The organism is Rhizobium sp. LARHSG275 (genome assembly GCF_052871115.1).
The window spans coordinates 55,942-112,945 of record NZ_JBIXJN010000009.1 but is presented as its reverse complement, the minus strand read 5'-3'; the positions used below and the strand labels follow the sequence as shown (position 1 = coordinate 112,945).

Annotated in this window: 52 protein-coding genes, 1 tRNA gene and 2 pseudogenes (1 of these 55 cut by a window edge); 38 read left to right on the top strand and 17 right to left on the bottom strand. The window is 59.2% G+C overall.

Annotated features, from left to right (window positions below; genetic code table 11):
- The 14 genes from ACIPSK_RS14050 to ACIPSK_RS13985 form a co-directional block, all read left to right on the top strand.
- On the top strand, window positions 1–653 hold the 3' portion of the coding sequence (locus ACIPSK_RS14050; RefSeq protein ID WP_162119494.1) for a sugar phosphate nucleotidyltransferase. The gene continues 61 nt to the left of window position 1, outside the view; 653 of the gene's 714 nt are visible here — the last part of the coding sequence; its start codon lies off the left edge, out of view; the stop codon is at window positions 651–653.
- Window positions 646–1,491, top strand: coding sequence for an NAD-dependent epimerase/dehydratase family protein (locus ACIPSK_RS14045; RefSeq protein WP_162119495.1), 846 nt, complete (start codon window positions 646–648; stop codon window positions 1,489–1,491). The genes ACIPSK_RS14050 and ACIPSK_RS14045 overlap by 8 nt, the downstream gene beginning before the upstream one ends.
- Before the next feature lies 1 nt (window position 1,492).
- Entirely contained in the window at window positions 1,493–2,563 is a 1,071-nt protein-coding gene (locus tag ACIPSK_RS14040) for a radical SAM/SPASM domain-containing protein (RefSeq protein ID WP_025393231.1), read from the top strand.
- A 116-nt stretch (window positions 2,564–2,679) separates the two neighbouring features.
- Window positions 2,680–3,696 carry an N-acetylneuraminate synthase family protein gene (locus ACIPSK_RS14035; RefSeq protein ID WP_162119496.1) on the top strand — a complete coding sequence of 339 codons (1,017 nt, stop codon included), beginning with the start codon at window positions 2,680–2,682 and terminating at the stop codon, window positions 3,694–3,696.
- Window positions 3,693–4,370, top strand: coding sequence for a glycosyltransferase family protein (locus ACIPSK_RS14030; protein WP_222294928.1), 678 nt, complete (start codon window positions 3,693–3,695; stop codon window positions 4,368–4,370). The genes ACIPSK_RS14035 and ACIPSK_RS14030 overlap by 4 nt, the downstream gene beginning before the upstream one ends.
- Window positions 4,352–5,317, top strand: a complete 966-nt coding sequence (locus ACIPSK_RS14025; RefSeq protein ID WP_162119357.1) for a PseG/SpsG family protein — start codon at window positions 4,352–4,354, stop codon at window positions 5,315–5,317. The genes ACIPSK_RS14030 and ACIPSK_RS14025 overlap by 19 nt, the downstream gene beginning before the upstream one ends.
- Entirely contained in the window at window positions 5,314–6,015 is a 702-nt protein-coding gene (locus ACIPSK_RS14020; RefSeq protein WP_162119356.1) for a WbqC family protein, read from the top strand. Before ACIPSK_RS14025 ends, ACIPSK_RS14020 begins: the two co-directional genes overlap by 4 nt.
- On the top strand, window positions 6,012–6,644 hold the full coding sequence (locus tag ACIPSK_RS14015; RefSeq protein ID WP_003545689.1) for a PIG-L deacetylase family protein: 633 nt from the start codon (window positions 6,012–6,014) through the stop codon (window positions 6,642–6,644). Before ACIPSK_RS14020 ends, ACIPSK_RS14015 begins: the two co-directional genes overlap by 4 nt.
- Complete coding sequence (locus ACIPSK_RS14010; RefSeq protein ID WP_348642952.1) at window positions 6,629–7,495, top strand: hypothetical protein; 867 nt, start codon at window positions 6,629–6,631, stop codon at window positions 7,493–7,495. Before ACIPSK_RS14015 ends, ACIPSK_RS14010 begins: the two co-directional genes overlap by 16 nt.
- Window positions 7,492–8,406 (top strand): TIGR04325 family methyltransferase, encoded by a 915-nt coding sequence (locus tag ACIPSK_RS14005; RefSeq protein ID WP_162119355.1) that lies wholly within the window; start codon window positions 7,492–7,494, stop codon window positions 8,404–8,406. The genes ACIPSK_RS14010 and ACIPSK_RS14005 overlap by 4 nt, the downstream gene beginning before the upstream one ends.
- Window positions 8,407–8,408: 2 nt before the next feature.
- On the top strand, window positions 8,409–9,902 hold the full coding sequence (locus ACIPSK_RS14000) for a glycosyltransferase (protein WP_162119354.1): 1,494 nt from the start codon (window positions 8,409–8,411) through the stop codon (window positions 9,900–9,902).
- Window positions 9,802–11,016: a CgeB family protein gene (locus tag ACIPSK_RS13995; RefSeq protein WP_246709941.1), complete on the top strand. Its 1,215-nt coding sequence runs from the start codon at window positions 9,802–9,804 to the stop codon at window positions 11,014–11,016. The genes ACIPSK_RS14000 and ACIPSK_RS13995 overlap by 101 nt, the downstream gene beginning before the upstream one ends.
- Complete coding sequence (locus tag ACIPSK_RS13990) at window positions 11,016–11,828, top strand: class I SAM-dependent methyltransferase (RefSeq protein WP_162119353.1); 813 nt, start codon at window positions 11,016–11,018, stop codon at window positions 11,826–11,828. The genes ACIPSK_RS13995 and ACIPSK_RS13990 overlap by 1 nt, the downstream gene beginning before the upstream one ends.
- Before the next feature lie 221 nt (window positions 11,829–12,049).
- A complete protein-coding gene (locus ACIPSK_RS13985; protein ID WP_446532940.1) occupies window positions 12,050–12,796 on the top strand; it encodes a hypothetical protein in 747 nt (248 codons plus the stop codon).
- A gap of 38 nt (window positions 12,797–12,834) precedes the next feature.
- On the opposite strand, the gene rfbB is transcribed toward ACIPSK_RS13985, so the two are convergent.
- Complete coding sequence (gene rfbB / locus ACIPSK_RS13980) at window positions 12,835–13,890, bottom strand: dTDP-glucose 4,6-dehydratase (RefSeq protein WP_446532939.1); 1,056 nt, start codon at window positions 13,888–13,890, stop codon at window positions 12,835–12,837.
- Between the two features lie 177 nt (window positions 13,891–14,067).
- Here rfbB and gmd point away from each other — a divergent pair, with 177 nt between their 5' ends.
- The 4 genes from gmd to ACIPSK_RS13960 all read left to right on the top strand — a co-directional run bounded on the left by gmd (window position 14,068) and on the right by ACIPSK_RS13960 (window position 17,811).
- Entirely contained in the window at window positions 14,068–15,129 is a 1,062-nt protein-coding gene (gene gmd, locus ACIPSK_RS13975) for a GDP-mannose 4,6-dehydratase (RefSeq protein ID WP_017967134.1), read from the top strand.
- Window positions 15,130–16,080: a GDP-L-fucose synthase gene (gene fcl / locus ACIPSK_RS13970; RefSeq protein WP_017967135.1), complete on the top strand. Its 951-nt coding sequence runs from the start codon at window positions 15,130–15,132 to the stop codon at window positions 16,078–16,080.
- A 435-nt stretch (window positions 16,081–16,515) separates the two neighbouring features.
- Window positions 16,516–17,538 carry a methyltransferase gene (locus ACIPSK_RS13965; protein ID WP_162119350.1) on the top strand — a complete coding sequence of 341 codons (1,023 nt, stop codon included), beginning with the start codon at window positions 16,516–16,518 and terminating at the stop codon, window positions 17,536–17,538.
- 144 nt (window positions 17,539–17,682) lie between these two features.
- Window positions 17,683–17,811 (top strand): hypothetical protein, encoded by a 129-nt coding sequence (locus ACIPSK_RS13960; protein WP_281410338.1) that lies wholly within the window; start codon window positions 17,683–17,685, stop codon window positions 17,809–17,811.
- A gap of 27 nt (window positions 17,812–17,838) precedes the next feature.
- On the opposite strand, the gene ACIPSK_RS13955 is transcribed toward ACIPSK_RS13960, so the two are convergent.
- Both ACIPSK_RS13955 and ACIPSK_RS13950 read right to left on the bottom strand, forming a co-directional pair.
- On the bottom strand, window positions 17,839–19,821 hold the full coding sequence (locus ACIPSK_RS13955) for an acyltransferase family protein (protein WP_162119349.1): 1,983 nt from the start codon (window positions 19,819–19,821) through the stop codon (window positions 17,839–17,841).
- An 884-nt stretch (window positions 19,822–20,705) separates the two neighbouring features.
- A complete protein-coding gene (locus ACIPSK_RS13950) occupies window positions 20,706–21,326 on the bottom strand; it encodes a hypothetical protein (protein WP_162119348.1) in 621 nt (206 codons plus the stop codon).
- Between the two features lie 1,597 nt (window positions 21,327–22,923).
- On the opposite strand from ACIPSK_RS13950, the pseudogene ACIPSK_RS13945 reads away from it, so the two are divergent.
- Window positions 22,924–23,227, top strand: a pseudogene (locus ACIPSK_RS13945) (transposase); the annotation flags it as partial.
- Between the two features lie 786 nt (window positions 23,228–24,013).
- Here ACIPSK_RS13945 and ACIPSK_RS13940 read toward each other — a convergent pair.
- Window positions 24,014–24,087 (bottom strand) — tRNA-Gln (locus ACIPSK_RS13940).
- 242 nt (window positions 24,088–24,329) lie between these two features.
- On the opposite strand from ACIPSK_RS13940, the gene ACIPSK_RS13935 reads away from it, so the two are divergent.
- The 3 genes from ACIPSK_RS13935 to ACIPSK_RS13925 all read left to right on the top strand — a co-directional run bounded on the left by ACIPSK_RS13935 (window position 24,330) and on the right by ACIPSK_RS13925 (window position 27,174).
- On the top strand, window positions 24,330–25,898 hold the full coding sequence (locus ACIPSK_RS13935; RefSeq protein ID WP_162119346.1) for a Ppx/GppA phosphatase family protein: 1,569 nt from the start codon (window positions 24,330–24,332) through the stop codon (window positions 25,896–25,898).
- Window positions 25,899–25,912: 14 nt separating this feature from the next.
- On the top strand, window positions 25,913–26,632 hold the full coding sequence (locus tag ACIPSK_RS13930) for an RlmE family RNA methyltransferase (protein ID WP_162119345.1): 720 nt from the start codon (window positions 25,913–25,915) through the stop codon (window positions 26,630–26,632).
- 158 nt (window positions 26,633–26,790) lie between these two features.
- Window positions 26,791–27,174 carry a VOC family protein gene (locus ACIPSK_RS13925; protein ID WP_162119344.1) on the top strand — a complete coding sequence of 128 codons (384 nt, stop codon included), beginning with the start codon at window positions 26,791–26,793 and terminating at the stop codon, window positions 27,172–27,174.
- Between the two features lie 7 nt (window positions 27,175–27,181).
- On the opposite strand, the gene ACIPSK_RS13920 is transcribed toward ACIPSK_RS13925, so the two are convergent.
- Complete coding sequence (locus ACIPSK_RS13920; RefSeq protein WP_162119343.1) at window positions 27,182–28,606, bottom strand: DHA2 family efflux MFS transporter permease subunit; 1,425 nt, start codon at window positions 28,604–28,606, stop codon at window positions 27,182–27,184.
- Between the two features lie 341 nt (window positions 28,607–28,947).
- Here ACIPSK_RS13920 and ACIPSK_RS13915 point away from each other — a divergent pair.
- The 5 genes and pseudogenes from ACIPSK_RS13915 to ACIPSK_RS13895 form a co-directional block, all read left to right on the top strand.
- A pseudogene (locus ACIPSK_RS13915) lies at window positions 28,948–29,073 on the top strand (MBL fold metallo-hydrolase); the annotation flags it as partial.
- Between the two features lie 279 nt (window positions 29,074–29,352).
- On the top strand, window positions 29,353–30,837 hold the full coding sequence (gene guaB, locus ACIPSK_RS13910; protein ID WP_162119342.1) for an IMP dehydrogenase: 1,485 nt from the start codon (window positions 29,353–29,355) through the stop codon (window positions 30,835–30,837).
- A 2-nt stretch (window positions 30,838–30,839) separates the two neighbouring features.
- Window positions 30,840–31,394 carry a hypothetical protein gene (locus ACIPSK_RS13905; protein ID WP_162119341.1) on the top strand — a complete coding sequence of 185 codons (555 nt, stop codon included), beginning with the start codon at window positions 30,840–30,842 and terminating at the stop codon, window positions 31,392–31,394.
- Between the two features lie 191 nt (window positions 31,395–31,585).
- The gene (locus tag ACIPSK_RS13900; RefSeq protein WP_162119340.1) at window positions 31,586–32,002 is read left to right on the top strand and encodes an MAPEG family protein; all 417 of its coding nucleotides are present in this window, start codon (window positions 31,586–31,588) and stop codon (window positions 32,000–32,002) included.
- Window positions 32,003–32,444: 442 nt separating this feature from the next.
- A complete protein-coding gene (locus ACIPSK_RS13895) occupies window positions 32,445–33,086 on the top strand; it encodes a TetR family transcriptional regulator (RefSeq protein WP_162119339.1) in 642 nt (213 codons plus the stop codon).
- Between the two features lie 6 nt (window positions 33,087–33,092).
- Here ACIPSK_RS13895 and ACIPSK_RS13890 read toward each other — a convergent pair whose 3' ends face one another.
- The gene (locus ACIPSK_RS13890) at window positions 33,093–34,049 is read right to left on the bottom strand and encodes a LysR substrate-binding domain-containing protein (RefSeq protein ID WP_032985245.1); all 957 of its coding nucleotides are present in this window, start codon (window positions 34,047–34,049) and stop codon (window positions 33,093–33,095) included.
- Between the two features lie 212 nt (window positions 34,050–34,261).
- Here ACIPSK_RS13890 and ACIPSK_RS13885 point away from each other — a divergent pair, with 212 nt between their 5' ends.
- The gene (locus ACIPSK_RS13885) at window positions 34,262–34,573 is read left to right on the top strand and encodes a DUF1127 domain-containing protein (RefSeq protein ID WP_162119338.1); all 312 of its coding nucleotides are present in this window, start codon (window positions 34,262–34,264) and stop codon (window positions 34,571–34,573) included.
- A gap of 105 nt (window positions 34,574–34,678) precedes the next feature.
- Here the strand turns inward: ACIPSK_RS13885 and ACIPSK_RS13880 are convergent, their stop codons facing one another.
- From ACIPSK_RS13880 to ACIPSK_RS13860, 5 genes are all read right to left on the bottom strand, one after another.
- The gene (locus ACIPSK_RS13880; protein ID WP_162119337.1) at window positions 34,679–35,539 is read right to left on the bottom strand and encodes a DUF937 domain-containing protein; all 861 of its coding nucleotides are present in this window, start codon (window positions 35,537–35,539) and stop codon (window positions 34,679–34,681) included.
- 241 nt (window positions 35,540–35,780) lie between these two features.
- Window positions 35,781–37,154, bottom strand: coding sequence for a glutamate--cysteine ligase (locus tag ACIPSK_RS13875; RefSeq protein WP_162119336.1), 1,374 nt, complete (start codon window positions 37,152–37,154; stop codon window positions 35,781–35,783).
- Window positions 37,155–37,300: 146 nt separating this feature from the next.
- Complete coding sequence (locus ACIPSK_RS13870; protein WP_162119335.1) at window positions 37,301–38,038, bottom strand: 16S rRNA (uracil(1498)-N(3))-methyltransferase; 738 nt, start codon at window positions 38,036–38,038, stop codon at window positions 37,301–37,303.
- A gap of 17 nt (window positions 38,039–38,055) precedes the next feature.
- Complete coding sequence (locus tag ACIPSK_RS13865; protein ID WP_162119334.1) at window positions 38,056–39,555, bottom strand: inorganic phosphate transporter; 1,500 nt, start codon at window positions 39,553–39,555, stop codon at window positions 38,056–38,058.
- 62 nt (window positions 39,556–39,617) lie between these two features.
- A complete protein-coding gene (locus ACIPSK_RS13860; protein WP_162119333.1) occupies window positions 39,618–40,130 on the bottom strand; it encodes an NUDIX hydrolase in 513 nt (170 codons plus the stop codon).
- A gap of 232 nt (window positions 40,131–40,362) precedes the next feature.
- On the opposite strand from ACIPSK_RS13860, the gene ACIPSK_RS13855 reads away from it, so the two are divergent.
- Together ACIPSK_RS13855 and ACIPSK_RS13850 are read left to right on the top strand one after the other, a co-directional pair.
- The gene (locus ACIPSK_RS13855) at window positions 40,363–41,271 is read left to right on the top strand and encodes a LysR substrate-binding domain-containing protein (protein ID WP_162119332.1); all 909 of its coding nucleotides are present in this window, start codon (window positions 40,363–40,365) and stop codon (window positions 41,269–41,271) included.
- 411 nt (window positions 41,272–41,682) lie between these two features.
- On the top strand, window positions 41,683–42,840 hold the full coding sequence (locus ACIPSK_RS13850) for an adenosylhomocysteinase (protein WP_162118859.1): 1,158 nt from the start codon (window positions 41,683–41,685) through the stop codon (window positions 42,838–42,840).
- 19 nt (window positions 42,841–42,859) lie between these two features.
- Here the strand turns inward: ACIPSK_RS13850 and ACIPSK_RS13845 are convergent, their stop codons facing one another.
- Window positions 42,860–43,855, bottom strand: coding sequence for a zinc-dependent alcohol dehydrogenase family protein (locus tag ACIPSK_RS13845; RefSeq protein WP_162118860.1), 996 nt, complete (start codon window positions 43,853–43,855; stop codon window positions 42,860–42,862).
- A gap of 494 nt (window positions 43,856–44,349) precedes the next feature.
- Between ACIPSK_RS13845 and ACIPSK_RS13840 the strand changes: the two genes are divergently transcribed.
- Window positions 44,350–45,201 carry a LysR family transcriptional regulator gene (locus ACIPSK_RS13840; RefSeq protein WP_162118861.1) on the top strand — a complete coding sequence of 284 codons (852 nt, stop codon included), beginning with the start codon at window positions 44,350–44,352 and terminating at the stop codon, window positions 45,199–45,201.
- Window positions 45,202–45,214: 13 nt separating this feature from the next.
- Here the strand turns inward: ACIPSK_RS13840 and ACIPSK_RS13835 are convergent, their stop codons facing one another.
- Complete coding sequence (locus ACIPSK_RS13835; RefSeq protein WP_162118862.1) at window positions 45,215–46,111, bottom strand: LysR family transcriptional regulator; 897 nt, start codon at window positions 46,109–46,111, stop codon at window positions 45,215–45,217.
- Window positions 46,112–46,273: 162 nt separating this feature from the next.
- Here ACIPSK_RS13835 and ACIPSK_RS13830 point away from each other — a divergent pair, with 162 nt between their 5' ends.
- The 4 genes from ACIPSK_RS13830 to ACIPSK_RS13815 all read left to right on the top strand — a co-directional run bounded on the left by ACIPSK_RS13830 (window position 46,274) and on the right by ACIPSK_RS13815 (window position 50,979).
- Entirely contained in the window at window positions 46,274–47,713 is a 1,440-nt protein-coding gene (locus tag ACIPSK_RS13830) for an FAD-linked oxidase C-terminal domain-containing protein (protein WP_162118863.1), read from the top strand.
- Complete coding sequence (locus ACIPSK_RS13825) at window positions 47,710–48,912, top strand: FAD-binding protein (protein ID WP_162118864.1); 1,203 nt, start codon at window positions 47,710–47,712, stop codon at window positions 48,910–48,912. The genes ACIPSK_RS13830 and ACIPSK_RS13825 overlap by 4 nt, the downstream gene beginning before the upstream one ends.
- Window positions 48,913–49,194: 282 nt before the next feature.
- Window positions 49,195–50,505 (top strand): glycolate oxidase subunit GlcF, encoded by a 1,311-nt coding sequence (gene glcF, locus ACIPSK_RS13820; protein ID WP_162118865.1) that lies wholly within the window; start codon window positions 49,195–49,197, stop codon window positions 50,503–50,505.
- 42 nt (window positions 50,506–50,547) lie between these two features.
- A complete protein-coding gene (locus tag ACIPSK_RS13815; RefSeq protein WP_162118866.1) occupies window positions 50,548–50,979 on the top strand; it encodes a hypothetical protein in 432 nt (143 codons plus the stop codon).
- Window positions 50,980–51,099: 120 nt separating this feature from the next.
- On the opposite strand, the gene ACIPSK_RS13810 is transcribed toward ACIPSK_RS13815, so the two are convergent.
- The 3 genes from ACIPSK_RS13810 to ACIPSK_RS13800 all read right to left on the bottom strand — a co-directional run bounded on the left by ACIPSK_RS13810 (window position 51,100) and on the right by ACIPSK_RS13800 (window position 53,578).
- A complete protein-coding gene (locus ACIPSK_RS13810; protein ID WP_017967163.1) occupies window positions 51,100–51,774 on the bottom strand; it encodes an outer membrane protein in 675 nt (224 codons plus the stop codon).
- A gap of 123 nt (window positions 51,775–51,897) precedes the next feature.
- Window positions 51,898–52,590, bottom strand: coding sequence for a L,D-transpeptidase (locus ACIPSK_RS13805; protein ID WP_017967164.1), 693 nt, complete (start codon window positions 52,588–52,590; stop codon window positions 51,898–51,900).
- A gap of 238 nt (window positions 52,591–52,828) precedes the next feature.
- Complete coding sequence (locus ACIPSK_RS13800) at window positions 52,829–53,578, bottom strand: L,D-transpeptidase (RefSeq protein ID WP_162118867.1); 750 nt, start codon at window positions 53,576–53,578, stop codon at window positions 52,829–52,831.
- A gap of 248 nt (window positions 53,579–53,826) precedes the next feature.
- Between ACIPSK_RS13800 and ACIPSK_RS13795 the strand changes: the two genes are divergently transcribed.
- Together ACIPSK_RS13795 and ACIPSK_RS13790 are read left to right on the top strand one after the other, a co-directional pair.
- Window positions 53,827–54,456 (top strand): DNA-3-methyladenine glycosylase I, encoded by a 630-nt coding sequence (locus tag ACIPSK_RS13795; RefSeq protein ID WP_162118868.1) that lies wholly within the window; start codon window positions 53,827–53,829, stop codon window positions 54,454–54,456.
- Entirely contained in the window at window positions 54,453–54,956 is a 504-nt protein-coding gene (locus tag ACIPSK_RS13790) for a hypothetical protein (protein ID WP_162118869.1), read from the top strand. Before ACIPSK_RS13795 ends, ACIPSK_RS13790 begins: the two co-directional genes overlap by 4 nt.
- A 21-nt stretch (window positions 54,957–54,977) precedes the next feature.
- On the opposite strand, the gene ACIPSK_RS13785 is transcribed toward ACIPSK_RS13790, so the two are convergent.
- Window positions 54,978–55,682, bottom strand: a complete 705-nt coding sequence (locus tag ACIPSK_RS13785; protein WP_017967168.1) for an HAD family hydrolase — start codon at window positions 55,680–55,682, stop codon at window positions 54,978–54,980.
- A 238-nt stretch (window positions 55,683–55,920) separates the two neighbouring features.
- On the opposite strand from ACIPSK_RS13785, the gene ACIPSK_RS13780 reads away from it, so the two are divergent.
- Complete coding sequence (locus ACIPSK_RS13780) at window positions 55,921–56,970, top strand: aldo/keto reductase (protein WP_162118870.1); 1,050 nt, start codon at window positions 55,921–55,923, stop codon at window positions 56,968–56,970.
- Window positions 56,971–57,004 lie beyond the last annotated feature (34 nt).

Below are 57,004 nucleotides of genomic sequence, written 5' to 3'. Positions count from 1 at the left end.
TCGTGCTTCCCAAGCCGCTAATGCCGATCGGCGACTATCCTATTCTTGAGGTGATCATTCGTCAGCTGATATCAGGCGGATTTCAGCATATAACACTTGCCGTCAACCACCAGGCCGAGCTGATCAAGGCTTTCTTCCAGGATGGCGACAAGTGGGGTGTACGCATCGACTATTCGCTCGAGGACGAGCCTCTTGGCACCATGGGGCCGCTGCGGCTGATAAAGGATCTGCCGGAGAATTTCCTGGTGATGAACGGCGACATCCTGACGGATCTCAACTATGCCGATTTTCATGATGCTCACGTCCGCGACGGGAATATATTCACGATCTCGTCCAAGACGCGTCAGCATCGCATAGACTATGGCGTTCTCGACACCGGCGAGGCTGGGCTGCTGACCGGTTTTCGAGAGAAGCCGACGGCCGAATACAAAGTCAGCATGGGCGTCTACATGGTGTCTTCGAGGGCCGTCGAGCACATACCACAAGGTGGTGCCTACGGCTTTGATCAGCTGATGCTTGATCTTCTTTCGGCCGGCAAGCCGGCCACGGTTCGAGATTTTGCAGGCTATTGGCTCGATATCGGACGGCCTGACGATTATGCCTTGGCGATCGAGCAGTTCGAATCCATGCGCTCTAGGTTCCTGAATGGTTGATGCCATCGTCACCGGTGCTGGCGGTTTTCTCGGGAGCCGTCTCGTCAGACGGCTCAAGGAGGCCGGTTTTGACGTGCTTGCGCTTGACCGAACACATGGAGATATTAGCGAAGAAAAGGTTTGGCAGGAGCTTCCCGCGGCGCGCACGCTGTTTCACCTTGCCGGCAGGACATTTGTTCCAGATAGCTGGAGCCAAGGACCGAGTTTCACGGCCGCCAACGTCCTCGGAACGCACCATGCTTTGAACTGGTGCAAGCGGCACAAGGCCAAACTCGTGTTCGCAAGCGCCTATGTTTACGGAGTGCCTGACCGGCTGCCGATCCGTGAAAGCGATCTGGTCAGGCCGAACAACCCTTACGCTCTTTCCAAACATCTTGCCGAACAGCTTTGTGAGTTCGCCGCCACGCACGAGCAGATACCGGTGGTGGTATTGCGTCTTTTCAATATATATGGCGCAGGGCAGCGCCCCGAATTTCTGATACCGACGCTTCTGAACCAGATACGGACCAAGCAGGAAATACAGGTCCTGGATCTCAATCCCCGGCGTGACTATATCTTCGTTGAAGACGTCCTGAGCGCCTTTACCAAGGCCATGGACGCCGTGGAAGGCTACCATTGCATCAATATCGGCTCCGGAATGTCGTATTCGGTGCAGGAAATAATCGACATCTTGCAAGAAGCTGCCGGCGCTGCTCTACCTGTGGTGTCATCTTGCACAGTTCGGCGGAATGAAATACCTGACGTGCGGGCCGATATCACGCGGGCTCGCACGGTTCTCGGATGGCGGCCGGAATGGGATCTGCCGGCCGGGATGCGCGCGATGATGAAGGAGTCGTAAATTGAACGAACGTTACGTTCCGATCAACAAGGGCAACTACTCGATGGACACGGACGAGCGCGAAGCCGCGTTCGATAAGTTCCGGGGCGAAGGGTGGGAAGCAGAATACGCGGATTACCGTCGCAAATGGTCGGAATATGCCCTGAACCAGCAGGTTTCGGACTATCCGCTGCTGGTCGATCTCGAGCTTGCGTCGATCTGCAATCTGCGCTGCCCGATGTGCTATACGATCAGCGACGAGTTCAAGAAAAGTGTGAACACGACGCGGATGGACTGGGATCTCTACTGCCGTATCATCGATGAGATCGGCGGCAAGGTTCCTGCGATCCGTCTGTCGCTGCGAGGCGAGGCCACGCTGCACAAGCGCTTCGCCGACTGTGTGCGCTATGCCAAGGACCATGGGATCAAGGAAGTCTCGACCCTCACGCACGGCTTCAAGCTCAACAGAGACTATTTCGCTCAGCTCGTCGATGCCGGCATCGACTGGATCACCGTTTCGATCGACGGCACCGGTGAGACCTACGAGAAAATCCGCAAGCCGATCAAGTTCGAGGCGCTACTCGACAAGATCAAGGACATCAAGAAGTACAAAGACGAGCGCGGGCTCCACCGTCCGGTCATTAAGGTGCAGGGCATCTGGCCGGCGATCAGGGAAAATCCGGATCTCTATTATGAAACTTTTGCGCCTCACGTGGATCTTGTCGCCTTCAACCCGCTGATCGACTACCTCGGGAACGATTCCGACGTTCAATATCTGGATAATTTCACCTGCCCACAGCAATACCAGCGCCTCGTTATCGGGGCCGACGGGCTTGTGATGAAGTGCTCGAACGACGAGGAAAATCGCGAAGTCATTGGTGACGCGACGACGGAGACGGTACACCAGATTTGGCACGGCGAAAAAATGAATGCAGTCCGCGCCTTGCACAAAGAACCGCAGGGCTTCTTGAAAAGCGAAGTATGCCGGCGATGCTACCTGCCTCGCCTGACGGATGACGAGCCGACCGAAATCTGCGGCCGGAAAGTGATTGTCCGAAATTACGTGGATCGGGCTCAGGAAATCGGAAAATAGAGAAGCAGCCGGGAGTCGTATACCGGTCATGTGCGGGATGACATCACACAGAACTGGACTGAGCTGTGTTACCGCTATTGGAACGCCGGCTGTATAGTGAATTGCGGGAGTAGCAGATGTTCCGGAACTACCGACCTGACCGGTGTTATATTATCGCCGAAATCGGCGGGAATTTTACGACTTTTGACCAGGCAAGACGGCTGATCGACGAGGCAAAGTCGTCCGGCGTAGACGCTGTCAAGCTCCAGACTTATCGCGCGGAGACCCTCTCGAGCCGCAACGCCATGTTCGATATGGAAAACACCGGCGTTACCTCGCAATTCGAGCTTTTCCGCAAATATGAAATCGGTCACGAGCTTCACGAAGCGGTTTTCCGCTATGCCGAGGAGCATGGGCTGGACTGGTTTTCGTCGCCCTCACACGAAACAGATGTCGATCTACTGGAGAAGTGCGGGGTTGGTGCCCACAAGGTGGGCTCGGACGATGCGGTCAACATTCCCTTTCTCCGCTATCTGTCAAAAACGGGAAAGCCGATAATCCTGTCGACGGGGATGTCGACGCTCGACGAAGTTCGGGAATCCGTTGCCGCAATCAAGGAGGCGGGTAATCAGAAGCTTATTCTGCTGCACGCCATCACAAGCTATCCGACGCATCCGGAAAATGTGAACCTGCGTGCAATGCAAACGATGATGGAGGCGTTTCCGGATCTCGACGTTGGCTATTCCGACCATACATTGAACCCTGTCGCGAGCCTTTGTGCGGCCGCGATGGGCGCCCGGGTCATCGAGCGGCATTTCACCTACGACAAGGCCGCCGATGGTCCCGACCACATGCTCTCGGCCGATCCGGCGGAAATGAAATGGCTTGTGGATGCGATACGTGCGTTCGAGGTGATGAAAGGCAGTGGTCGCAAGGAACCGGCTGCAAGCGAGGCGACAACCAGATTGAACAACCGCAAGAGCGTCGTTCTCAATCGACCGCTCAAAGCCGGTGAATTCATCTCCCCCGGCGACATTTCGGTTAAGCGGCCGGGGACGGGAATCGAGCCTAAGCATCTCGACACTCTCGCCGGGCGACGATTGATAAGGGATCTCGATGGCGATGCCGTCCTCCAGTGGAGCGATCTGGCGTGAGGCTTGGAATCATCATCCAGGCGCGAATGGGATCCACCCGATTGCCGGGAAAGGTGCTTCGCGACATTTCCGGCAAGCCGCTTCTCGCACATGTCCTTGGCAGGCTTCAGATGCTGAAGCGGCCGGCCAAGATCGTCGTCGCGACATCATCGGCCGGCGAGAACGACATTATCGAAACTTGGTGCCTCAAGCACGGCGTCAGCTGCTTTCGTGGAGACGAGGCCGATGTTCTCGATCGCTATTTCGAATGTGCGAGATCGCTTGGGATGTCGGATATCGTGCGATTGACGGCGGACAATCCCTTCACTGATATCGAGGAGCTGGAGAGGCTGATCGACCTGCACCAAAAGCAGGGATTCGACTACACGCACGCGTTCGGTCAGTTGCCCATCGGTGTCGGCGCCGAGATATTTACGTTCGAAGCGCTCTCACGCAGTCATCGAGAGGGGATGCTGCCGCACCATCGCGAGCACGTGAATGAATACTTCACGGATCGGCCGGAGTTGTTCAAGATTGGCCAGCTCGATGTGCCTCCAGCCAAAATATCCCCAAATCTGCGCCTGACGGTAGATACTGAGGAAGACTGGAGACGTGCTTGTGCTCTGGCAGCGCGGGGGGGTGGGAACTGGGTTGGGACAGAAGAAGCGATCAGACTATGTTCGTCTTCTGCATAGAAAGTTCACATGCACGCGGCATGGGGCATCTGTTTCGGTCGTTGACGCTCGCCACCGAACTGCGTTCACGCGGTCATCCGGTCCTATTTTTAGCGAACGATCATCCGAATTCGTTGAGGGTCATCCGAGAGCGCGGCTTTGATGTGGCGCTTTATGATCTCGCCTCCGTGACCGGATGGGAGAATGGCTTTATTGAACCCGATGCATCATCTTCAGTCTGGATTAATGACCGCCTGAACACGCAGCGATGCCACAGCGAGGCGATTAAGCGTTTGGGCGCCAAGCTCGTTACCTTTGATGATCGTGGTGATGGCGCGGAACTTGCCGACATGAATATCTGCGCTCTCCTGTTCGAAGAGACTGAGGATCTCAAGGGCAAGGATGTTCGGCTGGGGGTGGAGTATATGATACTCAATCCTGAAATCGCTAGTTATCGCAGGCTTCGGCAAAGCCTTGCATCGATCCTTGTCACGCTCGGCGGCGCCGATACCTACGGAGTGACCGTCCGCGTTGCCAAATGGCTGAGCAGCAAGTCTTTTCCCGTCACCATCGTCACTGGCCCGAGCTTCCAACACATGAGGGAGCTTGAAGAGGTCGTCGCGACCGCTGCACCGGGTCGGTTCAAACTGCTCAACCAGGTGCCATCGCTTGCGGCAGAGATGCATGGGCACGATCTGGCGATTACCGGCGGCGGTGTTACCCCATTCGAAGCCTGTGCGGCGGGCCTGCCGTGTGTGGTGATCGCCAACGAACCTTTTGAAATCCCGGTCGGGCGTGCGCTCGAAGATCTGGGAGTTGCGTTCTTTGCCGGGCATCACTCGGCGTTCGATCTCGGCATCCTGGAAACGCCGATCCCCATCCGGAGCATGAGCGAGACTGCTATGACCAAGGTCGACCTTGGCGGGGTCGGCCGCGTTGCCGACTTGCTGGAAAGATTGGCTGCATGACCATTACAGCGGTTATCCATCAACCAGACTTCGCTTCATATCTCGGCTTTTTCCAGCGTTTTCTGAACGCCGACCTCTATATCGTTCTGGATCACGTTCAGTTTGTCCATGGCACGAGCAAAAGCTGGACGCATCGGGATAAGATAAAGACGGCGCAGGGCGATCGGTGGCTCACCGTTGGCATCAGAAAGCCAAGTCTCGGCACTGCGATCAATGCCGTGGAACTGGCGCCCGGCACCGGCTGGATAGACCAAAACCTTTCCCTGCTTCGCGAAAATTATCGCAAGTCTGCCGGTTGGAGCGAGGTCTTTCCCCGTATCGAGGTCCTCTACGGCAAGCGGTTCGAGCTGTTGGCCGATTTTAACATGCATTTCCTCGAAGGCATTCTTGAGATGCTTGAGATCACCATGCCGACGGTGCGGGCGAGCACGTTAAGCCCTGAGGGGCATAAAAATGAGTTGCTTGTCGAACTGCTGCGGAAAGTCGGAGCAACGCGTTACCTCTCAGGTCTGGGCGCGCGCGACTACATGCGGCCTGAGGTGTTCGAGGCCGCCGGGATCGAGATCGAATGGCAGCATTTCGTCCATCCTGTCTATCCGCAGCCCTTCGGCGAGTTCATGCCCTATCTCAGCATTCTCGACACACTACTGAATTGTGGTATTGCAGGCACGCGTGACCTGCTCTGGAGTTGCAAATGAATATTCTCGCGATCGGTGCCCATTTTGACGACGTGGAACTAGGCTGTGGCGGTGCACTGGCACGCCATGCTGCAAACGGCGACACGGTGTATGTCTATGTCGCGACCGTATCCGGCTTTTCAAACCAGTATGATCAGTCCGTGCGCAGCAGCCAGGTCGCCAGAGCGGAAGCCGATGCCGCGATGGAAATTCTCGGCGTCCAGAAAATGTTTTGCGGCGAGTTCAAAACGCTCCAGATCGAATTCGTCGACCCGCTGAATATCGAGATCCTCAAGCTCGTCCAGGATCTGAAGATCGATATGGTTTACACCCACTGGGTCGGAGACATCCACCATGACCATCTGGCCTTGTCGCGGGCGTCACTGCACAGCTGCCGCCATGTGCCCCGCCTCCTGATGTACCGCAGCAACTGGTATCATTCGACGGTGGATTTCAGGGGGAATTTCTACGTCGACATCACCTCCCATTGGGACCAAAAGGAGAAGGCGATCCTTGCCCATGAATCCGAGATGGAACGCACCGGACGGAAATGGGTGAGCTTCTTCCGCAATGAAGCCGAGAACGCCGGCCAGCGCATCGGTGTGAAATACGCTGAAGTCTTCGAGGTGGTGAAGTGGCTGCAGCTTTGAGAAAGATTTTGACCTTTGGCTCCATGCTGCTTCCCTATGGTGTGCATGAGCTGAAGCGCAGGCTAAAGAGTCGCCACAAACTCTCTGCCGATGTCGCTAGGTTACTGGCCGAAAATAGACAGCTTGCTGGTCAGCACGCGGGGCAGCGGTGTTTTATTTTAGGCAATGGCCCGAGCGTCAAGGGCTTGGATCTGTCGCGGCTTCAAGGCGAAAATGTCATAACCGTTTCCAACGGCTATCTTCATTCCGATTTCGACAAGTTCCAGTCTCGTTACCATTGTGTTCCCCAAATTACCTACGGATTGATGACACCGGAGGACGTGGTCCGCTGGTTCGAGGAGATGCATTCGCATCTGGGAAGGGCGGAACTGTTCCTCAGTTCCACGGAAGCGGAGCTGGTTCGAAAACACAATCTGTTTTCAGGGCGGACGGTCCGGTATCTCGTGCTTGGCGAAAGTTTCGACGAAAGACCATCGGTGGAAATCGTCGATATCTCTAAGCCGGTGCCGCGTGTCGATTCAGTGCCAGTGATGGCCTTGATGATAGCGACGTATCTTGGTTTTAAAGAGGTCATCCTGCTCGGCGTCGACCACGATCGTTTCCTGTCAGCAACCTATGAATACGCGTTCGATCTCAAGGTGCAAAAGGGAAAAGATGTCACCGTAAATGCGGACGGCACCCCGACAACGAACCGTCACGACGACTTTCAGCAGGCGGCACGGCTGTGGCGACAATATCGAGCCATCGCAAATATCGCGCGAGCGAATGATATCCGCATCTTCAATTCCACACCCGGTGGGGCGCTGGACGAATTTGAGAGACGGCCGTTCCAGGCCTGGTTTGAAGAATGAGACGGCTTAATTTTGCGCTCCCGGGAATCCACTGTCTGCTTGAGATGACGCGAGAATCGCCGCAAGCGCGCGAAGAGGAGATCTGGGCCGAATTCCGGCGGCACAACATCGTTTTCGACGGGCCTTACGATGATTGGTGCTCGGCCGTGGCTGCTTCAGATGGATATGATGCGCCGGCCATTCTTGCAAAAGCCGTCGAAGCGACACGCGCAGTTGTTCAGGGCCGTGCCTCATATGAGCGGGACACTGTAATTTTCAAGGAAAGAAGCTACTCGCATCCGCTGCTTGCCTGGCTGCTCTATGTTGCATCCAGATCCGATGGTCGTTTGAGAGTGGTCGACTTTGGGGGCGCGCTCGGAAGTTCCTATTTCCAACACCGTTCGAAACTGGCTCATCTTGCGGAATTGAAATGGTGCATCGTCGAGCAGCCTCATTTTGCGGATGCAGGGCGAGCTGAATTTGAAGACGGGATCCTGAGCTTTTCTCATGGCCTCGAAGAGGCAATCAATCTTGTGAACCCTCACATCGTTCTGCTCTCCGGCGTGCTCCAGTATCTCGAATATCCTCACGAGCATCTTGGGAGCCTTCTTTCGAAGGGCGTCAAATTCATCCTTGTTGACAGAACAAGCGCGCAGTTCGATGTCGCCGAAGTCCCTTTTGTGCAGCATGTGCCGGAACGCATCCATCGCGCCAGCTACCCGGTTTGGTTCTTGAACGCGAATGAACTGCAGGATCACTTCGCAAGGCATGGCTATGAGGTGCTGGACAGTTTCCAACCAGCCGGGAGATTTGGAATAGCAACACCGCCACCCTTGCAGGAATTGACGCGTTGGGGCATTGGCCTTACGCCAGCTCAGGAACGATACGAATGGTCGTATACTGGCTGGTTTCTTGAGAAGCCGGGAATCTAACCATGCGCGTGAACGTCATTATCCCTGTCTTCAATCGTCTGGAGCACACTCGGAAGGTGTTGGAGTCTCTCAGGAGGCAAACTCTCGTCGATGCACTGACGATCGTCGTTGTCAACGACGGATCTACCGATGGAACTGCAGAATACCTGCAGTCGCAGGGCGATGTGGTGGAAATCAAGGGCGACGGCAATCTTTGGTGGGGGGGGGCCATCGAGGAGGGGCTGAAACACGTCCTTCCATCTTGCAAGGTGGAAGATTACATCCTGTTTCTGAATAATGACACGTGGTTCGATGAGGATTATGTTGAGACCTTAGTGCAAACATCGAAGGCGAACGGCGAAGCCGCCGTTGGAAGCGTTATCCATGAAGAGGGGAAAGATCCACCTCTTGTGAGTATAGGACCTCGGATCAACATCAACAGGTTCGCGATTTGGGATCTCCTTTCGGAATTAAGCCAAGCGCAACAACGGTCGCCTGAGAGCCAATACCGCGTGGATGCATTGAGTGGTCGAGGTACTCTATATCCAGCCCTCTTGTTCCGGAAATATGGCGGTATGCGGCCACACCTTTTGCCGCACTACATGGCCGATTATGAAATCGCGATGCGCTTCTCGCGCGCCGGAGTGCCTTTGATCGTCAGCACAAAAGCAGCCGTCTATTCGCCACCAGTATATGGAAACGACGTCTCCAGGCATTCATGGAAAAAACGATTGTTTGGCAGGCGCTCTCCTCACAACGTGTTTCAACGCCTGATCTTCTATTCGCTTGTCGGTTCACCGGTGCAGAGATTTACCGCACCTTTCCGCATGGCCTATTTCTTCTACGCTCGTGTCCTTTTGGGAAGGATGACGACCAATCTTAAAAAAATTGTCGTTTCCCTTGTGCGTGCAAGGCGGCTTGGCGACCTGAAACGTCACGGAGTAAGCGTTGGCCGCGATGTTGTGCTCTATGGCGCCCCTCTGTTGCAACGGCATCCTGACAGTGAGATTCACCTCGGTGATCGCGTCGTCCTGTGTTCTGATTCCCGATTTACGGCGCTGGCTCTCAATCATCCAGTGAAGATAGCGACCATTCGCGCCGGATCGAAGGTCAGCATTGGCGCTGACAGTGGGATCAGTGGTGCAACCATCGTCTCGGCTGCACGGATTTCAATCGGCGCAGAAGTGCTGATGGGAGCCAACGTCACCATTTTCGACACGGACTTTCATCCCATACGTCCGGAAGGACGGCGTCATTCGGATGTCGAGGCGGACATCAAGACTGCACCGGTGAACATTGCCAATAATGTGTTCATTGGTACCAACGCCCTGATCTTGCGTGGCACGGAAATAGGGCGTGACAGCATTGTCGCCGCGGGCGCGGTCGTCCGGGGAAGTTTCCCAGCAGGGGCGATAATTGCCGGGAACCCGGCAAAGGTTGTCGGTAGTGTCTATAAAATGTCCCAGGAGCGTCCCGGTAGTCAACCAGACGGTGAACATGAAAATAGCAATATTTGACACGTATTACGCGCGTTTTCTAAGGCAATTCTATGCGCGGCGGCCACAGCTCGAGAAATCAACCGCGCCAGAACAGACGAAGGCGTTGTTGGCTGCCGCGTTCGGCACATCTGATTTCTATTCGCGCCACCTCGCGGAGCTTGGCTGCGAAGTCATCGATATCATCGGCAATTGTGTTCCGCTTCAGTCGGCCTGGGCGCAAGAGAACAACGAACCGTTCAGCGCGTGGGCAATGAAACTGCCGCATCGGTTTTTCAGGCTGCCTTATGTTGGCGCACGCCTGGCGGCTCTCCCTGGCTTGCTGGAGGTCGCAATGGCCCGGGTTCGCGCATTCAAGCCGGATGTACTCTACTGTCAGGATCTCAGCTTCTTTCCGCCACATGCCCTGACGGAGTTGAAGAAGACGGTGCCGCTGATTGTCGGCCAGATCGCGTGTCCGCTGCCGCCGGGTGAGTTTCTGCGGCCCTATGACCTTATTCTAACGTCTTTCCCCCATTTCGTACCCCGCTTTCATGAGATGGGGATAAAATCCGAATATTTCAGGATTGGCTTCGATACTCGGGTGCTCGATCTCCTTGGCGATATCAGGCGCGATGTGCCGGTGAGCTTCGTCGGCGGCATAAGCCGTCATCACGGCAAGGCCGTCCCCCTGCTCGAACATCTTGCCGATACGACGCCGATACAGTTTTTCGGCTACGGCGCAAAGACGCTCCCGCGCTCTTCTTCGATTCGCAAACGTCACAATGGCGAAGTCTGGGGCCCGGATATGTATCGCGCGCTGGCGCGCAGCCGGATCACTATCAACCGACACATCAATGTTGCCGAAAACAACGCCAATAACATGCGGCTTTATGAGGCGACCGGTGTCGGATCGCTGCTGATAACCGACAGGAAGGATAATCTCGGGGAGATTTTCGAGGTCGGCAAGGAAGTGGTTGCCTATTCCAATGCTGCGGAAGCGACGGAACTCGTCCGCTACTATATAGACCACCCCGACGAGGCGGATGCCATCGCAAAGGCTGGTCAGGCAAGGACGCTGAAGGACCACACCTACAAGTCGAGAATGGCAGAATTGGTGCCGATCCTCGGACGATATCTGGAGATACAGGGCTGATGTCGTTTCTGCGCGCGAGTCTCAATCGCTTTCCAGGGGTGAAGAGCCAGTTGAAGCGATTGCGTGAACGGCTGTGGCCGGCGACGTCGGTATCGTCCCGCTATGTCGAGATAGAGGCGGCTCGTCGAGACAGCGAAAGTGCACGCCTTGCCCCATCTTGGAAAGCGAGTGATCTGCCCGCCCGTCAGAGAGCCCTCGTCGAGCGCCAGCTGAAGGAATACCGCAGCGGCGTTTCCATTGATGTATTCGATGTTTTTACCGCCGCTTTGCGCAAGATCGACAATCTTCCGGCCGATGCTTCGCTGCTCGAGATCGGTTGTTCCAGCGGCTATTATTCCGAAGTGCTTGACGTGAATGGCTTGCCGCTTCGTTATCGTGGCTGCGATTACTCCGATGCTTTCATCGATATGGCGCGCAGCACTTATCCGGGACTGTCGTTCGACGTGGAGGACGCGGCGCGGCTCCGCTATCAGGATGACGCTTTCGATGTCGTCGTCTCCGGATGTTGCCTGCTACATATCCCCAATTATGAAGCGGCGATCGCCGAGAGCGCCCGCGTTGCCAAGGAATACGTGATTTTTCACCGTACGCCTGTTGTCTATGGCGAGCCGACCAAGTATTTCCGCAAGCAGGCCTATGGTGTCGAAACCATAGAGATCCATTTTTCCGAGCCGCAGCTATTGGACATGTTTCGAATTCACGGCCTGCACGTCCTGGCGACGTTCACGCTGAGCGAGAACGTGGACCCGCACGATAGTCGCAAGGGCAATGCAATGCGCACCTATTTGTGCAGGAAACAACCCCAATCATGACGAACTACTTCTGTACCCTTTTCGACAGCGGCTATCTCATCAAGGGAATGGCCATGATGGAGAGCCTTGTCCAGTGGTGCCCTGACGCGCATGTTTTTGTGCTTTGCATGGACGAAAAGACGCAGGAAATATTGATCGCCTCCAAGAGATCCTACATCACCTGCATTGCACTCGCCGATCTCGAGACGCCGGAACTCCTGGAAGCCAAGAAATCGCGCGGCGTGGCCGAATATTGCTGGACCCTGTCTCCGTGTCTGCCGAGTTTCGTGCTGGAGCAGCATCCGGATATTGAATTCATCACCTATCTCGATTCCGATCTGCTGTTCTATTCACCGCTCAGTCCGATTTTCGATGAAATCGGCGATAATTCCATTGCCATTATTGAACACCGCTTTGCTCCGCGGCTGCAGAACCGTGAAATTAACGGCCGTTTCTGTGTGGAATGGGTGAGTTTCCGGCGTGATGAAGAGGGAATGCGCTGCCTTGCGCGCTGGCGCGAGCAATGCATCGAATGGTGCTACTATCGGCTCGAAGACGGCAAGATGGGCGACCAGAAGTATTTGGACGAATGGCCGGATCTGTATCCGAATTGCCATATCATCGAGCATCCGGGAGCTGGGATTGCTCCCTGGAATTACGAAAAGATGCATTTTTCGCAGGATGCATCCGGCAGGATGGAGGTCGATGGTTCGCCTCTGATCTTTTATCACTTCCACCAGTTCCAGTTGCTGACCAACGGCATGTTCGATCGGCTGTCAGCTTTCTACACCGCCGTCTGCGAGGAGCCTGACGCTGTTTACAAGGTTTACGAACGCGCTCTGATGCGAGCCCTGAAGGTAATCAGGACGATTTCCCCAGGCTTTTCCGGCGGCCTTCGCCCTTTCTTCCGGGTTTTGGCCCGCAGATGGGTGCAACGCCATGTGCCCCTTGGGGTCAAACGCTTCCTCCACCATTTCATCAGATATTGACGTCTCGCAAGCGGGGAGGAGCCTGCCTCTCCAAGCTGTTATCGGTACTGGCGGTCGATCCATTGGCGGTAGCTGCCGGTTGTGACGTTTTTTACCCAGGCTTCGTTGGCGAGATACCATTCGACAGTTTTGCGAATGCCTGTCTCGAACGTCTCGTGGGGGCGCCAGTCCAGGACCCGCTCGATTTTGTCGGCATCGATGGCGTAACGGCGATCATGGCCGGGCCGATCGCGTACAAAGGAAATCTGGGCCTTGTAGCTTGCCCCGTTTGGCAGTGGTCTCAATTCGTCGAGGATTTCGCAGAGCGTATTGACAACCGACAGGTTCGTCAGTTCGTTCCTGCCGCCGACATTATAGGTTTCCCCGACTTTTCCACTTTCCAGCACGCGTCGGATCGCACTGCAATGGTCCTTGACGAACAGCCAATCGCGCACCTGCTTTCCATCCCCGTAGATTGGAATCTGTTTGCCGGAGAGCGCATTATGAATGACCAGGGGAATAAGTTTCTCTGGAAAATGATAGGGACCGTAGTTGTTCGAACAGTTCGTCGTTAGGACCGGCAATCCGTAGGTGTGATGATAAGCGCGAACCAGATGATCGCTGGCTGCCTTGCTAGCGGAATAAGGGCTGCTTGGCTCGTATTTCCGCTCTTCGCTGAAGGCCGTTTCCGCGGGAGCAAGGGAACCGTAGACTTCGTCCGTTGACACGTGGAGAAAACGAAAACTCTTTCGGAAGGCTTCATTCTGCAAGGCGAGAAATCCCCGAATAGCCTCCAACAGGCGAAAAGTGCCGACGATATTCGTCTGGATGAATTCTTCGGGCCCATGGATCGATCGATCGACATGACTTTCGGCGGCGAAATTGAGGATTGCGCGGGGACGATGGGAACGGAGCAATTCTGCAATGAGATCATGGTCCGCAATGCTGCCATTGACGAACAGATGGCGCGGGTCCTCCCAGACGGAAGCGAGGTTCTCCAGGTTGCCGGCATAGGTCAGCGCATCGAGGTTGACGACCGGCTCATCATGAAGCGCAAGCCAATCCAGCACGAAGTTCGCACCGATGAAACCAGCTCCTCCCGTCACCAGGATCATACTTCCCCCTTGGAGTTCTAACAGTTTTGAGAAGCTCTAGTCTCATTGTGACGCCCTCGCGTCAACCGCAGAGGTCCACAATGGTCATTTCGCTTGACTAGCCTCGGTTATATAGGGGTTGCACTCGTCCGGTCGTTTCCATAAACACATCCCGAAGATTGCATCGAAAGACGTGAAATGACGAAAACCGCGCTTATCACTGGGGTGACCGGTCAGGACGGTGCCTATCTGGCCGAATTGCTTCTGAGCAAGGGCTATACGGTGCACGGCATCAAGCGGCGGTCGTCGTCTTTTAATACCGGCCGCATCGAACATATCTATCAGGATCCGCATGAGACACATCCTCGTTTCATCCTCCACTATGGCGATATGATCGACTCGACCAACCTGCTGCGGATCGTGCAGCAGACGCAGCCCGATGAAATCTACAATCTTGCCGCACAAAGCCACGTGGGTGTCAGCTTCGAAACGCCTGAATATACGGCAGATGCCGATGGCGTCGGGACGTTGAGGTTGCTTGAAGCGATCCGTATCCTGGGGCTCGAGAAAAAGACCCGGTTCTACCAGGCGTCGACCTCGGAACTCTACGGTCTTGTGCAGGAAGTGCCGCAGAACGAGAAGACGCCCTTTTACCCGCGTTCTCCCTATGCCGCAGCCAAGCTCTATGCCTACTGGATCGTCGTGAATTATCGCGAGGCCTACGGCATGCATGCGTCGAACGGCATTCTTTTCAATCACGAAAGCCCGCTTCGCGGCGAAACCTTCGTCACGCGCAAGATCACGATGGCGGTGGCTGCCATCCATCTGGGGCGACAGGATAAGCTTTTCCTCGGCAATCTTGACGCCAAGCGTGACTGGGGCCACGCGCGTGAATATGTCGAGGGCATGTGGCGCATGCTGCAGCAGGACAAGCCGGATGACTACGTCTTGGCGACCGGTGAGACGACGAGTGTCCGCCAGTTTGTGGAGTGGGCTTTTGCCGACGTAGGCATTGCTTTGGAATGGAAGGGGTCCGGCGTCGATGAAAAGGGCTATGACGCCGCGTCCGGTGCGTGCCTTGTAGAAATCGATCCTCGCTATTTCCGCCCGACGGAAGTCGATCTTCTGCTTGGCGACCCGACCAAGGCACGTCAGAAACTCGGCTGGCAGCACAAGACGCCGGTTCGCGAGCTCGCCGCTGAAATGGTACGGGAGGATGTCAAGCACTGGAAGGCTCAAAACAGCCGGAAAGAGATCTGAGTGTACGACCTGTCCAACAAGAAAATCTGGGTTGCCGGCCATCGCGGTATGGTCGGCAGTGCTCTTGTGCGTCGGCTTCAATCCGAAGATTGCAACGTCATCACGGCCACGCGCCGGGAGGTCGATTTGACGCGGCAGGAGGAGGTCGAGAAATTTGCTGAAGCAACCCGGCCTGACGCGATCATTCTCGCCGCGGCCAAGGTTGGCGGTATCCTTGCGAATGACAGCTATCCCGCAGAATTTATCTATGACAATCTGATTATCGAAGCGAACATCTTCGAAGCCGCCCACCGGGCGGGAGTGGACCGGCTGCTGTTCCTGGGTTCAAGCTGCATTTATCCCAAGCTCGCTCCGCAGCCGATTCCCGAAGAGGCTCTGTTGACCGGTCCGCTTGAACCGACCAACGAATGGTACGCGATTGCCAAGATCACCGGTATCAAGCTCGCGGAAGCATACCGTAAGCAATACGGCCGGGATTACATTTCCGCCATGCCCACCAATCTATACGGCCCAGGCGATAATTTCGACCTGAATTCCAGTCATGTGCTGCCTGCGCTTATCCGCAAGGCGCATGCCGCGAAACTTCGCAATGACCCGCATATGGTGGTCTGGGGCACAGGAACCCCGCGCCGAGAATTCCTCCACGTCGACGACTGCGCCGACGCGTTGGTGTTTCTCCTCAAAACCTATTCCGGTTCGCAGCACGTCAATGTCGGCTCGGGTACAGATCTCGAAATTATCGAATTGACGCGTTTGGTATGCGGCGTTGTCGGTTACGAAGGTGAGATCATTCATGATCTTTCCAAGCCTGATGGCACGCCGCGAAAGTTGATGAGCAATCAGAAGCTGCAGGACATGGGCTGGAAACCGCGCATTTCGCTTGAGGATGGCATCCGCGCTACTTACGCTTGGTTCCTTGAGTTCGAAAACAGATCCGATCCAGCGGTCTGATACCAGGTCGGTGATGACCGGCATTCCCTGTGCTAGGCTATCCCGTGAATGATGGCAGCAGACCCGCACGGCAGCCGGAGCGAGGAATGCAGCGAATGACCTCTCCGTTTTGTCGTAAGGGGTGGCGATGCCCGCCGAAACTGCTTGAGCCGGCTGAACAGAAGCGATCTGGGCTTGCCCGCCGGAATGGCCAGCAAGTCCGGAACGGCCTTATAGCCTGAAGCTCCACCACCCGTCGGGATTAGGCCGAGAGGGTGGTTCGATCTGCAGTTTGCCGACAATAACGTCGTGGCGGTCGGCAGGACAATTCCGCCATTGAGGCGGGAGAACCCGATAGGGCTAGCGCGGTGAGTATTGTGGAATATGTGAATATGCGCATATTCTGGGACTGGCGCTGCCAGACAAGACCGGTTGAGGGCCTCTGGGGGGGATCCCATGGAAACAATCGTCGAGGACGCCCATGCTGGCGTCGTGTCGCCCGAACTCGTGGTCGATGCACTGTTTGCGTGCCGGAAAACGGCGGCGATCAGGGCGGCCATCGAGCTTGATCTCTTTACTCATATCGGCGAGGGCAAAACGGCAGCATTGCTGGCGTCGGCAATAGGCGCCTCGGAGCGTGGGGTGCGCGTCCTCTGCGATTATCTCGTGGTCCATGGCTTCCTGACCAAGGAGAGCGGACAGTATCGAATGACGCCCTCGACCAGAATGTTCCTCGATCGCAATTCGCCGGCCTATATGGGCTCTGCCGTCGAGTTCGTCGCTGCACCCGAAATTCTCGATAATTTTCTGCGCGATCCGGCCGCCGTCGTGCGCAATGGCGGTTCGGCCGGACTTGCAAACCTTTCGGCGGACAATCCAGTCTGGTTGAAGTTTGCGCGTGGCATGGGCTCCTTCACGGGTCTCAGCGCCAAAATACTGGCTGACGAAATCTCCGGCTGGCCGAGCGCTCCCAAAAAGGTGTTGGACATCGCTGCAGGTCCAGGCGTCTTCGGGATCGAAATCGCCAAAGCCTTGCCATCGGCGGACATCGCCGCCGTCGACTGGGGCGCTGTCCTGGAGCTGTCGAGGCAGAATGCAGAAAAAGCCGGCGTGGCTGACCGCTATCGGACGATCGCCGGCAGTGCCTTCGACGTCGACTGGGGCGCCGGTTATGATCTCGTTCTGCTTCCGAATTTTCTGCACCACTTCGATTTGCAAACATGTGCCCAACTGTTACGAAAGATCGTCGCGAGCCTTGCAGAGGGTGGTCGGATCGTCGCGGTCGATTTCGTGCCGAACGAAGATGGCGTGTCACCGCCTTTTCCTGCGGCGTTCTCTTGGGAGATGCTCGCCAGCACGCCGGCGGGCCAGGCTTATACGCAAAGTGAACTGACTGAGATGGCAGGACTGGCCGGTCTTGCCGGCGTCATCGTCAAACCCTTGCCGCCAACTCCGGCAAGCCTCATCCTGTTTGAATAGCAGCAAGAGGTTGGCGCTCCCATCGTCCTCTATTACACGGGCGTGCCGTCAAGGCTGGCAGATGAACGTCATTGACGCAATCCCGGGCACGCTGACGCTCAGGGATGCGCTGCAGGGCAACTATGCGACCGCTGTCTGATCAACATGACCCAAATGCACGCCGGCTCGATCGAGTTCAGCGACGTCTGGTATGAGGACGGGAAGTGGAAGGCGCTCATTGTCTGCTTCCAGTTCATGCGCGATGAGAACCAACTCATCGAGTCGATGGGGTAGTTCACCGTCTTCCCGGCGTCTGGCCGCTTAATCTGATGGAGAGGCGGAAGACGTTCGACCAGCGTTCGGCTGAGAACTTGCAGTTCGTTCGGATTGCCTGGCGTGCGGCAGTACCAGGAAATTGAGGAGACCGCCGCCCCGTAGGTCGGCGCTTCTTTTTTCCAAAATGTCACCAATCAACGTCGTTAGAAATTCTGCTGTCAGATGGGTCCAGTCTGTCATAAACGGAACACCGCCGCTGCTGGTGAGGCATTTCTCCTTGTCGTAGTCGCAATGAAGCTTGATGATATCGACATAGTTGAATGCAAGATCAGATGGGAAAAATGGCAGCTGCGCTATAGTCTGGTTAGCCGGCGGATAGGTTGCCAATCGCAGGCACGTAGAGGCATCAGATTTTGTCTGAAGCATTAGCCCCAGGCACGAGTGCAAGTCGTCTAGCTGGAAATAATCTCCGAAGACGTAAATTCGCGCGTCATCCGAGTGGCTTTTCATCCAAGAAAGAAGCTCAAACCTAAACGGGTTGACAGTGTACTCAAAAGGCCGATGACTCGTGAGGAAAATCGCTTTCGTTCGGCTGAGCAATGACTTGTCGTTGATATATTTTTCAAAGGGAATGCAGTATTTGTCGTAAATGCTGGCGCGAGAGGGGGCCTTAACAATATCGTTCTTGATCTCCACCATGCATTTTAAGTAGCTGATTGCCACGACTTGATATCGGTCCGCATCGATGTAACTTTTCAGCGCGACGGACCAGTTTCTGGCGTACGAGTCACCAATTATGAAGATAACGGGCTTCCCGGCTTGAATGTTGTTGTTCAAGCTTAGAAAAGTGCTTTCGAGTCGTGCTTCGTTCGTCTGCGCGAGAGATGGATAGACTTGATCCAACCTGTGAGGAAAACCGGCCATAGAGACTGCTGACACAACAGCAGCCATGATGGTTACAACTGATGAGCTTAGGTAGATCCAAAGAGCGCGGCTTCTCCTGGTGCGGCGAAGGGGCTTTTCGATAACGACAAAGCTGACCACCGCGACCAAGACCGTCGCTGCGATGGCGAGGAGCTTATCGCCATTGTTGAAATTCAAGCTTGTCAGCCGCGCGAAGGCGAAGACCGGATAATGCCACAAATATAAAGAGTAGGATACTAATCCGGTGAGCGCCGCAGGTCGAGAAGCCAACAGGCGCCCGACCGCGTCCTGCTGACTGGTGAATGCGAGCACCAGACAGGTCCCAATGACCGGGATCACAGTTACCAGGCCAGGATGAACCGTGTCCTTTTTGAACAAGATCAGTGAACCGAGAACGAGGATAAGCCCGGCCGCCGCGAGTAACGGCCGAGGGTGAGCTCGTCCACGCCTCACCTCGTGATAGGCGAGAAGTGTTCCAGCCAGCAGTTCCCAGGCCCGGGTGAGTGGCGAGTAAAAGGCTTGTTGCTGATCATACCGTACCGTCACCACACACAACACAAAGCTGAGGGATGCCACAAGCAACACGCATGGCAAAAACCTTGATTTCAGGTATCGGCGCACGATCAGCAATAAGAGGGGAAACCCGATATAAAATTGCTCTTCGACGCTCAACGACCAGGTGTGAAGAAAAGGCTTGAGAAGGGTGTTGGGCTCCCCGTACTGGGCCGCAGTAAAATAGAAATAGATATTCGATCCGAATAGGAGCGACGAACCTATGGAATTTGCGAAATCCAGGAGTTCCGATGGTAATAAAAGGTAATATGCGAAAGGCATTGTCGCGAAAACGACTGCAAACAACGCAGGCAGAATTCTCCGCGCGCGCCGAGCATAGAATTTAAGGAAATCAATACGCCCCGTTGCTTCGATTTCTGTCAGCAGAATTTGGGAGATCAGAAAGCCACTGATCACAAAAAACACATCGACGCCGATGTATCCGCCCCGCAGCAACGTGTGGCCGGCAACCGTGAACTCGGCGTGATACAGAATAACCGCGATCACCGATATGGCTCTTAAGCCATCGATCTCTGGTCTGTAAGCCTTCAAAGCTAGCCCTGCCTTCGATATCGAGAGCGTTACGTTGTCGCGCCCAACATTGGCGCTTTTGGGCTGCCTAACACAGAGATCTTGGAGGGAGAACAGTATGGCCTGATAAAAGATTTGCGGGCGCGGCCGATTTCAATCTTTATTATCAGTGCTGTTGTAAATCAGCATTCCGGAAGCTCATTGGTTTGCATGTGTTTTCCAATCGCTGATCACTTTTGTCTATCGGCCGTTCCAGAAGCGAGAGACGTCAGGCCGACGCCAATAGCGCCTACCATCGCTGCCCCCACCGCGCGCCCGAATCAGCAAAAATCGAAATGGCGCGTGTAATGCGTAGATGCTCGCCCGAGCTGCGATGTCGGATTCGCTGACAGCCCGCGCCCGTCGATCCAAGTGATCAGGGGCAGCGAAAAGGAAGCAGGCATTGGATGGGACGGGAGGGTAGACAAAAGCAAGCCCGTTTGCCGTAAAATCAATCGCTTAGTGAAATATTGGCTGGGGAACCTGGATTCTCACATGATTTCAATGGCTTAGCGTAAAAGCCTTGAAATCCCCTCTGTTTTCCCATCGCGAGCGACCGTGGATGCCACCTTTTGTGCCCTGGCTTTGGGCATCAGTCAACTGGACCGAGCGAGCGGCAATAATTTCCGCTTTCGGGCCTCAAGTTTGCGGTGAGGCGGCCATTAGGCGCCGACAGCTTTGGGTCGTCACTCCGGTCGCTCCCACTGTCCCGTCGCTTAGTGTCTTAGTGTCGGAGTGTGTGGCTGGGGTGTATTTAAATGGTCTATCGTCGCAGTTACCGAAAGGAGCAAGGAACGTCAGGCCTGTCGTAGGCGTGAGGACGATTTCCAGACGGCAAGGTAGCGACTATCAAGACCGAAATGCCGTCAAACGCCGGTGTGGGAAATAGTGTAGGCGGCAATCACTTGAACGAATGTCATCGCGGTGGGGACTAGAAGTATCAAGATGCCGAGGCAGTATGAAATTAATGCGACCAATCTGGCCCTCGGACGCGAGATGTTGAGGAGCCTGTAAAGCTCTCCCATTGGATCTGCCAAGCTATTCGGATCGACTTCGTGCCTTTCCCCATTGTAATTGAAGTTGGACGCGTTGCGAGCGAGCGGCTCGGCCTCTGTCCCCAACTCTATCAATTTCAAAAGATAGTCGAGATTTCGAGGCTGGCAGAAATAGGTCTTCTCGGCCTCAAAGAAGCCGGCCGCCGAGTCATACTTCTTGATTAGCGCTGGACATCTTAAACCATACAGCGTGGCACCTGTCGCGATCGAACAGCAGCCAAGATACAGCAAGAAGAGGCGCAGCGACGGGGCGCAAGTTGTCGGTTGGCAAAAATCGGTGTGTAGGCTGAGAAACTTCACAATCTCTCCGTTGAAGAGGAGGAGATAGCCGACCAGCGGCACCGCGATGGTCGCCTTGGCGACTGTTGAATTTCCTAATCTCCGCAGGACGCTCCACCTCGACTGATGATCAAGCGATAAAACTGCTCTCATTCCGTGCCCCTTAGGATTTTCTGGCCATTACCACAACTCGATATCGCCGGCCTAGCCACTGAAATTTGAGACATACAAGACGAAGATCTATGAAAAGTTGCCGGCGAGTGACATCTATACCTCGCGATCCGCGGATGGGACTACCGACTCCTGCTCCTGCGCTAATATTATGCATTCCATCGCAGTGCCCGATGATGAACACATGCTCGCGTATGGCGACCAAAGTCTATAGAGCAAGAGGGTCGAAGGCGTGGGCTGCGGCCAGCGGTCATCGTGAAATTAATGACTGGGCCGGCGAGAAGCGGGTTTGTCCAATCCCCATTGAGCAATGGTAATGTACGAGTTACATTGTAATTCCGAGTGGCGCACCACGTACTGCCGATTTCCGTTCATATTATACTACAGCCAGTGGCTACGCCCGCATATAGAATAAGCGACGGACGATACGCGAAGAAGGTTTGAAACGATAGCTTAGGCAGTGAAAAATTCTAAACGCCCGCCTTAGGGATCAGTCAACAGGACTGGCTAGCGGCAATATTTTCCGCTGTATAACCTCGAAGTAGCCGTCCGGCGGCCACAACGCGCTTTGCTACTTCACTCCCTCTATCGTTTATACAGCACATTGTATTTGCTAGCCTGAGCGGGCGCGGCCTTGTCATGGCGCGCCATCAAGCGGACGCAGCGACGCAGGCGTTAGATAACCGAAAAGGTGCCACTTGCTGACGGCTCGAAGACGTGCAGCCTCAGATGGTAGCATTTGTCCTAGTTCCACAATCCAGGTCCTCCAAAGTGCCTGCCTCATTAACGGTAGTTCAACCACGGCGTGGGAGAACGCGTGGGTCGAAAACGGTGAACCAATGATCCTTTACAAATACCGGCCTCTGAACGCATTCACTCAGGACATCATTGAGAATAGGCGTCTGTTTTGTGCGAACTGGAACGAATTGAATGATCCAATGGAGGGAATGTTTGAGTTTTTTACAAACGATCGAGATGACCGACGCTATCTTGAGGAAATAATTCGGCATAAGCACGAACTGCGAGTATGCTCGCTGTCAAAGACAAAATATTCCCATCTTCTCTGGGCTCACTACGCGGACCAGTTCCGCGGCGTTCTCGTCGCAGTCGACATACCTCTACCCGCCGCGGATTTTGTTGAGGTTTACTATAGAGCCTCGCATTCAATGCAAATCAAACACACATGGAATGACACTGAGAAGGTCGCAAGAAAAATCCTGTCATCGAAACACAAAGCCTGGAGTTATGAGAAGGAAGTCCGCATCCTTTCTCGTGAACAATATTTCCCAGTTCCGATTATAAGGCATGTGACGCTAGGGATAAGGGCGAACAACGTCTCCGACGCATTTCTTTACGCGTGCGACGCACGACGCATTCCAGTCTACAAACTTAGGCTAACGGACGAGGGCCTGGAGGAGCGGCCGATTGAGGAGTTTTATCGTGCTCGCCGATATAACGAGGCTTGGTGAAGACGCCGGACCAGGCCGTAAAAATGGCGGGTTGTTCGTCTGCCTTTGACCTTGCCCCGTTGAGATAATCCATTTTGAAGTAAGCTCTGGCCCATTGAGAGGACCAGGGAATGAAGCGCAATCGTTTCACAGACGAACAGATCATCGGCATTCTGAAGGAGCACGAGACTGGCACGCCGGTCTCGGAGCTTTGCCGCAAGCACGGCGTCAGCGATGCCAGCATCTATAAATGGAAGGCCAAATTCGGCGGCATGGACGTATCCGAAGCCAAGCGTCTGAAGACGCTGGAAGACGAGAACACGAAGCTGAAACGACTCCTGGCAGATGCGATGCTCGACAATGCGGCTTTGAAAGACCTTTTGGGAAAGAAGTTGTGACGCCGCAGCAAGGCGGAAAGCTGTCGCTCATCTGATGGATCAAAGGGGGCGAACAGACTGTGTGCATCAGCGATCCATTGATCGAGGTCTGTCTTGGCCTTCCGTCGGATCATCGTCTACCCCGCCAGTTTCGACTGCGAAATCATCAAATATGAGTCAGATCCAAATTTGCACGCCGGAACACAGGCAAACCGAGGTAGCAAGTGTTCAAGTGTGCCCAGCGCCTGCTCGAAATTCAACTCCAACTTCATATACGCAAGTTAGGGCTGGCATAAACTCGGACATCGCGGAAGCGGTATATGAACGACGTCTTCGCGCCCTCATCTCGGTCATGGACCCTACTCTAGCGGGGTCTCTAAAGCGGACACGGAAGCCGATGGGGCCAATGAGGGTACATTTCCAGCTTCCATTATTGGAGACCGCGTGCCAGCGCCCGCATGGAGCTCGCAGCAGAGACGCAAAGCCGCCGGTCGCTAAGCGGACCAGGGTGTCTATTGAGCGCTTCCCTGCCGCCGGTGAGAAACTGCACGGTTCCCAGTTTTGTTCTGGAAAACAGGCGCGCCCGACAAGATTCGAACAGAAACTGCTTAGTTCGAACGCAGTCTGCATTCGTGGCCTATCTCTCCAGAACGGTCAGTCTCCTTACGGCCCCAAAGCCGATAGTCAGCTATTGGTTGGTGCCGCTGACCGCGAAGCGCTTCCTGATCCTGAGGAAGTGGATTGAACCCACGCAACCTGATCCGGCTAGCTGCATCGAAAAACTGTTCCGGTTGGCAGTCTGACGAACGTGCTAACTATCTGATTTTCAATGAGAAATAAGAATTGGCTGGGGAACCTGGATTCGAACCAAGATTAACGGAGTCAGAGTCCGTCGTTCTACCATTGAACTATTCCCCAGCATAAGCGAACCGGCGGGCGGTCGGCTGGTGTGCGGCGCTTATAACCAAAAGCCGGGGAATTGCAAATAGCTCTTTTGAAAAAAATCGGTACTGCCGCGGAAGTGTGAAATCGCTGCAAATCCCCTGTCCAAAAAAGAATTTGGCGATTTCGGCGGGCGCTGATATTCTTGCCGCAACGCAAAAATCGAATGAGCGCCTGCTGCATATCTCAAGACTTGCGCGGCGTGATGGAAAAATAACGTGGAAGACCCCGAAGGCGGCGCAAAGCCGCAATTTGACGGGGCGTCGGCGGCAAGGCGCAAGGACGGCAAGAAGTCCAGGCGCCGTAAGGGCAAACGTGGCGGGCAATCCCGCAACGCGGCTCATCCCGCTTCGCATGAGCCCTCCGGCGGTGCCGGACAGCCTGCGCGCCCGATGGAAGATGCAGCCGGCAATCCGGCCCGCAAGCGCAAGCGTCGCCGTCGTGGCGGCCATGGTGCTGTACAGGACGGTTTACCTCAACCTCATGTGATGGAACAGGCCGGAGCGGTGGATCATACCGCCCGGTCCGATGGCGATTCGGCGCCGAGCCGTCGCAATCGCCGCAAGCATCGTGGCAAGCGCGGTCTTCAGGGCCGGCCGCTGACATCGGCAAAACCAGCAGGTGCCCCGCAGCAGGAAAGCCGCGCGGAAGAGACGGCGCGCGTCGCCGTCCCGCGCGAAACCCAGAACGGCGCGGCCGCCAACCGCAAGGGCCGCCAGGACAGCCATATCAACCCCGGTTATCAGGGTGACCGCCAGGGCGGCGAGCATGTGTGGCCGGAGGAGCTCTATGCCGCTCTCGATCTCGGCACCAATAATTGCCGTCTCCTCATTGCCCAGCCGACCCGTCCCGGTCAGTTCCGCGTCGTCGACGCTTTTTCCCGCATCGTACGCCTCGGAGAAGGCCTTGCGGCCAGCGGCCGTCTGTCCGACGAGGCGATGGAGCGGGCGATCGAGGCATTGAGGATCTGCGCCTCCAAGCTCAGGAACCGAGAGATCCGCCGCATGCGGCTGATCGCCACCGAAGCCTGCCGCCAGGCCGTCAATGGCGAGGACTTCCTCAACCGGGTCGTTGCCGAAACCGGCCTCGAGCTCGAAATCATCGATCGGGAGACCGAGGCGCGGCTTGCCGTCTCCGGCTGCTCGTCGCTGGTCGGTCGCGAGACGCGCTCCGTCGTGCTGTTCGATATCGGCGGCGGCTCGTCGGAGATCGCCGTCATCCGCATCGGCGACAATCGCTTCAGCCGCCTTGCCAATCACATCACCCACTGGACCTCGCTGCCGGTCGGCGTCGTGACGCTGTCGGAGCGCCATGGCGGGCACGACGTCACGCCGGAGGCTTTCGAAGGCATGGTGCGCGAAGTCGAAGGCATGCTTGGACGCTTCGATTGCCCGGAGATCGAGGTCGCCCAGACCGGCGACTTCCATCTGATTGGCACATCGGGCACGGTGACGACGCTTGCCGGCGTGCATCTCGACCTGCCGCGTTATGACCGGCGCAAGGTCGATGGCATCTGGCTGTCCGATGACGAGGTCTCCGCCATGCAGGCAAAGCTTCTCTCCTGGGATTTCGCAAGCCGCGCCGCCAATCCCTGCATCGGGCCGGACCGGGCCGATCTGGTGCTGGCCGGCTGCGCCATTCTCGAGGCGATCCGCCGCCGGTGGCCGAGCCCGCGTATGCGCGTTGCCGATCGCGGCTTGAGGGAAGGCTTGCTCACCGACATGATGGCCGATGACGGCGTGTGGCGGCGCAATCGCAACCGCCGCGGCCAGCGCGTGAGATCGTAAGATAAGGAATAGGCATGACCAAGGCACCGATCGCGGGAAACCGCACCGGCCGCAAGCTCGGCCAGCGGGTCAAGAACAAGAAGATGAAGGCCTCCTCCCGCCAATGGCTGGAGCGCCACATCAACGATCCCTATGTGCAGCGCGCCCAGCTTGAAGGTTATCGCGCCCGTGCCGCCTTCAAGCTGCTGGAGATCGACGAGAAACATCATATCCTGCGCGGCGCCAGGCGCATCATCGATCTGGGAGCTGCCCCCGGCAGCTGGTCGCAGATCGCCGCCAAAGTCACCGGCTCGACGGATGATGACATTCGTGTGGCTGCGATCGATTTCCTCGAAATGACCCAGCTGCCGGGCGTCAAGATCCTGCAGCTCGATTTCCTCGATCCGACTGCGCCGGAAAAGCTGCTGGAGGCCGTCGGCGGCACACCCGACCTTGTCATATCAGACATGGCAGCACCCACCACCGGCCACCACCGCACCGACCATCTGCGCACCATGCATCTCTGCGAAGTCGCAGCGCATTTCGCCGTCGAAGTGCTGGGGGAAGGCGGGCACTTCCTCACCAAGACCTTCCAGGGCGGAACCGAACGTGAGCTGCTCGCCATGCTCAAGCAGAACTTCCGCCAGGTCGTTCATGTCAAACCGAACTCGTCGCGCGCCGAATCGGTCGAGATGTTCCTGCTGGCCAAGGGGTTCAAGGGGCGCAAGGCCGAAGGCCAAGCAGTAGAAGCTTGATCTTCAAGCCGGTCCTGACGGATGATGGCGATCGGCTGCATAATTCCTTAAATCGGGATCGATTTAAGGATAAGATAGGCAGCAATGGAAGGCGTTGCCGCGTCCTTTGCGTGTCCGAAAGGAGGCGCGGCGCCGTGAGGATTTGAACCGCTGATCCCATGCTTCTTTACGTCACGCTCGGAACCAACGACCTTTATCGCGCAGGGCATTTTTATGATGCCGTGCTGTCTCCCCTCGGCTATCGCCGCCAGCGCTCTTCCGAAGAGGAAATCGGCTATGCCGCCGAGGGCGATACGCGCTGCCGCTTTTGGGTGGTGACGCCGTTCAATCACCGCCGGGCCACCTCAGGCAATGGCGCCATGGTGGCGCTGGCGGCCGAAACGCGGGCGGATGTCGACGCCTTCCATGCCGCGGCGATTGCGGCAGGCGCCGTGGATGAGGGCGAGCCCGGCCTGCGCTCCTACCATGCCCATTTCTATGCCGCCTATATCCGTGATCTCGACGGCAACAAGCTCTCTGCGGTTTGCGAAAGCCCGGAGTAGCGGTTGCCTATTTCACCGCCTGTTGTTCGGCTTCGACAGTTGCCGCCGTCATCGCCTTCGAGCGATGGCCGGAAACAAGTGCGCCGGCATTGCGGTCCATTCTGACGAAGGGAATGGTTGCAATGACGGTCAGTCCGGCAATGATGTAGAAGGCAAGGTGGAAATCGGCAACCTGTAGCGCTTCGCCCCTGATATAGATCGAGCTCTCCAGGATCGCGGCGGCGACCGCGACGCCGAGCGCCAGGCTGACCTGCTGCATCACCGAGCTCATCGATGTCGCTTGGCTCGCCTCGGCATCATCGATATCGGCAAAGGCAAGCGCATTGACGCCGGTGAACATGAACGAGCGGGAGAAGCCGCCGAGCAGCAGCACGCCGATGATGACGAGGTGCGGCGTCGACGGCGTGAACAGGCCTGTGATGACAGTCACCAGGGTCGTCACCATGGCGGCGCCGAGAAGCGTGGTGCGGAAGCCGGCAGCGGCGAAGACGCGCTTTGCCATGAACTTGGTGGTGATCGCCCCGATCGCTCCGGCAAAGGTGATGAGGCCGGATTGGAATGGCGTCAGCCCGAAGCCGAGCTGCAGCATCAGCGGCGTCAGGAAGGGCATGGCACCGACGCAAATGCGAAACAGCGTGCCGCCCAAGGTGGAGGCCCGAAACGTCGGGTTCTTGAACAGGTTGAGGTTGAGGATCGGCGCCGGATGCCGCTTGGCATGGCGCACGTAGAGGAAGCCGCAGATGAGGCCGATCAAGGTGGCGGTGACGCCAATGATAGGGGGCAGGGCCGGCAGACTGACCACCGACAGACCGAAGACGACGCCCGCAGCCGATAGCGAGGTCAGCACGAAACCGGTGAAATCGAGCCGCGGCGGCGCCGTAGCTTCCACCTCCGGCAGAAAGATCGTCGCAAGCCAGATGCCGATGATGCCGACCGGCACGTTGATCAGGAAGATCCAGTGCCAGCTGAAATAGGTGGTGATGAAGCCGCCGAGCGGCGGGCCGGTGAGCGGGCCGACAAGCGCGGGGATGGTGAGCAGCGCCATGGCCGAGACCAGGTCGCTGCGCTTAGTCGTGCGCACCAGCACGAGCCGGCCGACCGGCGTCATCATCGCGCCGCCCATGCCCTGCAGGAAGCGGGCAAACACGAATTCCACGAGGTTGGACGAGACGGCACAGAAAATCGAGCCGATGACGAAGACGGAGATGGCAAGGCGGAAGATCTTCTTGGCGCCGAACCTGTCGGCTATCCAGCCGCTGACCGGGATGAACACCGCCAGCGCCACCATGTAGGAGGTCAGCGCCAGCTTCAGCGTGATCGGCCCGACATACAAATCCGCGGCAATCGCCGGCAGCGCCGTCGCAATGACGGTCGAATCCATCTGTTCCATGAAAAGGGCGACGGCAAGGATCAGCGGGACGATGCGATTCATAGGCGGGAGCCTTGATGGGGCAGCGGATTGAAGCTGGAAAGGCCCGTGCTGTTTAGTCCCAGCTGCGGGTTCTGCCAATCCCCAAATCCGGGTCGACGGCACGTTTGCTTCACGTCTGCGTGAGACGGCTTGCGCACCAACGTCGCCTGTCAAGATTGACATATGTTTACACTTGCGGGGCAAGAAATCCGGCCGGAAATGTCATCGGGCCGGGCTGCGAACACCGCGCGTCATGGGAGAATGGATATATGGCAATTTCGACTCGAATGAAGCGGCGCACCGTCTTCGCCGCAGGCTCTGGCTTGCTGGCGGCGCGGCTGCCTTCAAGAATGCCCGCTATCGAGATGATCGCGACCGAAAAGATCGCCTTCCTTGGCTGCCACATGCCGTTCCCGGCAGTCGGCTTCGTCGAGAAGCAGGATGGCGGTTATCGCTTCGTACCGAAGACTTATCAGTTCGACATCTGATCCGAAGCGGCTCAGGCTTTCACGGAAGCGCTGACCGCTATAACATATTGTATTTAAACCATTCCGGACCGAAAAATGCTTAGCGCTTTTCCCGGAATGCTCCTCGCGCATGGCACCCATGACGAACCCGGCCGACATGCCGGGCTTTTTGCTATTTCCTTCCTGTCATAGACGTGTTACCAGCCCTCGCCAACTTCCAAGCAACCCAATGCAGACCGACGGGGCGGACGATTCGTTTCCGGACAGGGTCGCATTTTTATTAAATGAAGGAATTTGGCCATGGCACGCATCATTGAAACGGCAACCGGCGCAGACGCGCTTACCTTCGACGACGTGCTGCTGCAGCCGGGACATTCCGAGGTCATGCCCGGCCAGACGAATATCTCCACCCGCATCGCCCGTGATTTCGATCTCAACATCCCGATCATCTCATCCGCCATGGATACCGTCACCGAGAGCCGCCTGGCGATCGCCATGGCCCAGGCCGGCGGTCTCGGCGTCATTCATCGCAACCTGACGCCGATCGAGCAGGCCGAGCAGGTCCGGCAAGTGAAGAAGTTTGAAAGCGGCATGGTCGTCAATCCGGTGACGATCGGCCCCGATGCGACGCTTGCCGATGCGCTCGCGCTCATGAAGTCCTACAGCATCTCCGGCATCCCTGTCGTGGAGAAGTCCGGCCGCCTCGTCGGCATCTTGACCAACCGTGACGTCCGCTTCGCTTCCGATCCCGAACAGAAGATCCACGAATTGATGACCAAGGACAATCTGGTCACCGTCAAGGAAAACGTCGATCAGCAGGAGGCCAAGCGCCTGCTGCATTCGCATCGCATCGAGAAGCTGCTGGTCGTCGATACCGAGGGCCGCTGCGTCGGCCTCATCACCGTCAAGGACATCGAGAAGTCGCAGCTGAACCCGAACGCTTCCAAGGATGCGCAGGGCAGGCTTCGCGCCGCCGCCGCCATCAGCGTCGGCGATGACGGCTTCGAGCGCGCCGAGCGCCTGATCGAAGCCGGCGTCGACCTTCTGGTCGTCGATACCGCCCATGGCCATTCGCAGCGCGTCCTCGATGCCGTCTCCCGCGTCAAGAAGCTCTCCAACTCGGTGCGCATCATGGCGGGCAACGTCGCCACTTATGACGGCACCAGGGCGCTGATCGATGCCGGTGCGGATGCCGTCAAGGTCGGCATCGGTCCGGGCTCGATCTGCACGACGCGCATTGTCGCCGGCGTCGGCGTGCCGCAGCTTGCCGCCATCATGTCGGCGGTGCAGGCGGCGAATGATCAGGACGTGCCCGTCATCGCCGATGGCGGCATCAAGTTCTCCGGCGATCTTGCCAAGGCGATCGCCGCCGGCGCTTCCGCCGTGATGATCGGGTCGCTGCTTGCCGGCACCGATGAGAGCCCGGGCGAGGTCTATCTTTACCAGGGACGCTCCTTCAAGGCCTATCGCGGCATGGGTTCCGTCGGCGCCATGGCCCGTGGCTCCGCTGATCGCTATTTCCAGGCTGAGGTGCGCGACACGCTGAAGCTCGTGCCTGAGGGCATCGAAGGTCAGGTGCCGTACAAGGGGCCGGTCTCGGGCGTCATCCACCAGCTTGCCGGCGGCCTCAAGGCGGCCATGGGCTATGTTGGCGGCAAGGACCTCAAGGAATTCCAGGACCGCGCCACGTTCGTGCGCATCTCAGGTGCCGGTCTTCGCGAAAGCCACGCCCATGACGTGACGATCACCCGCGAGAGCCCGAACTATCCGGGCGCCGGCCTCTGATCATGAAGGCGGGCAGCGGGATTCCTCTCTGGATCGTCGCGCTGCTCGCAGCCCTTTGCCTTGCCGTGCTCGCCTGGACGACCTTCGGCTTCGTCGTTCCCTTCAAGCATGAAACCGGCCAAGCGGTGCTCGATACCTATTTCGCCGGTTACGACGAGTCGGCCGTCTTCCACATGCAGAAGCTGCTCGATGAGAACGAGACAGCGACCAGGCTGCTACGCGCCATGTATTTCGGGCCGGAGCTGATCTTTCCGGCACTGCTGACGGCGCTGCTGTTCTTCGCCTTCCTCAAGCTCGGTCCTGTTGGTTCGTGGTTCGGCCAATCGCTGCATCCGGTCATTGGCAAAGCGGTTTACCTGCTGCCGTTCATCTACGGCATTGCCGACTACGGCGAGAATATCTCGAGCCTCATCGCCTTCGGCAACGGTGCGCCCTCTGCTGTTGCAACGCAGCTACTGCCGTGGATGACGCGGCTGAAATTCGCAAGCCTCGCCATCTGTTTCATCCTCATCGTCCGGCTTGCCATCGGTCGCTGGCTCTCGCCGCGCCAGGATTGAGGCCGCTTTCAGCCTGACCGGCGCTGGTGTCCGGTTCTCCTTTCGGCTACTGCATAAGTCCTTAATTCGGAATCGATTTAAGGAGAAAATTATGCAGCAACTCAAAGTATTACAGCGTCCTTTGCGTGCCTGAAAGACGCGCGGCGCTGTCATACGCGCAACAAATGCGGAAGCAGAAAGGAAGCGGCCATATGACCGGCTATCAAATCTTCTGGCCACTCCTTGCCCATGTGGCCCTGGTCTATGGTCTGTATGCGCTTCTTGGGCTTCGGCGCGCAAAAATGGTCCGCGCCGGCACCATCGCGAAATCGGATTATCGCGAAAACCGCCGCGAGCCGGCCGAAAGCCTTGCCGTCAAGAACTGTCTCGCCAACCAGTTCGAACTGCCGGTTCTCTTCTACGCCTGCTGCATTCTTCTCTATATCACCGAGGCCGACAATCTCGTTTCCGCCGGCCTCGCCTGGGCCTTCGTCGCCCTGCGCTACGCCCACGCCGCCATCCATGTCACCAGCAACGACCTGCGTTATCGCAGCCCGATCTTTGCCGCCGGTTACCTGGTGCTTGCCGCCATGTGGGCCTGGCTCGGCGCATGGATGGTAATGAGCTGAGGCGGCAGGCGCTACCGCCCCGTCATTTGCCCGCCACCTACTACATAATTCCTTAAATCGGGATCGATCTAAGGATAAGATCTGCAGCAATTCAAAGTGCTGCAGCGCGACGACGGAACATGCCGGCATCGGCGGCAAGATGGCCGCCGCACGTTGGGCCATTCCCAAGATCGCAGACAGCACACAGCAGCATGGGGCGCAAGCGGCGCTGCCGGTGAAATTCTGACTCGATATGCGTGCGGCGCCGAGCGTCTTTTCCAGTCGTGCACAGGACGCCGTAGCACTTTGAATTGTACGATAGCGCACCGTTTTCACACGCTTTTCCCAGCCGTTAAAATGCGAGTGTTTCCATTTACCGCGGATGAAGGCCTGCATGTCATATCGGCTCGACGCGGTGGTTTGGCACATGCCTTTCGCCGTGAACAAAAAGAATGGGAACGACATGGGCGCGGAAAGCATGGAACGCATCGGCTTGCGCAGGAAGCCGAAGCAGGAGCGCAGCATCCAGAGGCTGGACCTCATTCTCGCTGCCGCCGCCAAGATCATCGCCGAAAAGGGCGTCAGCGCCATGCGGATGACGGAACTCGCCATTGCCGCCAAGGTGCCGATCGGTTCGGTTTACCAGTATTTCCCGGAGAAGGCGGCAATCGTCAAAGCCCTGTTCGACCAGCACGCCTCGGCGATCCAGGCGAAGATGGCGGCGATGTTTGCCGACGTCCAGTCACTCGACCAGGCGCTGGACCGCGTCTGCGCCATCATCGACTGGTATTACGATTCCTACCACAACGATCCCGTCTATCTCGGCGTGTGGATGGGAACGGAGACCGATCAGGATCTGTTGCAGCTGAATATAGAACATAGCGGTCGCGTCGCCGGTGTCTTTCATGACGCCGTGCGCCAGCTGGCTCCCGACCTTTGCGACGAAGACATGTATGCGCGCACTTACCTGTTCAGCCACCTGATCGGCGCTGTCATCCGGCTTGCCGCCGTCAGTGAGGAGGCCTTGGCGCGGCGCATGCTCGATGAGTGGAAGCGCGTCATCCGCGCCTCCCTTTTTGCCACGACCCTGCCGCGCGCCGCCTGAGAGCTCTTACCAGCTTGGGACCATATTGGCCGCCTTCAGCCGCGGATAAAGGCGTGCCTGGGCGGATTTGACGTCCGCCTCGAGGCTGTCGTCGACGACAGCCGGCGTGATGTTGTCGAGACAGGCGGTGATGTGCGCCGTGATCGCGTTCATCAGCGAGAGCGAAACGCCCGGCCGCTTCATGATGCCGATCTGCACCGGCGGCAGCGCCGGAAAGCCGTCCGCCTGGCTCAGCACCTTCATGCCCGTCCGCAGCGCCGATTCCGGCATCACCGAAACGGCCATGCCGGCAAGTACGGCAGCGGCAACGACGGTGCAGGACCAGCTGGTGAACAGGATCTGGTGCTCGCGCCCCACAGCATCGAGCGCCGAGCAGGCGAGCTGGCGCCATTGGCAGTCGCGCCGGCCGACGGCAAGTGGCACCGGTGCGTCGTCGCGGATCGGATGGTTGGCCGAGCCCACCCAGCAGAGCGGCTCGGTTCTCACCACATCGGACATGCGCTCGCGCGGATTGTGGGTGACGAGCGCGATATCGAGCTCGCCCTTATGCATGCGCTCGGCAAGATCCACCGAGGGCTCGCAGACGATATAGAGCTCGACATTCGGATGTGTCTTGGCGAAGCGGCCGATGATTTCGGGCATGTAGCGGTCGGCATAATCGTCCGGCGTGCCGATGCGCAGCATGCCCTCCAGCCTGTTGTCGTCGAAAGCGGCGATCGCCTCGTTATTGAGGCGAATGATGCGCCGGGCATAGTTGAGCAGCTTTTCGCCCTCGACCGTCAGCCGGTTGCCGCGTCCGTCTTTGATGAACAGCTGCTTGCCGATGCGTTCCTCGAGACGGCGCATCTGCATGGAGACGGCCGATTGGGTCTTGTAGACCCTGTCGGCGGCTTTGGTGAAGCTGCCGGAATCGACGATGGCGATGAAAGTCTGCAATTGGTCGAGATCAAGAGGCGCGGACATGTTTTCACCCATAAAGATAGCTGATGATAATCATTAGAAACATTCGTTGGACTGATCAATAGGTCTTTGGCATCTTCGGGATGCAAATCAAGCAAAGTGAAGGACAGGCGCCCTGCCTGTCCGAGCCAATTCAGCCTGCTCCTTCCCGCACGACCTCGCGGGCAGGGTGGGTTGTTGCGCGCCTAAAAGAATTCGAAAGAAAGGAGAGTTCAATGCGCATGATAGACCGAACAATAGAGCTCGACTGCGGCAAGCGGACCCCGACGTTTTCCCAGCGTCTGGCAGCAGGCCTCGCACCGTTGGCCTCCCTCTTTCGCGTGTTCCGCAATCGCATGGAGATCAACGCGCTGCATGATCTGAACGACGCGCAGCTGAGGGATATCGGCCTTAGCAGGGCCGACCTGACCTCTGCGTTCCTGGCCTCGACCTTCTTCGAGGACCCGTCGGAACATCTGACGCGCTCGGCGCGCAATCGTTGGCGCCTGTCGTCGTTCTTGCGCCCCTACGAAGAGCAGGAGCGTTAAGTTTCCCCGCAGGGTGATAGCCAATAGCCCTGCCGCTTGACCCGGTGATCGGCTTTCCCAAGCCATCTCCGGGTTTTTTTACGTGCTAAAGTCCCGCATCCGGGGTTATTCGCTCGTCTTGGGCGGGGGCTTCGGCCGATAGGTTTCGAAGATCGCTTCCAGGTTCCGCTGGTAGTTCTTCTGCACTTCCAGTCCGCTGTCGAACATGGCGTTCAGCATCTCGGTATAGCTGTCGGCATTGACCTTCGCCTCTTCCTTCGGCGCCTCCGGCGTCTTGGTCTTAGTCTGGGCTGCCGGCTGCTGGCCGAGCCCGCCCATCATCTCCTGGAAGGCTTTGGCGAAAGGATTGTCGAGGAAGGGGTTCGGCGTCTGCGTTGGCGCAGGCTTCGGCATCGAAAACATCTGCTGCATCGCCTGCGTAAAGGGATTGTCGAAGACGCTGGGCTCTGGGGCCGGCTTCGGGGCGAAGCCGGTACTCTCAAGCCATTTCTGGATGGTTTCGCCCATCGCCGTGTTGAAGAAGGGATTGACCGGCGACGCCATCTGGCCGGTCGTCTGCTTGAAGAGCCCGCCCATCAGCGTATCGGCCAGCACCGGCAGCATCTGCTTGTAGATATCCTGGCCGATGCCGGTCATTTGTGCGGCCTGGGCGGCGACCGCGCGCGAAACCTCCTTCGAGCCGAAAAGCTGGGCAAGGATGTTGTTGCCGTCGGAAATGCCCTCCGGCGTGAAGGCCCGGTTCATATCCTCGAAATATCGCGCATAGTTGCCGGAGGAGACCGCCTGCATCAGCCCAACGAAATCATAGGGATTGCTGGTGCTGCGCTTCAGCCCGGCGGAAAAGGCCGGCATCAGTGCCGCCATCGCCTTCGTCGCCTGTTCCTGTGCGAGGTTGAACTGCCGGGCGATCGCCTCCATCGCCGCGCCGTTCTGCGCCTGCATCATCATGTCGAAGAGTGGCAGCATGGAAGTCCCTTTCCCCAGGTCGTGACGCATTGTAACGCCACTATAACCGGAAATGGCAATGCGCAAACGGCTTTTTGCCATAAGAACTTAGGGAGGAATTTCGCTAGAGCGTTTGGCTAAGGTTCCAGCGGCAGGTCGCGTGGAGCACCATGCCGCCGGCCTCTACGTCCGTGCTCGGAGACCGTCGACAATAGGGGCTGTCAGAGCGATTCCGGGGAAGCGGAACCGCTTTGTGTCAGGCTCAGTACTGATAGTCCTCGAAGACCGGTTCCACGGAGCCGTGCCAGCGGCCGTGATAGAGTGCCAGCAGATCCTCGGCGAGCGTCGCCTTCTTGGCAAGCACTTCTTCGAGCGGCGCCAGGAAGATGCTCTCGTTCTGGCCTTCCCCGTTGAGCCTGCCGCGCGCCTTGAGGCCGGCCCTCGAAATACCGATCACCTCGCGCGCCATGTCGAAGAGCGGGTGTCCGCGAAACTGAGCCGTCAACCCCTCGGCCGGAACGGCATTGCGCAGTGCCTGGACCTCGGCAAAGCTCCAATCCTTTGTCAACTCGTCAGCGGCATCGAGTGCCGCATCGTCGTAGAGCAGGCCGACCCAGAAGGCCGGCAAGGCACAGATGCGCCGCCACGGGCCGCCGTCGGCGCCGCGCATTTCGAGGAAACGCTTCAGCCGCACGTCGGGGAAGAGTGTCGAAAGATGGTTGGTCCAGTCGCCCATGGTCGGCGCCGGATCGGCGACCTCGCCCTTCAATGCGCCGTTCATGAACTGGCGGAAGGTGACATGGGTACAGTCGTGATAGCGGCCGTCGCGGACGATGAAATACATTGGCACGTCGAGCGCCCACTCGGCATAATCACGGAAACCGAAATCGTCGCGGAAGATGAAATCGAGCAGGCCGGAGCGCCGGTTGTCGACATCGCGCCAGATATCGCCGCGCCAGGAGAGCAGCCCGTTCGGCTTGCCCTCGGTGAAGGGCGAGGATGCAAAGAGCGCGGTCGCCAGCGACTGCAACTTCATCGAGACGCGCATTTTCTTGCGCATGTCGGCTTCCGACGAGAAATCGAGGTTCACCTGGATCGTGCAGGTGCGGTACATCATGTCGAGACCCTGGGTGCCGACCTTCGGCATATAGCGGGTCATGATCTCGTAGCGTGACTTCGGCATTTGCGGGGTTTCCGCATAGGTCCATTTGGGACTGCCGCCGATGCCAAGAAAGCGGATGCCCATCGGTTCGGCGATTTCGCGCAGCGTCGCCAGATGCTGGTTCGATTCCCGACAGGTCTCATGGATCGTCTCCAGCGGTGCGCCGGAGAGTTCGAACTGGCCGCCGGGCTCGATCGAGATCGCGCCCATACCGTTCTGCTCGGCAAGCCCGATGATGTTGCCGCCGTCGGTGATCGGCTCCCAGCCACTTTTTATCTGCAAGCCGGTCAACAGGGCCGAAATGCTGGCATCGCCGAAATAGGGAACCGGGCTGTTGTCGGCGCGGAAGAAAGCGAATTTCTCATGTTCGGTGCCGATCCGGAAGCGCTCCCGCGGCTTGTTGCCCGCAGCGATATAATCGGTCAGATCCTGGACCGAAGAGAGCGGTGTCTGGTCGGTAGTGTCGCGGGCCATGCGGGATACCTGTATTCAAAAAGGCGCCCAGGGGGCCGGGCAATTGGAAGGCTGATTTGGACCCAAGCCACCTATGTTGCAAGTGAAATTCTTTCAACGACGCATCAAAAAATAGCGCCGGTTTCCATGTCAACCCGTTTTCCAAGTCAGTTCCAGTCGCCGATTGCCGCCTGCACCACCGCCAGGGCCGCGACAGCTGCCGTATCGGCCCGCAGGATGCGCGGTCCGAGCGGAATGGCGGTGACGAAATCGAGGCTTCGAAGCCGTGCCCGTTCTTCCTCCGAAAAGCCGCCTTCCGGCCCGACCAGCAGGGCGAGATGTCTTTCCCGCACCGCCGATAGCACCGGCAGCGGGTTCTGCCCGGCATCGCCCTCGTCGCAATAGATGATGCGGCGCTCGCTCGGCCAGCGGTCGAGCAGGTCGAAAAGCCTCACCGGCTCGGCCACATCGGGAATGCCGAGGATGCCGCATTGCTCCGCCGCTTCGACGACATTGGCGCGCAGCTTGTCGAGATTGGTGATCTTGCCCTGGACGTGTTGGGTCATGACCGGCTGCAGCAGGCCGGCGCCCATTTCGACCGCCTTCTGCACGAGATAATCCATGCGGCCGACTTTGAGCGGCGCAAAAAGATAATGCAGGTCGCAAGGCTGCGGCTGCGGCCGCGTCTCTTCGGTTGCCGTCAACAGGATTCGTTTGCGCGTGGGAAAGGTAAGGGTCGCCTTCCACTCGCCGTCGCGGCCGTTGAAGAGCAGGATCTCTGCACCTTCCTCCATCCTCAGGACGTTGGAGAGATAGTTGAACTGATCGGCATTCGCCTCCACGACTGCGCCGCTCGTAAGCGGCGCGTCGACAAAAAGCCGTTGCATACGGAAATTGGCGCGCATTTAAAAAACTCGGGATTTCAGACGAAGAGCGCGAACATAACCCAATAAATCATTGCCGCAAGCGCTCCCGAAACCGGCACGGTGACGATCCAGGCGGCGACGATCGTCATGAAATGCGAACGGCGCACGAGATAGCGCCGGCGCGTCTCATAGATATTAGGCTCTTCCGGCTCGTCGATATCGAAGCTCTCGGCCTTGCGTCTGATATAGGCGATGCGGGTCTTCGAATGGCGCGTGTACCATTCGCGGAAGAATCCGACGCCGAAGACGGCGCCGACGGCGATATGCGTGGTGCTGACCGGCAGGCCGAGCCAGGAGGCGACGATGACGGTGAAGGCGGTCGACAGCGCGACGCAATAGGCCCGCATCGGATTGAGCTTGGTGATCTCCTCGCCGACGAGGCGGATGAGGCGCGGTCCGAAAAGCAGCAGGCCGACGGAGATGCCGAAGGCGCCGATCAGCATGACCCAGAGCGGCGGATGCCCGACGCCGCCGTCGCCACCGATGCCGACCGAATGGACGATCGCCGACAGCGGCCCGACTGCGTTCGAAACGTCGTTTGCGCCATGCGCGAAGGATAGCAGCGCCGCAGAGCCGATGAGCGGTAGCCGGAACAGCGTCCGCAGCGAGCTGTTGCGGTTTTCGAGATCCTGCGCTTGGGCGAGCACGAGCGGCCGGGCGGCAAGCCAGCTCACCAGCCCGATGCCGATCCCGACGAGGAGGACGGTCAGCGGCGGGAACCTGCCCCAGGGTGACAGCTGCAGCACCATATAGGCCATGAACCCGCCAGCCATCACCGCGACCAGCACCGGCACCCAGCGCCGCGCGGCTGCGAGCTTGTCGTCGCGATAGATAATGAAGGTCTTGACGAGATAAAGCAGCCCGGCGGCGATCAGCCCGCCGATCAGCGGCGAGGTGATCCAGCTCGAGGTGATCTCCAGCATCACCCGCCAGTTCACCGGCTCCGGCCCGACGGCTGAGATGCCGGCGCCGATCACCGCCCCGACGATCGCATGGGTGGTGGAAACCGGCGCGTTCATCCAGGTTGCGAGGTTGATCCAGAGAGCTGCGGCCGTCAGTGCCGCCATCATGATCCAGCCGAGCATCGCTTGCGGCACCTGGACGGCGTCGACGATGTTTGCGGAAATCGTCTTGACAACCCCGCCGCCGCCGACCGTGGCGCCAAGAACTTCGAAAATCGCAGCGATGACCAGTGCCTGGCCCAACGTCATGGCGCGCGCGCCGACGGCGGCACCAACATTGTTGGTCACGTCATTAGCGCCGATGTTCAGCGCCATATAGCCGGCAAGGGCTGCCGCCGCTACGACGAGCACTGCTCCCGGCCGGTCGAACACATAGACGCCGGCAAAGAGCATGGCCAGACCGACGAAGATCAGCCCGAGTCCAGGCGTCACCAGCCGCCGCAAAACATGCTTTGCCGCGTCCTCGACATGGGTGATCTTGTCGAGGTCCTTGTCGAGCGTGCGTTTCGTGAGAACTACGGGACGTGGCGGCATTCTTTTTCCTGAGGATAAAGCTGCTTCTACGCTGCTTTCTTAGCAGCGCAAGATGGCAGGATTCATTCCGCTGGAATTTGCTTCGCCGCCTTGGCCGAAAGCCTGTCGGGCATCCGTTGCTTGAAGGCGAGCAAAAGGTGGCGGAGCTCCGGTTCGCGCACGCGCGTCGCCGCCTCATCGAACGAAACCCATTCGATCCGGCGCTCGCCTTTTTCCTTGAAATTCTTTGCCATGTCGGTGACTTCGAGCGCATAGACCTGCACCTTGCAGATCACCTGCACTCCGTCGCGCAGCACCTTCGGATAGCTATAGGCGCCGAGCGTCTCGGTTTCGACAACGCCGCGGACGCCCGCTTCCTCGAAGGCTTCCTGCATCGCGACCTCATGGGCGCATTTGCCCGTCATCGGCCAGCCCTTGGGAATGACCCAGCGGCCGGTGTCACGGCTGGTCATCAACAGCACCTCGACCTCGCCGCTCTTCTTCTTTGCCCGATAGCAGAGGGCGCCGTATTGCTGTCGCGGCGGTCGCCGGAACATCAGTTGCACATCGGAAGCCAGTCGGGCCAGAAGAGTCAATGGTCGGGTCACCTTCGCAGTCGTCGTTAGGAATCACTCATATACGTATATCACGGAAAGCTTACGCAATCCAAAAGGCCACAGAACGATTTGAAACGCGATTGATCGCCGTTCATAGGGAAATCGAGGCCGGACAGGTCCGGAAAATCCGTCACGCCCTGTCTCGAATGCGTCACATTGCACAGCTGTACAATATGGCGTGATATTGCCTTTCGTTCAATGGCGAGATCTAGTGATCCACCGTGATTTTGTGAATGTCGTCCTCATGCGTCTTCCACCGCTCAATGCCATCCGCGCCTTCGAAGCCGTCTGTCGTCACGGCAGCATTCTGAAGGCTGCCGAAGAGCTGAATGTGGTGCGTGGCGCCGTGCGCCAGCAGATCGACACGCTGGAGAACCATTTCGGCCGCAAGCTCTTCACGCGTGACGGCGGCAGGCTGGTCCCGACCTTGCAGGCCAGGGCTTTTGCCGAAGCTTCGAGTGCGGCTTTCGACATTCTGCAGCGCGCCGCTTCGGAACTTGAAGGCGCCGTGCCGAGCCGTATTCGGCTCGGCGTGCCCTCAGCCTTCGCGGTCTGGTGGCTGATGCCGCGTATGGCAGACATGCAGGCGAGCCTCGGCGATACCGTCGACATCGTGCCGATGACGATGGTCGAGCCGCTGCGGATGCACCCCGAATTGGACGCTGTGATCATGGGCGGCGAATACCGGCCGGCGGCAGGCATTTCGGCCCTGCGGTTCATGGAGGACGAGTTCGGCCCGGTCGCGACGCCTTCGCTTGCCGCGACACTGTCGAGCGATCCGGCGGCGATGGGCGCGCTGACGATGCTCGCCAGCCGCAGCGTTCCGAAGCTCTGGGACGAATGGTTTGCCGAAAGCGGCACGCCGCCGGTCGTCTTTTCCCGCGTCCAGGAATTCGAGGATCTGCTGCTGGCGCTGGGTGCCGCCCGCTCCGGGCTTGGCATCGCGCTTGCGCCACGCGCTTCGATCGAGGACGATCTTCAGCGCGGGTATCTGGTCGCGCCCTATGGCTTCATCTCCCGGCTGCCGGGTTACAGCCTCTGCTGCCGTACGCCGGATGCGAAGCGGCCGGCCTTTGCGGCTTTGTCCGGTTGGCTGCTTCGTTGCGGGATGTCGGGTTGAAGGGGCGTGGCGGTTCGGACCCAATCAAGACCCCTCCCCAACCCCTCCCCACAAGGGGGAGGGGCTTAACCTGCCGCACTCGTTTTTTCCAAATCTGCGACGTTTCGAGTGGAAAGAGGCGGGCGCTCCGGCTTAGTCCCTCCCCCTTGTGGGGAGGGGTTGGGGAGGGGTCTTTCGCAAAGGTGGACGGGGAACGGAGAGGGCGCGGAATGTCCATTCGCCCCGTAAACTGGGGTCCGAAGGACGGGTCGAGACCTGTGGCTCGACCCCGGTCGGTGCCGGCAGGCGGATGAGGGGCACCGACACCGGCCTGAAAACGGCAGATTTTCTGCTCCTTCGTCAGAATTACTTCCATATTCGCAGCCCTGTTGCTCCGCTAAAAACAGCACGATACGCAAATAGGAAGAGACAATGGAAAAGACCGCAACCCGCATCGACTGGATCAGCAGCAGCTGCCGGCTGCTCAAGGCGACGGCCGCCGAATTCGAGCGGACGCGTCCTTTCGAGGGCCTGTCGATCGGCACCGGCATTCACCTCGAGCCGAAGACGGTGGCGCTGCTGATGACGCTTCGCGCCGGCGGCGCACGTCTCGTCTGCACCGGCAATCTCAACAGCACCCAGCCTTCGACCGTCGATTTCCTGCGTTCCCAAGGCATCACTGTTTTTGCCACGCAGACGACCGATCCTGCCGCTCATCATCAGAGCCTCGAAGCGGTCATTGCTGAAAAGCCGGATCTGCTGCTCGACAATGGCGGCGATCTTTTCGCCATCGCGGCAGAAAAGCCCTATGCCAATCTCCGTGGCGGTACAGAGGAAACCACCTCGGGCCGCACCCGTCTGCTGCCGCTGCGCGAGCGGCTGAACCTGCCGATCCTCGTCATCAACGATAGCCCGATCAAGCAGTTCGCCGAAAACAGGCATGCCGTCGGCCAGAGCCTGTTTGAAAGCTACCTGCGCTTCACCAACCGCTCCACCAACGGCAAGCGCGTGACGGTCTTCGGCTACGGCGCCTGCGGCAAGGGCACAGCCGCCTGTTTCCGCAATGGCTTTTCCGCCGTCAGCGTCGTCGATATCGACCCGGTGACGACGCTCGAAGCTCATCTCGATGGTTTCATCACACCGCTGCGCGACGCGGCGATCCGCTCGGCCGATATCATCGTCACCGTCACCGGTTTTGCCGGCATCGTGACGGCAGCCGACCTGCCGCTCGTCAAGGACGGCGCGATCCTGATGAATGGCGGCCATTTCCCGCATGAGATCGATGTCGAGGCCTTCCGCCGCCACCCCGATGTCATCGGCATCGATCGCTACGACGCCGACCATATCGAGACCTTCCATCTGAGCGACGGCCGTTCCTTCCACGTGCTCGGTGGCGGCCACATGGCCAATCTCGCCGGCCCGCGGCCGCTCGGCAATACCGTCGAGTCGATGGATCTCGGCTTCACCCTCCAGGCCCGCTGCCTGGAACGCGTCGCCAGGGGGGCGGCGGGTCCCCAATCCTGCCTCGTGTCCGTGCCCGCCGATATCGATGCGATGGTCGCGAACGCCTATCTCGATCTGGCGCGTTGATTCCTTCGACCGACCGAGATCAGTCGATCTCGACGACGAGCTTTCCGTCCGCCTGCCGGTCTTCGATCAGCCGATGCGCCTCATCTGTATCGGCAAGGCTGAAGCGACGCGGGTCGAGCTTCGGCATCACCTTGCCGGCTTCGGCGAGCTTCGTCATCTCACGCATGATTTCACCGTGATGGGCGCGTCCCTCGCCGGTCAGAAGCGGCAGCAGCGTGAAGACGCCGGAATAGCTGGCGGCCTTGAAGGAGAGCGGCGCCAGCGCGTGGCTTCCCCAGCCGAGGCAACTCACGACATGACCGAACCGGCTGACGGCTCGGAATGCCGTATCGAGCCCCTGGCCGCCGACCGTATCGTAGACCAGATCGAAACCCCTGCCGCCGGTGTGTCCTGCGACGTAGGTTTCCACCGTTTCCGCATCACGATCGATCGGCGTTGCGCCAAGGCCGGCGAGATAGTCCGCTTTCGAAGCGCTGTCGACGACATAGGCCTCGGCTCCCACAGCCTTGGCGATCTGCGCGACGATATGGCCGACACCGCCGCCGCCAATTACGAGAACCGTCTGGCCGGCCTTGACCCCGGCGCGGTCGACCAGCCCTTCCCAGGCGGTGATCGAGATCAGCGGCAGGGCGGCTGCCTCGCGCATCGACAGATTCTGCGGCTTTGGCGCCAGCAGCGCGGCGTCGACAGCCGCAAATTCGGCAAGCGATCCTTGAATGCCGCCGACTCCGCCGGTCATGCCGTAGACCGCGTCGCCCTGGCGGAAACCGCTGACGCCAGCCCCGATCTCTTCGACGATGCCGGCCATATCGATGCCGACAATGGCGGGAAGCGGATGGCGGGCATGGGCCGCATTGCCGGCTCGGATCTTGAGGTCGAGCGGATTGACGCCGCTTGCGTTGATGCGCACCAGAACCTGGCCTGCGCCGGGAACCGGTTTTGCAATATCGGCGACGCGCAATGGCGAATTCGGCGCTTCAGCCAGCAGCGCTTTCATTGTTGATTGTACAGACATCGAACTCTCCTTCGTTTGCATCGTGGCGTCCGTAGCGCGCCGCAGCAAGTTGTTCTGGAAGAAGATGGTTCATTGAAACACGAATGAAAATGAAAGATAACGACTGAAGTCCATGCATTTTTGTTTGGCGGATGCTAGAGCCTTTCCGGGTTAGATTGCAGCATTCTGTTGGCTCAAACGGAGTCGGATGGTCGACCGGCCGGCGCGTGTCGTAGCCCGGCTCTACGGCCAAGCCGGCCGGTCGATCAGCCGGCCCGTTTCAGCCAACCTTCCCGCAGATTTGCCTGGCAAATCTGCAAGACTCAGAATCGCCGGGCGCACGTATCGCTTCGCCATGGCGAAGCGGTGCGGCCGGTGGGCCGGGCATCTTTCCGCCAGGATCAGAGGCGATCGGCTCGGACGTACCAAAAGGTATGCCCTTCGCCAATCGCCTCTGCCCTGACGAAAACCTGTTCCGGCAGAATGCTTCAATCTAACCCGGAAAGGCTCTAGCGATGGAATGGAGCGACCTCAAACTGTTTCTGGCGATCGCGCGGTTCGGCACGCTGGGGGCAGCGGCCCGCAGCCTCGGACTGACGCAGCCGACGATGGGCAGGCGGCTGCGTGCCCTTGAAACCTCTCTCGGCCAGACGCTCTTTCAGCGCACGACCGATGGCTTCGTCCTGACGGATGAAGGCGCGGCCGTGTTCGCCGGCGCAGAACGCATCGAAGAGGAGGCGCTCGCCATGGAGCGGAGCCTTGCCGGCGGCAGCCGTCAACTCGATGGTTTTCTCAGGCTATCCTCATCCGACTGGTTCGGCGCGCATGTGCTGTCGCCGGTGCTGGCGGAATTCTCGCAAGTCAATCCGAAGGTGGTGGTCGAATTGTTGACCGACAGCCGGCTTCTCAGCCTGTCACGACGCGAAGCCGACCTCGTCTTCCGCATCCAGCCCTTCGCGGAAGCGGAGGTCATATCGCGCAAGCTCATCCATATCGAATACGGCCTTTATATCAGCCGCGGCGCGCTGCACCCCGAAGCCGGCGACGGAGCGGGCGCCCGCCTCGTCACCATGGACGAGGCTTTCGGCGACATGCCTGACGTCGGCTGGCTGCGGCGCCTGTTGCCGCGGGCCGAGATCGTCATGCGCAGCAACAGCCGCGACGTGCAGGCGGCGCTCTGTGCCCGCGGAGCCGGGCTCGCCGTCCTGCCGCGGCCGCTCGGCGATTCCTTTGCGGCCATCGAACTGGTCGATCTCGGTGAACCGCCGCCCGGCCGCGACACCTGGGTCGGTTATCACCGCGACATGAAGCGCCTGGCACGGCTGCGCGCCATGCTGGATCTCGTCATCGAGAGGCTGGCGCGCTGAACCGGCGCAGCGATCAGCGCTCCCAATAGGGGACGGGGCCATAAAGCCCTGCCAGATAGTCGATGAACAACCGCACCTTGGCGGGCAGGAACTGCCGGCTGGGATAGACGGCCGACAGCGCGACATTGTGCGAGCTTTCATAGCCCGGCAGTACCTGCACTAGGCGGCCATTCTTGAGCTCTTCACCGATGTCCCAGGTGGAGCGCAGCGCGATCCCGAGACCGGCGATGACAGCCTCGCGGATCACCTCGCTGCAATTGGTGATCAGCATGCCTTCCGGCCTGAGACTCAGCGCCCCGTCCGGCCCGTTCAGCCGCCAGGTGTCGTTATTGTGGGCCGGCAGGCAGCGGTGGCGTTTCAGCTCGTCGATCTGCTTCGGCTCGCCATGCGCCGCAAGGTAATCCGGCGAAGCGCAGAGCAGCCGGCGCACCGGCGCCAGCCTTCGGGCAACGAGGCTCGAATCGGTAAGTTCGGCGATGCGGATCGCCAGATCGAAACCGCCGCCGACGATGTCGCTGAATTCGTCGGTCAGCACCAGGTTGATCGCCAGCTCCGGATGCGTCTCCATGAAAGCCTTCAGATGCGGCGCGATATGCATGCGCCCGAAGGAGGTCGGGGCCGAGATCTTCAGCGTGCCGCGCATCTGCGCCGAACGGCCGGAAATATAGAATTCCGCCTCCTCCAGCCCGGCGAGAATGCCGAGTACGCGGTCGTAGAAGCCCTGTCCGGCTTCCGTCAGCGAGATTTGTCGCGTCGTGCGCTGCAGAAGCCGCGTGCCGAGCCGATCCTCCAGCCGCTTGATCCGTTTGGAGACGACGGCTGGGGAAAAGCCGAGCGCTCGCCCGGCCAGCGACATGCTGCCTGTCGAAACGACCTTGGCAAAGATTTCGAGATCACCGAGATTGGTCATAAGGTTTTCGTGACTTTTTCCCCTTTTGGCATAAGTGCTTAGCATTTGCGCCACTTTCGGGAAAGTGCTAAGCCGATCTATCGGCGGCAGGGAGGTTCGCGGTCGGATTCCGTTGTCATCTTCCCGCTGTCATTCCTACTCGTCAGGGCCAGGGAGAACGCCATGTCCGACGCCATTTCGTTTCTCGAGCCCCGTGCCGATGTCCTGGCACGGCGCGCCCAGATCGTTGCCGATCTGACCGATCTTCTGCCGCCGGAATGCCTGGTGCATGAGGCGCGCGAGCTGGTGCCGTTCGAAACCGACGCCTTCGTGTCCTACCGCCGCCTGCCGCTCGCCGTCGCCCTGCCGCGCACCACGGCCGAGGTTTCGGCCATCATGCGCTATTGCAACCGCTACGGCATTCCCGTCGTGCCACGCGGCGCCGGCACCTCGCTCTCCGGCGGCGCCATTCCGCAGGAAGATGCCGTCGTGCTCGGCCTGTCGAAGATGAACAGCATCCTCGAAATCGATCTGCCGAACCGCGTCGCCGTGGTTCAGGCGGGCGTCACCAATCTCAATATTTCCGAATCCGTCTCCGCGGACGGCTTTTTCTATGCGCCTGATCCGAGTTCGCAGCTCGCCTGCACCATCGGCGGCAATATCGGCATGAATTCCGGCGGCGCCCACTGCCTGAAATACGGCGTCACCACCAACAATCTGCTCGGCGTCAGGATGGTGCTGGTCGACGGCACGGTGATCGAGCTCGGCGGCAAGGCCCTGGATGCGGCAGGTTATGATCTGCTTGGCCTCGTCTGCGGCCACGAGGGCCAGCTCGGCATCGTCACCGAGGCGACGGTGCGGCTGATCGCCAAGCCGGAAGGCGCGCGCCCCGTGCTCTTCGGCTTCGAGAGTTCGGAAGAGGCCGGCGCCTGCGTTGCCGATGTCATCGCCGCCGGCATCATCCCGGTCGCGATCGAATTCATGGACAAGCCGGCGATCGAGATCTGCGAGGCCTTCGCCCATGCCGGATACCCGCTCGATGTCGGCGCGCTTTTGATCGTCGAGGTCGAGGGGTCGGAAGCGGAAATGGACGCTGCGTTGAAGGACATCGTCGAGATCGCCCGCCGGCATGCTGTCAAGACCGTGCGCGAATGCCAGTCGGCGACCGAGGCGGCTTTGATCTGGAAGGGCCGCAAATCCGCCTTCGGCGCCACCGGCCGCATCGCCGACTATATCTGCATGGACGGCACCGTGCCGCTCAGCCAGCTCTCCCGCGTGCTGAAGAGGACTGCCGAGATCGTCGATCATTATGGCCTGCGCGTCGCCAATGTCTTCCATGCCGGCGACGGCAATATGCATCCGCTGATCCTCTTCAACGCCAACGATCCCGAAGATGCCGCCCGTGCCGAGGCGGCCGGCAACGATATTCTGAGGCTCTGCGTCGATGCCGGCGGCTGCCTCACCGGGGAACATGGCGTCGGCATCGAGAAGCGCGACCTGATGCGTCATCAATATTCGGAGACCGACCTTGCCCAACAGATGGCGGCGCGTGCCGCCTTCGATCCCGGCTGGCTCCTCAATCCGTCGAAGGTCTTCCCGCTCGAAGGGCGCCCCGCCGCATGATCGACCTGATGCCGACGAGCGAGGAGGAGGCAGCGGCGATCGTCCGCGCCCATGCGGAGGCCGGCCGGCCGCTTGATATCTGCGGCGGCAATACCCGCTCGGGCTTCGGCAATGCGGTTGCCGCCGAAGACCGGCTGCGCTCGACCGGACTTTCCGGCATCGTCGCTTATAATCCCGGTGAAATGGTCATGACCGTCCGATCCGGCACACCGCTTGCCGAGGTCGAGGCGGCACTTTCGGAGAGCGGCCAGATGCTCGCCTTCGAGCCGATGGATCATCGCCCTCTCATGGGCACATCGGGCGAGCCGACCATCGGCGGCGTCTTCGCTGCCAATGTCTCCGGTCCGCGCCGGCTGATCGCGGGTGCTGCCCGCGACAGCCTGCTCGGTGTGCGCTTCGTCAACGGCAAGGGTGAGATCATCAAGGCCGGCGGCCGGGTGATGAAGAACGTCACCGGCCTCGATCTCGTCAAGCTGATCGCCGGCTCGCACGGCACGCTGGGTTTCCTCACCGAAGTCACCTTCCGCGTGCCGCCGCGCCCGAAGACGGAGCGGACGGTGGTACTATCAGGCCTTAATGACGCCGAAGCGGCGAACGCCATGGCGGCGGCGATGGCCCTCCCGGTCGAAGTCTCGTGCGCGGCGCATCTGCCGCTGACGGTGACCTGGAAATTCCTCGCCGGCAAATTGCCCGAGGGCGAGGCGACGGTTCTGCGCATCGAAGGCTTGCCGGGCTCGGTCGACGTGCGCATTGAAAAGCTTGCCGCGGCAATGTCGGCCTTCGCCATCGTCACGCGGCTGGAGCAGACGGAAAGCCACAGGCTGTGGCAGGAAATACGTGACGTACTGCCCTATGCCGACGGCACGGCGCGGTCGGTCTGGCGTGTCTCGGTCGCCCCCGGCACCGGCCATCAACTGGTCGCAGCCCTCCGCCTCGAGGCCGGCATCGACGCCTTCTATGACTGGCAGGGCGGCCTCGTCTGGATGCGCATGGAGGCCGGCCCCGAAGCCGAGCAGGTCCGACGCTACATCAAGGCGCTCGGCGGCGGCCACGCGACGCTGATCCGTGCATCGGATGCGGTGAGGGCGGTTACATCAGCCTTCCATCCCGAGCCCGAGGCGGTGGCGATGTTGTCCCGGCGGGTGAAGGAAAAGTTCGATCCGATGGGGATTTTTAGTCCGGGGAAGATGGGTGGCTGAGATGTTGTTTTCGAGCTATCCGGGAATATCGGCGTCGAGAGATGGCACTGCGGCTGGACTTGCTCCCTCTTCTCCCCAGCGGGGAGAAGGTGGCCCGAAGGGTCGGATGAGGGGGGCGGCGCGGCAAATGTCATCTTCGCTTGTCGCTCAGATGCTCGCTGCTTTCGTCGCTCGCCCCCTCATCGCCTCACTTTGCTCGGCACTTCTCCCCGCGGGGGAGAAGAGGGAGCAAGTGGCTACCGCGTCGCTCCAACCTTATGAAACCCGGCTGGAGACTACGTGATGCAAACCAACTTCACCCCGGCTCAGCTCCTCGACCCCAATGTCGCCGAATCCGAGCAGATCCTGCGCAAATGTGTCCATTGCGGTTTCTGCACCGCCACCTGTCCTACCTATGTGACGCTCGGCAACGAGCTCGACAGCCCGCGCGGCCGCATCTACCTGATCAAGGACATGCTGGAAAACGGCCGGCCCGCCGACGCCGAGGTCGTCACTCATATCGACCGCTGCCTCTCCTGCCTTGCCTGCGTCACCACCTGTCCCTCCGGCGTCGATTACATGCATCTGGTCGATCACGCCCGCGCCCATATCGAAAAGACCTACAAACGCCCGTTCATGAACCGGCTGACGCGCGCCATTCTTGCTGCCGTGCTGCCCTATCCCGGCCGCTTTCGCCTGGCGCTCAATCTCGCCCGTCTCGGCCGGTCCTTCGCCGGTCTGATGCGGGGCGGCGCGCTGAAACCCTTCGCCGCCATGCTGGCGCTTGCGCCGCGCCGCATCCCCGCTGCTTCGCCGTTCGCAAAGCCCGGCAGCTACCTGCCCGAGACGGAACGGCGCGGCCGGGTGGCGATCCTTTCCGGCTGCGCCCAGCCGGTGCTCGATCCCGGCATCAACGCGGCGGCGATCCGGCTGTTGACGCGCCTCGGCGTCGAGGTCGTGCTGCCGGAAGGCGAGGTCTGCTGCGGCTCGCTGGTCCATCACATGGGCCGCGCCGAGCAGGCGCTCGAAAGCGCCCGTGCCAATGTCGATATCTGGACGCGCGAGATCGACGGGCAGGGCCTTGATGCGATCATCATCACCGCCTCGGGCTGCGGCACGACGATCAAGGATTACGGCCACATGCTGCGCCTCGATCCCGCCTATGCCGAAAAGGCGGCCAGGGTTTCGGCACTGGCCAAGGACGTCACCGAATATCTCGCAACCCTCGACCTGCCGGCACACATGCCGAAGGGCATCACGGTCGCCTATCATTCCGCCTGTTCGATGCAGCACGGCCAGCGCATCACGCTCGCGCCGAAGCAATTGCTGAAAGCGGCGGGCTTTGCCGTGCGCGATCCGGCCGAAGGCCATCTGTGCTGCGGCTCTGCCGGCACCTACAACATCATGCAGCCGGAAATCTCAGCGGCGTTGAAGGCGCGCAAGGTCAAGAACATCGAGGCGACCAAGGCCGATATTATCGCCACCGGCAATATCGGCTGCATCACCCAGATCGCCACCGGCACCGGCATGCCAATCCTCCATACGGTCGAACTTCTCGATTGGGCCTATGGCGGCGCTGTGCCGGAAAAATTAACAGGTTTGCCGTTAGGTTGAAGCTTGCGAAGGGCCGTCGGGCCGGTCTCGGGAGTTTAGACGATGTGGCGGGGAATGATTGTACTTGCGGGACTGCTCGGTGCGGCAGGCACTGCCTATGCCGACAGTCGTTACTTCTGTTCCGCCGATGACAAGGAAGCGCGCTTCACGCTGGAAAGCGGTTTCGAAAGTACCGCCGGCCACAAGCTCAATCATTTCCGCGGCGCGCTCATCGTCAAGGAATCAACCGTATTCGGAAAGCGTGTTTTCGAATCGCAGCACCTGACCAATCACTGGTCGCGCGACGGCGAACTGCTTATGGAGGTCTTTGACGGCGGCGAAGATGATACCGGCGGAGCAACACTGGATCTGGTGGTCGTCGCCGGCGAGCGCGGCAAGCCGGCGGCAAATTTCAGCGGCACCTATTCCCTGACGATCGCAGGCGGCGCAAAACCCTATGCCGTCGAGGGCAAGGTCAGCTGCGGCACCAAATAGAGCAATTTCAGGAAAAGTGCGAAGCGGTTTTCCGTCCGGAGTTGCGTAACAATAAAAGGTTAGAGCGGTTCTGCGCTTCTATGCGCTGAACCGCTCTAACACCGCAGCCGAAATTTATCCTTACCAGTGGAATGAAACGCCGACGTTGACGGCATTCGTGAAGATGTTGGTCTTCAGGTCGACGCCGCTGTCGATCGGAACGTCGATGCGCGAATAGGTGCCCTTGTATTCGACGAAGGTCGACCAGCGCTCGGTCACCTTGAAGTCGACGCCGGCCTGGGCCTGCAGCGTCACGCCGCCGAATTCATAGGCCCAGGTCTTGCCCTCAGGGCGAATCACTTCGACATGCGGAATGTTCACGCCGATACCGGCGCCGAGATAGGGCGTCCAGCGGCGGGTCGGATCCTGGAAACGGTAGAGACCATTCAGCGTGATCAGGTTCAGGCCGTCGGTGAATTCGAAATGCGACCAGCCGGTCTTGGCCAGCGTATCGTCGTCGGCATAGACCTTGTCATGGGTATAATCGAGCGAGATACCCCAATTCGGTTTGTTGAAGTTCTCGAGCCACCAGGTGACGCGGCCGCCGTAATAGGGCGGGGCGCCGAAGGACTTGCCTTCCCAGCCGGCGGTGAAATGCGTGCCGTCGGAGAGATCGACGCCGCTATGCGGTGCGGTCTGATAGCCGCCGTAGACGGAGAATTGCAGATCTTCCGCCGAGGCGGTAACTGCCGAACAGATTGTCAAAAACGCGATGCCCGCAAGCAGTGAAGCGGAGGAACGCAGCGCATATGTCATTGAATAGCCCCGATATTGCAAATGTGTCGACTCTTAGGCAGGTTTGCCAGCTTTCGGCTGCAAAGTCTAAGCAAAACAAAAGGCGCGTCAGAATGCGCCTTTCGTTTTTTTTGAAAGTGTTGCTCAGCCGCCAAACATCGTGCGCAGCACGTCGATGCCCCGGTCTTCAAACGCGACCTTGCCCTGCCGGTTGCCGGGGCCGATGACGATCACCTTGGTGCCGACAGGCGCGCGATCGTAGAGATGCGTCACATCCTCGTTCATCATCCGGATGCAGCCGGAAGACATGTTGAGGCCGATCGTCCAGGGCTGATTGGTGCCGTGAATACGGAAGATCGTGTCGCGGCCACCCTGGTAAAGATACATGGCGCGGGCGCCGAGCGGGTTGTCCTCGCCGCCTTCCTGGAAAGCAGGAATCATATGTCCCTTGGCGGCTTCGCGGCGGCGCATCTCGGCCGGCGGCGTCCAGCCCGGCCATTCGGCCTTGCGGCCGATCTTGACGACCCCGGACCAGCCGAAGCCATCGCGGCCGACGCCGATGCCGTAGCGGGTGGCGCGGTTGTTGCCTTCGACGAGGTAGAGATACTTGTTGTTGGTATCGATGATGACGGTGCCGGCGGCTTCCGTCGTCACTAGGCGCACTTTCTTGCGCTTGAACTGCGGCTTCACGTATTTCGGCATCTGCGCCACGCGCACGATCTGTGCCGGGGCCCGTGCATTGTCGGGCGCGGAGCCGGCAGGCGCTGCAAAGGCGGATGTAGACATCAAGGACAGGACAAGTCCGGCAGCAGCCAGACCCGGCATTAGTTTGATCATGATCGATTCCCCTCAAGCAAATCCGCTCGAAGCTACATGAACTTCTGCCTGATTCAAGATCGGCGTGGCCGGATACAGCAATTTTGGAGAAGGGGAGCCGGCTGTTCTTGCGGCTCCGACTGCATGATTTATCCGCAAATCGAAATCGACTTTAGGAAAAATCATGCAGCAATTTAAAGGTTACAGCGTCCTTTGCGCATCTGAAAAGACGCGTGGCGCTGCAAGTATTGGCCCGCCTTTACATGACGATGACGCGGGTTCCCACACTGACGCGGTCGTACAGGTCGACGACGTCTTCGTTGCGCAGGCGAATGCATCCGGAGGAGACGGCGCTGCCGATCGACCAGGGCGCGTTGGTGCCGTGGATGCGGTAAAGCGTCGAGCCGAGATACATGGCGCGCGCGCCGAGCGGGTTTTCTGCGCCGCCGTCCATGCGCGCCGGCAGGTAATGGCCCTTGGCGGCCTCGCGGCTGATCATCTCGGAAGGCGGCGTCCAGTCCGGCCATTCGGTCTTGCGGGTGATCTTGTGAGCGCCTGCCCATTCGAAGCCCGGCTTGCCGACGCCGACGCCGTAGCGGCGCGCCTTGCCGCCTTGCATCACCAGATAGAGGAAGCGGTTGTTGGTATCGATGACGATCGTGCCGGGCTTTTCCGTGGTGTCGTAGTCAACCATCTGTGGCAGGTATTGCGGTTCGATCGGATGGCGGATCGACGGGATGCCGGGATTGATCGCCGAAACGGTCTGCGGTGACACCTGCGGCGCCTGGCGCAGCACGCGGCGCTGGAAAAGGCCGCGCTGCTGCGGCTGGATGACCGGCCGCTGGTAGACGACGGGACGAACCGTGCCGCCGCCCAGCTGGTTGATCCAGGGCGCGGTCAGATCGGGGCTGAGCACGACGGGCGGGCGGGTGGCGTAGCGGTCGTCTGCAAGGGCGGCCGTGGAGAAGATGCCGAAGAGGGCTGCGGCAAGAACAAGCTGTTTCATCATCGGACGAACTCTCTACAAATGACCGAAAATGCGCTGGCGGGTCATGTCCGCCCCGGCGGAGATGTTCCGCCCGAGAAAGACGCTGCCACCCAATCCGCCAGCGAATGGTAAAGATCGATTCATGAAAAGCCGACCGATCGGATAAACTTTTCGTCAGGGTTACCGTTCGGTTTGGAAAGACGGTTTGCAAATGGTAAAGCCGGAATCAAGACCGGAGAACGAAGCGGACCCCCGCAGAATGAAGGATCATGAGCGCGACAGGCATCATCATCGGCGAGGACGGCAGGAGCCGCTGCCACTGGCACGCCAACCTGCCCGACTATCTCAGGTATCATGACGAGGAATGGGGCCGCCCCGTCACCGACGACGTCCGCCTCTTCGAGAAGATCTGCCTCGAAGGTTTCCAGTCCGGCCTTTCCTGGCTGACCATCCTGCGCAAGCGCGAGAATTTCCGCGCCGCCTTTTCAGGTTTCGATTTCGAGAAGGTCGCCCTCTTCGGCGAAGGCGATGTCGCGCGCTGCCTTGCCGATGCCGGCATCATCCGTCATCGCGGCAAGATCGTCTCGACCATCAACAATGCCAGGCGTGCAATAGAACTCAGGGACGAATTCGGCTCGCTCGCCCATTATTTCTGGCGCTACGAACCCGGCCATAACGAGCGGCCGGCAGTCGTCGATCGTGATCACATCGTCGCCAATCCGACGACGCCGACATCCGTGGTCATTTCGAAGGATCTGAAGAAACGCGGCTGGACCTTTGTCGGCCCGACCACAGTTTATGCTTTCATGCAGGCGATGGGTCTCGTCAACGATCATCTGGACGGCTGCTTCTGCCGGCCCGAGGTCGAGGCGATGCGCACCGCCCTGGTTCGCCCATGAAAGATCACTCCGTGAGAACATTGATCGCCGCCGCCGCCCTTTTCCTCCTGACGGTCTCCGCCATGGCGCAGACGCCGCAGCTCGATCCCGGAGAGAAGCTGGAGAAGCTGCAGTTTCCGGCCGTCACCATGCAGTTGAAGGGCTGGACGAAGTTCGGCAATGGCCATGTCTATACACTGCCGGTGCGCGCCGGCCAGCACATGAAGATCAGTTTTTCCAGCAAGAGCAAATTTGCCTTCCTGGCGATCTTTGACCTGTCGAAACCGGATGACGAGGCCTTCTTCGGCACCGACGAAGACGGCATGAGCTTCGAGACGACAGTCAAGGAAAACGCCACGTGGCTGCTGCGTCCTTATTATTCCAAGGTCTCGCCTCGGCGCGGCCTCGGCGCTCCCTTCAGCATCCTGATCGAGCCGCTGGCGGCTGCCCCGCAGCAGCCGAAACCGCCGGCCGAGCCGGAACGCCCGTCGCTATTTCCAAAGGCGCCCGCCAAGCAATGAGATAAGAGCTGCAAGCGCAGCTTATGAAAGGCGGTCGATCAGGTCGCGCAATTCGCCGAGATGGCCGATCTTGCGGAAACGTGGCGCTTCCGTCGGCTCGTCGACATGTTCCAGCACCCAGGTCAGTTCGTGTGGCACGAAGACGCCGTAGCTGCCGGCGGCGAGTGCCGGCACGATGTCCGATTTCAGCGAATTGCCGACCATCATCGCCCGTTCCGGCCCGTCGCCGACCTTGGCGAAGATGCGACGATAGGTGACGGCCGTCTTGTCGGAGACGATCTCAACGGCATCGAAGAAGTCGCCGAGCCCGGATTGAGCGAGCTTGCGCTCCTGATCGAAGAGATCGCCCTTGGTGATCATGACAAGCAGGTACTTGCCGGCAAGCGCCTCCAGCGTATCGCGCACATGCGGCAGGGTCTCGACCGGATGGTTGAGAAGATCCCGGCCGGTATCGAGGATCTTGGCGATCACGCTCGCCGGAACCTTGCCCTCGGTGATTTCGATCGCGGTCTCGATCATCGACAGCGTGAAGCCCTTGATGCCGAAGCCGTAGTGGCGAAGGTTGCGTTTCTCGGCCTCCAGCAGCCGTTCGGAAATCTTCGGTCCTTCGGCGAAATCGGCAAGAAGCCTGGTGAAATGCGCTTCCGTCAGCCGGTAATATTGTTCGTTCTGCCAGAGTGTATCGTCGGCATCGAAACCAATCGTGGTCAGTGGTCGCGTCGTCATATGCGTACCTCTTGAAATATGGCCGGCAATCTAACGGCCGCCTGTGTCGAGACAAGGGCGTCAACTTCCGATGCGACAAGGCTTAGCGTTGAAAAGCGCCGCCGCTGCACTACATGAAAATCGCCTCACCTTGCAGCCAGCCACGGCTGTGCCTGTCATATGCAGGCCAATAATCAAAAAATGAAGTTCTTCAGTTCGCAAGCCCCTCTTGCGGCAGACACAAAGGAATTTTTCCACGATGCGTTACAATCAACTCGGAAATACGGGACTTTTCGTCTCGGAAATCTGCCTGGGCACAATGACCTTCGGCGAAGCCAAACAGGGCAGTATGTGGGGCGCCATCGCCGACGTCGACCAGAATGCCGCCGACCGGATCGTCGAGCGCTCGCTTGCATCCGGCGTCAATTTCATCGACACGGCCGACGTCTATTCATCCGGCGAGTCCGAAAGGCTGCTCGGCCAGGCGCTGAAGAACCTGGACATCCCACGCAAGGACGTCGTCATCGCGACCAAGGTCTACGGCGTCATGGGCGATAAGCCGAATGACCGCGGCGCCTCGCGCGGTCACATCATGGATTCGGTCGAGGCGAGCCTCAAGCGCCTGCAGACCGACCATATCGACCTCTATCAGATCCACGCGACCGATACGGTGACGCCGATCGAGGAGACGCTGCGCGCTCTGGACGACCTCGTTTCCCGTGGTCTCGTCCGTTATATCGGCGTCTCCAACTGGCAGGCCTGGCGCATTTCCAAGGCGCTCGGCCTGTCGGAACGCAGCGGCTTTGCCCGCTTCGAGACAGTACAGGCCTATTACTCCATCGCCGGCCGCGATCTCGAGCGCGACATCGTGCCGATGATGCAGGAGGAAAAGATCGGCCTGATGGTCTGGTCGCCGCTCGCCGGCGGTCTGCTCTCCGGCAAGTATGGTCCCGGCGCGCCCGGCAATGGTGAAGGCCGCCGCGCCAGTTTCGATTTCCCGCCCGTCGACAAGGACAAGGCCTGGGCCTGCGTCGCCGTCATGCGCGAAGTCGCCGAAAAACACGGCGTCAGCGTCGCCACCGTGGCGCTCGCCTATATCCTCGCCAAGCCCTTCGTCACCACAGTCATCATCGGCGCCAAGCGGGTCGATCAGCTCGACCAGAACCTTGCCGCCGTCAAGCTGAAGCTCGATGAAGACGATATGAAGAGGCTCGACGAGGTGAGCGCGCTTGCTCCGGAATATCCGGGCTGGATGCTGGAGCGACAGGGCGCCGGCCGTCGCCCGGCCGATTTCGAGCCGAAGGACTGACGTTACCGGCGTTGTGCCCCTGCTGTCCGGTTTG

Bases quoted from the DNA above. Each gene is read 5' to 3' on its own strand.
- ACIPSK_RS13850 (WP_162118859.1), top strand. From the start codon at position 41,683: ATGGAAAAGACCGCAACCCGCATCGACTGGATCAGCAGCAGCTGCCGG.
- ACIPSK_RS14020 (WP_162119356.1), top strand. From the start codon at position 5,314: ATGACCATTACAGCGGTTATCCATCAACCAGACTTCGCTTCATATCTC.
- ACIPSK_RS14000 (WP_162119354.1), top strand. From the start codon at position 8,409: ATGCGCGTGAACGTCATTATCCCTGTCTTCAATCGTCTGGAGCACACT.
- ACIPSK_RS13880 (WP_162119337.1), bottom strand. From the start codon at position 35,539: ATGCTGCCACTCTTCGACATGATGATGCAGGCGCAGAACGGCGCGGCG.
- ACIPSK_RS14025 (WP_162119357.1), top strand. From the start codon at position 4,352: ATGTTCGTCTTCTGCATAGAAAGTTCACATGCACGCGGCATGGGGCAT.
- ACIPSK_RS13845 (WP_162118860.1), bottom strand. From the start codon at position 43,855: ATGTCTGTACAATCAACAATGAAAGCGCTGCTGGCTGAAGCGCCGAAT.
- ACIPSK_RS13800 (WP_162118867.1), bottom strand. From the start codon at position 53,578: ATGATGAAACAGCTTGTTCTTGCCGCAGCCCTCTTCGGCATCTTCTCC.
- ACIPSK_RS13900 (WP_162119340.1), top strand. From the start codon at position 31,586: ATGACCGGCTATCAAATCTTCTGGCCACTCCTTGCCCATGTGGCCCTG.
- guaB (WP_162119342.1), top strand. From the start codon at position 29,353: ATGGCACGCATCATTGAAACGGCAACCGGCGCAGACGCGCTTACCTTC.
- ACIPSK_RS14005 (WP_162119355.1), top strand. From the start codon at position 7,492: ATGAGACGGCTTAATTTTGCGCTCCCGGGAATCCACTGTCTGCTTGAG.
- ACIPSK_RS13920 (WP_162119343.1), bottom strand. From the start codon at position 28,606: ATGAATCGCATCGTCCCGCTGATCCTTGCCGTCGCCCTTTTCATGGAA.
- ACIPSK_RS14045 (WP_162119495.1), top strand. From the start codon at position 646: ATGGTTGATGCCATCGTCACCGGTGCTGGCGGTTTTCTCGGGAGCCGT.
- ACIPSK_RS13805 (WP_017967164.1), bottom strand. From the start codon at position 52,590: ATGATCAAACTAATGCCGGGTCTGGCTGCTGCCGGACTTGTCCTGTCC.
- ACIPSK_RS13965 (WP_162119350.1), top strand. From the start codon at position 16,516: ATGGAAACAATCGTCGAGGACGCCCATGCTGGCGTCGTGTCGCCCGAA.
- ACIPSK_RS13990 (WP_162119353.1), top strand. From the start codon at position 11,016: ATGTCGTTTCTGCGCGCGAGTCTCAATCGCTTTCCAGGGGTGAAGAGC.
- ACIPSK_RS13950 (WP_162119348.1), bottom strand. From the start codon at position 21,326: ATGAGAGCAGTTTTATCGCTTGATCATCAGTCGAGGTGGAGCGTCCTG.
- rfbB (WP_446532939.1), bottom strand. From the start codon at position 13,890: ATGATCCTGGTGACGGGAGGAGCTGGTTTCATCGGTGCGAACTTCGTG.
- ACIPSK_RS13785 (WP_017967168.1), bottom strand. From the start codon at position 55,682: ATGACGACGCGACCACTGACCACGATTGGTTTCGATGCCGACGATACA.
- ACIPSK_RS13895 (WP_162119339.1), top strand. From the start codon at position 32,445: ATGGGCGCGGAAAGCATGGAACGCATCGGCTTGCGCAGGAAGCCGAAG.
- ACIPSK_RS14015 (WP_003545689.1), top strand. From the start codon at position 6,012: ATGAATATTCTCGCGATCGGTGCCCATTTTGACGACGTGGAACTAGGC.
- ACIPSK_RS13835 (WP_162118862.1), bottom strand. From the start codon at position 46,111: ATGACCAATCTCGGTGATCTCGAAATCTTTGCCAAGGTCGTTTCGACA.
- ACIPSK_RS13870 (WP_162119335.1), bottom strand. From the start codon at position 38,038: ATGCGCGCCAATTTCCGTATGCAACGGCTTTTTGTCGACGCGCCGCTT.
- ACIPSK_RS13865 (WP_162119334.1), bottom strand. From the start codon at position 39,555: ATGCCGCCACGTCCCGTAGTTCTCACGAAACGCACGCTCGACAAGGAC.
- ACIPSK_RS13780 (WP_162118870.1), top strand. From the start codon at position 55,921: ATGCGTTACAATCAACTCGGAAATACGGGACTTTTCGTCTCGGAAATC.
- ACIPSK_RS13905 (WP_162119341.1), top strand. From the start codon at position 30,840: ATGAAGGCGGGCAGCGGGATTCCTCTCTGGATCGTCGCGCTGCTCGCA.
- ACIPSK_RS13960 (WP_281410338.1), top strand. From the start codon at position 17,683: ATGACCCAAATGCACGCCGGCTCGATCGAGTTCAGCGACGTCTGGTAT.
- ACIPSK_RS13815 (WP_162118866.1), top strand. From the start codon at position 50,548: ATGTGGCGGGGAATGATTGTACTTGCGGGACTGCTCGGTGCGGCAGGC.
- ACIPSK_RS13890 (WP_032985245.1), bottom strand. From the start codon at position 34,049: ATGTCCGCGCCTCTTGATCTCGACCAATTGCAGACTTTCATCGCCATC.
- ACIPSK_RS13795 (WP_162118868.1), top strand. From the start codon at position 53,827: ATGAGCGCGACAGGCATCATCATCGGCGAGGACGGCAGGAGCCGCTGC.
- ACIPSK_RS13930 (WP_162119345.1), top strand. From the start codon at position 25,913: ATGACCAAGGCACCGATCGCGGGAAACCGCACCGGCCGCAAGCTCGGC.
- ACIPSK_RS13810 (WP_017967163.1), bottom strand. From the start codon at position 51,774: ATGACATATGCGCTGCGTTCCTCCGCTTCACTGCTTGCGGGCATCGCG.
- ACIPSK_RS13885 (WP_162119338.1), top strand. From the start codon at position 34,262: ATGCGCATGATAGACCGAACAATAGAGCTCGACTGCGGCAAGCGGACC.
- gmd (WP_017967134.1), top strand. From the start codon at position 14,068: ATGACGAAAACCGCGCTTATCACTGGGGTGACCGGTCAGGACGGTGCC.
- ACIPSK_RS13830 (WP_162118863.1), top strand. From the start codon at position 46,274: ATGTCCGACGCCATTTCGTTTCTCGAGCCCCGTGCCGATGTCCTGGCA.
- ACIPSK_RS13925 (WP_162119344.1), top strand. From the start codon at position 26,791: ATGCTTCTTTACGTCACGCTCGGAACCAACGACCTTTATCGCGCAGGG.
- ACIPSK_RS13840 (WP_162118861.1), top strand. From the start codon at position 44,350: ATGGAATGGAGCGACCTCAAACTGTTTCTGGCGATCGCGCGGTTCGGC.
- ACIPSK_RS13790 (WP_162118869.1), top strand. From the start codon at position 54,453: ATGAAAGATCACTCCGTGAGAACATTGATCGCCGCCGCCGCCCTTTTC.
- ACIPSK_RS13825 (WP_162118864.1), top strand. From the start codon at position 47,710: ATGATCGACCTGATGCCGACGAGCGAGGAGGAGGCAGCGGCGATCGTC.
- ACIPSK_RS13875 (WP_162119336.1), bottom strand. From the start codon at position 37,154: ATGGCCCGCGACACTACCGACCAGACACCGCTCTCTTCGGTCCAGGAT.
- glcF (WP_162118865.1), top strand. From the start codon at position 49,195: ATGCAAACCAACTTCACCCCGGCTCAGCTCCTCGACCCCAATGTCGCC.
- ACIPSK_RS14035 (WP_162119496.1), top strand. From the start codon at position 2,680: ATGTTCCGGAACTACCGACCTGACCGGTGTTATATTATCGCCGAAATC.